At 61.2% G+C, this 53,141-nt stretch carries 41 protein-coding genes and 4 pseudogenes (1 of these 45 only partly in view); 16 read left to right on the forward strand and 29 right to left on the reverse strand.

Going from position 1 to position 53,141, the window contains the following annotated elements:
* Positions 1-1,031 carry the 3' portion of a phosphoethanolamine transferase gene (locus ACT9T4_RS15435; RefSeq protein ID WP_499117790.1) on the forward strand. Its footprint begins 640 nt before the window's first position, so only the last 1,031 of its 1,671 coding nucleotides appear in the window; its start codon lies off the left edge, out of view; the stop codon is at positions 1,029-1,031.
* Between the two features lie 38 nt (positions 1,032-1,069).
* Here the strand turns inward: ACT9T4_RS15435 and ACT9T4_RS15440 are convergent, their stop codons facing one another.
* Genes ACT9T4_RS15440 through ACT9T4_RS15450 form a run of 3 tightly spaced genes read right to left on the reverse strand, consistent with a single transcriptional unit; the run spans position 1,070 to position 4,565 of the window.
* The gene (locus ACT9T4_RS15440) at positions 1,070-2,290 is read right to left on the reverse strand and encodes a nucleoside permease (RefSeq protein ID WP_499117792.1); all 1,221 of its coding nucleotides are present in this window, start codon (positions 2,288-2,290) and stop codon (positions 1,070-1,072) included.
* A gap of 44 nt (positions 2,291-2,334) precedes the next feature.
* Entirely contained in the window at positions 2,335-3,402 is a 1,068-nt protein-coding gene (locus tag ACT9T4_RS15445) for a sugar phosphate isomerase/epimerase family protein (protein ID WP_499117794.1), read from the reverse strand.
* Positions 3,399-4,565 carry a Gfo/Idh/MocA family protein gene (locus ACT9T4_RS15450; protein WP_499117796.1) on the reverse strand — a complete coding sequence of 389 codons (1,167 nt, stop codon included), beginning with the start codon at positions 4,563-4,565 and terminating at the stop codon, positions 3,399-3,401. The genes ACT9T4_RS15445 and ACT9T4_RS15450 overlap by 4 nt, the downstream gene beginning before the upstream one ends.
* Positions 4,566-4,735: 170 nt before the next feature.
* On the opposite strand from ACT9T4_RS15450, the gene ACT9T4_RS15455 reads away from it, so the two are divergent.
* The 5 genes from ACT9T4_RS15455 to ACT9T4_RS15475 all read left to right on the forward strand — a co-directional run bounded on the left by ACT9T4_RS15455 (position 4,736) and on the right by ACT9T4_RS15475 (position 9,156).
* Positions 4,736-5,740, forward strand: a complete 1,005-nt coding sequence (locus tag ACT9T4_RS15455) for a LacI family DNA-binding transcriptional regulator (protein ID WP_179537486.1) — start codon at positions 4,736-4,738, stop codon at positions 5,738-5,740.
* A 143-nt stretch (positions 5,741-5,883) separates the two neighbouring features.
* Entirely contained in the window at positions 5,884-6,777 is an 894-nt protein-coding gene (locus tag ACT9T4_RS15460) for a LysR family transcriptional regulator (RefSeq protein ID WP_042555114.1), read from the forward strand.
* Between the two features lie 235 nt (positions 6,778-7,012).
* Positions 7,013-8,002 carry an aldo/keto reductase gene (locus ACT9T4_RS15465; protein WP_042555342.1) on the forward strand — a complete coding sequence of 330 codons (990 nt, stop codon included), beginning with the start codon at positions 7,013-7,015 and terminating at the stop codon, positions 8,000-8,002.
* Between the two features lie 16 nt (positions 8,003-8,018).
* Positions 8,019-8,612: a flavodoxin gene (locus ACT9T4_RS15470; protein WP_499117798.1), complete on the forward strand. Its 594-nt coding sequence runs from the start codon at positions 8,019-8,021 to the stop codon at positions 8,610-8,612.
* A 37-nt stretch (positions 8,613-8,649) separates the two neighbouring features.
* Positions 8,650-9,156 (forward strand): (R)-mandelonitrile lyase, encoded by a 507-nt coding sequence (locus ACT9T4_RS15475; RefSeq protein WP_042555112.1) that lies wholly within the window; start codon positions 8,650-8,652, stop codon positions 9,154-9,156.
* A gap of 49 nt (positions 9,157-9,205) precedes the next feature.
* On the opposite strand, the gene ACT9T4_RS15480 is transcribed toward ACT9T4_RS15475, so the two are convergent.
* Positions 9,206-10,330 carry a metallophosphoesterase gene (locus tag ACT9T4_RS15480; RefSeq protein ID WP_499117799.1) on the reverse strand — a complete coding sequence of 375 codons (1,125 nt, stop codon included), beginning with the start codon at positions 10,328-10,330 and terminating at the stop codon, positions 9,206-9,208.
* Positions 10,331-10,649: 319 nt separating this feature from the next.
* Positions 10,650-10,928 carry a hypothetical protein gene (locus ACT9T4_RS15485; protein WP_499117800.1) on the reverse strand — a complete coding sequence of 93 codons (279 nt, stop codon included), beginning with the start codon at positions 10,926-10,928 and terminating at the stop codon, positions 10,650-10,652.
* Here ACT9T4_RS15485 and ACT9T4_RS15490 point away from each other — a divergent pair.
* Positions 10,927-12,183: an OprD family porin gene (locus tag ACT9T4_RS15490; RefSeq protein ID WP_499117802.1), complete on the forward strand. Its 1,257-nt coding sequence runs from the start codon at positions 10,927-10,929 to the stop codon at positions 12,181-12,183. The two genes, ACT9T4_RS15485 and ACT9T4_RS15490, sit on opposite strands and share 2 nt — an antisense overlap.
* Before the next feature lie 71 nt (positions 12,184-12,254).
* On the opposite strand, the gene ACT9T4_RS15495 is transcribed toward ACT9T4_RS15490, so the two are convergent.
* From ACT9T4_RS15495 to ACT9T4_RS15540, 10 genes and pseudogenes are all read right to left on the reverse strand, one after another.
* Positions 12,255-12,800: a nucleotidyltransferase family protein gene (locus ACT9T4_RS15495; RefSeq protein ID WP_499117804.1), complete on the reverse strand. Its 546-nt coding sequence runs from the start codon at positions 12,798-12,800 to the stop codon at positions 12,255-12,257.
* 2 nt (positions 12,801-12,802) lie between these two features.
* Positions 12,803-13,771: an XdhC family protein gene (locus ACT9T4_RS15500; protein ID WP_499117806.1), complete on the reverse strand. Its 969-nt coding sequence runs from the start codon at positions 13,769-13,771 to the stop codon at positions 12,803-12,805.
* A 74-nt stretch (positions 13,772-13,845) separates the two neighbouring features.
* A complete protein-coding gene (locus ACT9T4_RS15505; protein WP_042555107.1) occupies positions 13,846-16,068 on the reverse strand; it encodes a xanthine dehydrogenase family protein molybdopterin-binding subunit in 2,223 nt (740 codons plus the stop codon).
* A 167-nt stretch (positions 16,069-16,235) separates the two neighbouring features.
* Entirely contained in the window at positions 16,236-17,219 is a 984-nt protein-coding gene (locus ACT9T4_RS15510) for an FAD binding domain-containing protein (RefSeq protein WP_042555106.1), read from the reverse strand.
* Positions 17,219-17,902 carry a (2Fe-2S)-binding protein gene (locus ACT9T4_RS15515; protein ID WP_499117835.1) on the reverse strand — a complete coding sequence of 228 codons (684 nt, stop codon included), beginning with the start codon at positions 17,900-17,902 and terminating at the stop codon, positions 17,219-17,221. Before ACT9T4_RS15515 ends, ACT9T4_RS15510 begins: the two co-directional genes overlap by 1 nt.
* A gap of 693 nt (positions 17,903-18,595) precedes the next feature.
* Positions 18,596-18,919 carry a hypothetical protein gene (locus tag ACT9T4_RS15520; RefSeq protein WP_042555105.1) on the reverse strand — a complete coding sequence of 108 codons (324 nt, stop codon included), beginning with the start codon at positions 18,917-18,919 and terminating at the stop codon, positions 18,596-18,598.
* A gap of 106 nt (positions 18,920-19,025) precedes the next feature.
* Positions 19,026-19,415 (reverse strand): response regulator, encoded by a 390-nt coding sequence (locus tag ACT9T4_RS15525; RefSeq protein ID WP_042555104.1) that lies wholly within the window; start codon positions 19,413-19,415, stop codon positions 19,026-19,028.
* A 139-nt stretch (positions 19,416-19,554) separates the two neighbouring features.
* Positions 19,555-20,421 (reverse strand): methyl-accepting chemotaxis protein, encoded by an 867-nt coding sequence (locus ACT9T4_RS15530; RefSeq protein WP_499117837.1) that lies wholly within the window; start codon positions 20,419-20,421, stop codon positions 19,555-19,557.
* Positions 20,416-21,399, reverse strand: a pseudogene (locus ACT9T4_RS15535) (nitrate- and nitrite sensing domain-containing protein); the annotation flags it as partial. The gene ACT9T4_RS15530 and the pseudogene ACT9T4_RS15535, both read right to left, overlap by 6 nt.
* A 366-nt stretch (positions 21,400-21,765) precedes the next feature.
* Positions 21,766-22,170 carry a GFA family protein gene (locus ACT9T4_RS15540; protein WP_499117809.1) on the reverse strand — a complete coding sequence of 135 codons (405 nt, stop codon included), beginning with the start codon at positions 22,168-22,170 and terminating at the stop codon, positions 21,766-21,768.
* A gap of 87 nt (positions 22,171-22,257) precedes the next feature.
* Between ACT9T4_RS15540 and ACT9T4_RS15545 the strand changes: the two genes are divergently transcribed.
* From ACT9T4_RS15545 to ACT9T4_RS15565, 5 genes and pseudogenes are all read left to right on the forward strand, one after another.
* Positions 22,258-23,172 carry an AEC family transporter gene (locus tag ACT9T4_RS15545; protein ID WP_499117811.1) on the forward strand — a complete coding sequence of 305 codons (915 nt, stop codon included), beginning with the start codon at positions 22,258-22,260 and terminating at the stop codon, positions 23,170-23,172.
* A 307-nt stretch (positions 23,173-23,479) separates the two neighbouring features.
* Positions 23,480-24,784 (forward strand): CitMHS family transporter, encoded by a 1,305-nt coding sequence (locus tag ACT9T4_RS15550; protein WP_042555100.1) that lies wholly within the window; start codon positions 23,480-23,482, stop codon positions 24,782-24,784.
* Positions 24,785-24,942: 158 nt separating this feature from the next.
* The gene (locus ACT9T4_RS15555) at positions 24,943-25,716 is read left to right on the forward strand and encodes a TerC family protein (protein ID WP_042555099.1); all 774 of its coding nucleotides are present in this window, start codon (positions 24,943-24,945) and stop codon (positions 25,714-25,716) included.
* 519 nt (positions 25,717-26,235) lie between these two features.
* A complete protein-coding gene (locus tag ACT9T4_RS15560) occupies positions 26,236-26,511 on the forward strand; it encodes a hypothetical protein (protein ID WP_231570199.1) in 276 nt (91 codons plus the stop codon).
* Between the two features lie 104 nt (positions 26,512-26,615).
* Positions 26,616-26,723 (forward strand): annotated as a pseudogene (locus tag ACT9T4_RS15565) (IS5/IS1182 family transposase); the annotation flags it as partial.
* A 187-nt stretch (positions 26,724-26,910) separates the two neighbouring features.
* Here ACT9T4_RS15565 and ACT9T4_RS15570 read toward each other — a convergent pair.
* The 4 genes from ACT9T4_RS15570 to ACT9T4_RS15585 form a co-directional block, all read right to left on the reverse strand.
* Positions 26,911-27,264, reverse strand: coding sequence for a hypothetical protein (locus tag ACT9T4_RS15570; RefSeq protein ID WP_499117814.1), 354 nt, complete (start codon positions 27,262-27,264; stop codon positions 26,911-26,913).
* 344 nt (positions 27,265-27,608) lie between these two features.
* Complete coding sequence (locus ACT9T4_RS15575) at positions 27,609-28,094, reverse strand: pentapeptide repeat-containing protein (protein ID WP_499117816.1); 486 nt, start codon at positions 28,092-28,094, stop codon at positions 27,609-27,611.
* 102 nt (positions 28,095-28,196) lie between these two features.
* On the reverse strand, positions 28,197-28,652 hold the full coding sequence (locus tag ACT9T4_RS15580) for a hypothetical protein (RefSeq protein ID WP_179537480.1): 456 nt from the start codon (positions 28,650-28,652) through the stop codon (positions 28,197-28,199).
* Positions 28,653-28,817: 165 nt separating this feature from the next.
* Entirely contained in the window at positions 28,818-29,060 is a 243-nt protein-coding gene (locus ACT9T4_RS15585; protein WP_156152751.1) for a hypothetical protein, read from the reverse strand.
* A gap of 326 nt (positions 29,061-29,386) precedes the next feature.
* On the opposite strand from ACT9T4_RS15585, the pseudogene ACT9T4_RS15590 reads away from it, so the two are divergent.
* Positions 29,387-29,806, forward strand: a pseudogene (locus tag ACT9T4_RS15590) (IS4 family transposase); the annotation flags it as partial.
* 738 nt (positions 29,807-30,544) lie between these two features.
* Here the strand turns inward: ACT9T4_RS15590 and ACT9T4_RS15595 are convergent.
* The 7 genes and pseudogenes from ACT9T4_RS15595 to ACT9T4_RS15625 all read right to left on the reverse strand — a co-directional run.
* Positions 30,545-30,944, reverse strand: a pseudogene (locus ACT9T4_RS15595) (transposase); the annotation flags it as partial.
* Positions 30,945-30,957: 13 nt separating this feature from the next.
* Entirely contained in the window at positions 30,958-31,464 is a 507-nt protein-coding gene (locus ACT9T4_RS15600; RefSeq protein ID WP_499117818.1) for an immunity protein RhsI2 family protein, read from the reverse strand.
* Between the two features lie 681 nt (positions 31,465-32,145).
* A complete protein-coding gene (locus ACT9T4_RS15605) occupies positions 32,146-32,481 on the reverse strand; it encodes a hypothetical protein (RefSeq protein WP_156152750.1) in 336 nt (111 codons plus the stop codon).
* Positions 32,478-40,934 (reverse strand): DUF637 domain-containing protein, encoded by an 8,457-nt coding sequence (locus ACT9T4_RS15610; RefSeq protein ID WP_499117820.1) that lies wholly within the window; start codon positions 40,932-40,934, stop codon positions 32,478-32,480. The genes ACT9T4_RS15605 and ACT9T4_RS15610 overlap by 4 nt, the downstream gene beginning before the upstream one ends.
* Complete coding sequence (locus tag ACT9T4_RS15615) at positions 40,826-42,079, reverse strand: filamentous hemagglutinin N-terminal domain-containing protein (RefSeq protein ID WP_499117822.1); 1,254 nt, start codon at positions 42,077-42,079, stop codon at positions 40,826-40,828. The genes ACT9T4_RS15610 and ACT9T4_RS15615 overlap by 109 nt, the downstream gene beginning before the upstream one ends.
* A gap of 766 nt (positions 42,080-42,845) precedes the next feature.
* A complete protein-coding gene (prfH, locus tag ACT9T4_RS15620; RefSeq protein WP_499117825.1) occupies positions 42,846-43,466 on the reverse strand; it encodes a peptide chain release factor H in 621 nt (206 codons plus the stop codon).
* The gene (locus ACT9T4_RS15625; RefSeq protein WP_042554667.1) at positions 43,466-44,602 is read right to left on the reverse strand and encodes an RNA ligase RtcB family protein; all 1,137 of its coding nucleotides are present in this window, start codon (positions 44,600-44,602) and stop codon (positions 43,466-43,468) included. The genes prfH and ACT9T4_RS15625 overlap by 1 nt, the downstream gene beginning before the upstream one ends.
* A 414-nt stretch (positions 44,603-45,016) precedes the next feature.
* On the opposite strand from ACT9T4_RS15625, the gene ACT9T4_RS15630 reads away from it, so the two are divergent.
* On the forward strand, positions 45,017-46,660 hold the full coding sequence (locus ACT9T4_RS15630; RefSeq protein ID WP_042554666.1) for a Na/Pi cotransporter family protein: 1,644 nt from the start codon (positions 45,017-45,019) through the stop codon (positions 46,658-46,660).
* A gap of 17 nt (positions 46,661-46,677) precedes the next feature.
* On the forward strand, positions 46,678-48,054 hold the full coding sequence (locus tag ACT9T4_RS15635; RefSeq protein WP_042554673.1) for a M16 family metallopeptidase: 1,377 nt from the start codon (positions 46,678-46,680) through the stop codon (positions 48,052-48,054).
* Here the strand turns inward: ACT9T4_RS15635 and ACT9T4_RS15640 are convergent.
* Positions 48,051-49,013 (reverse strand): DMT family transporter, encoded by a 963-nt coding sequence (locus ACT9T4_RS15640; protein ID WP_499117827.1) that lies wholly within the window; start codon positions 49,011-49,013, stop codon positions 48,051-48,053. The two genes, ACT9T4_RS15635 and ACT9T4_RS15640, sit on opposite strands and share 4 nt — an antisense overlap.
* 147 nt (positions 49,014-49,160) lie before the next feature.
* Between ACT9T4_RS15640 and ACT9T4_RS15645 the strand changes: the two genes are divergently transcribed.
* Positions 49,161-50,066, forward strand: coding sequence for a LysR family transcriptional regulator (locus ACT9T4_RS15645; RefSeq protein ID WP_499117829.1), 906 nt, complete (start codon positions 49,161-49,163; stop codon positions 50,064-50,066).
* A gap of 21 nt (positions 50,067-50,087) precedes the next feature.
* On the opposite strand, the gene ACT9T4_RS15650 is transcribed toward ACT9T4_RS15645, so the two are convergent.
* Both ACT9T4_RS15650 and ACT9T4_RS15655 read right to left on the reverse strand, forming a co-directional pair.
* Positions 50,088-51,263 (reverse strand): L-rhamnonate dehydratase, encoded by a 1,176-nt coding sequence (locus ACT9T4_RS15650; RefSeq protein WP_042554663.1) that lies wholly within the window; start codon positions 51,261-51,263, stop codon positions 50,088-50,090.
* 31 nt (positions 51,264-51,294) lie between these two features.
* A complete protein-coding gene (locus ACT9T4_RS15655) occupies positions 51,295-52,614 on the reverse strand; it encodes an MFS transporter (RefSeq protein ID WP_499117831.1) in 1,320 nt (439 codons plus the stop codon).
* Positions 52,615-53,141: the final 527 nt, after the last annotated feature.

Here is a 53,141-nt window from a genome sequence, read left to right on the forward strand (position 1 = left end):
CTTTCGCGCCATACGCGCTCAGCCCCAGCCTGAGCGAGGCGAAACATGTCTGGCTGGTGGTCGCCGATTCGCTGCGCAGTGATCGACTCGGGGTGTTCGGCTACGGCCGCGATACCACGCCACAACTGGCCAGCTACCTGCGAGACCATCCCAGCGCCTTCGTGCGCCCCGGCATCGCCGCCGGGGTGGCCACCGATGTCAGCCTCCCCTACCTGATCAATCCGATTCGTGAACCGGGGCAGGACTCGCAACTGCGCACGGGTGACATCAACCTGTTCCGCTTCGCCAAGCAGGCGGGCTTTCGTACCCACTGGATCTCTTCCCAGGAATCCAAGTTGCTGGCCAATCTGGGCAGCCGCTATCTGGACGTGTCGATTACCCGCGAGGACCACCCGGTACGTTTCCTCAAACAGCAGGATCGCGCCCTGCTCGACCTGCTCGACAAGCAGCGCTGGGGCGAGCGCAACTTCGTGGTGCTCAACCTGCGCACCGCCCACCTGCCCTATGCGCAGAACTACCGCCATGAAGCCAAGCCGGCGCCCTGGGCCGACCAGGGCGCCAACGGGCAGAGCAATGCCTATGACAACTCGGTGCACTACCTCGACAGCCTGCTGGCCGAGGTGATCGCCGATTTCGACCGGCTGGAGGGCGAGCGTTACCTGGTCATCACCGGCGACCATGGCCAGCGCCTGGGCGAGGGAGGCCACTGGGGCCACAACGATCTGGTGCCGGAAGTCAGCGACGTGCCGGTGATCGTCATCGGCCGCGAGGCGCAGCCGCAGGTCATGTCGAGCCTGTCAGCGGAACGCTGGATCAGCCACTACGAGGCCGGCAAATGGCTGGCCGCACGCCTCGGCACGCGCATCCACAACCCCAACCTGCGCCCCAACGAGCACTTCGTGCACGGCAAGCTGCTGTTCACCGACAACTTCATCCAGCGCGTCTGCGAAACCCCAGGCGGCCTGATCCATCACCCGCCGCAGCAACTGAGCATGCTGCTCAAACAGCCCGAGGCCCGCTGCGAGGGCTGACCCGTGCGTCGCAGGTGGCTTGCACCACCTGCGCCCCCTCAGCCAACCGGCTTGCCCGCGGCACGCTCGCGGAAGGTCAGCAGGAAGGCCAGCAGCACGCCAGCCGAGAACACCGCCGGGAACAGCCAGATGCTGAACCAGTCGTGGGCACCCTGGCTGGAATAGTGATCGGACACCATGCCGGCCACCCAGAAACCGATCAGCATGCCGACACCATAGGTGGCCAGGGTGATCAGGCCCTGCGCCGAACTCTTGATGCTCTCGCCGGCCTTGCCGTCGGTGTAGATCTGCCCGGAGACGAAAAAGAAGTCGTAGCACACGCCATGCAGAACGATACCGGCGACCAGGAATGCCACCAGCTCGCCGCTGTTGCCGTAGGCGAACAACACATAGCGCAGCGCCCATGCCGCCATGCCCACCAGCAAGGTCGCCTTGATCCCGAAGCGCTTGATGAACAGCGGCAACAGCAGCATGAACAACACTTCCGAAACCTGGCCGAGGGTCATCATGCCGGTCGGGTTGGCGACGCCGATTTCAGTCAGGAACAGGTTGGCGTTCTGGTAGTAGAAGGCCAGCGGAATGCAGATCAGGATGGAGGCCAGAAAGAAGGTCGCGAAGCCGCGATCCTTGAGCATCTGCAAGGCATCCAGGCCGAGCAGGCGCTTGATGCCGGTCTGCTGGCCGGGCACCGGAGGCGTCGCTGGCAGGCTGAAGCTGTACAGCCCGAGCAGCAGCGAAGCACCGGCACAGAGCAGAAAGGTGTTGCGCAGGGCGCCAGCGGCGATGGCCTGCTGGGCATCCCAGGCGAACACGAAACTGATCACCAGGCCGGCCACGATCCAACCCAGCGTGCCCCACACCCGCACCCTGGAAAATTGCGCCGCCGGGTCGCTCAGCTGCCGGAAGGCCACCGCATTGACCAGCCCGAGCGTCGGCATGTAGACCACCATGTAGCAGAGCACCAGCGGATAGAAGGTGGCGAAATCCTCGGCCCGGTAGAGCTGGTACAGCAGTACCGCGCCGCCCAGGTGGAGGATCGCCAGCAGGCGCTCGGCATTGACGAAGCGGTCGGCGATCAGGCCGACCACGAAGGGCGCCAGAATCGCCCCCCAGGACTGGGTCGCGTAGGCCATGCCGATCTGTCCGCCACTGGCCTCCAGGGTGCGCCCCAGGAAGGTACCCAGGGTGACGAACCAGCCTCCCCAGATGAAGAACTGGAGAAACATCATCACGCCCAACCTGACATTCAAAGTGCTCATGTTCTTATCCTTGTTGTTGTTCACGAGACTGCGTTAAACATTATTCAGTCCAGGCCCAGCAGCCCCCGATTGCGCGACGCGCTGCTGGTGACCCCGGCGAAATCGTCGAACGCGCGCTCTGCGCGGGTAATCAAGTGGCGCGAGATGAACGCCGCCCCTTCGCCAGCGCCCTGGGCGGCGTCCTTGAGGCAGCACTCCCACTCCAGCACCGCCCAGCCCTGATAGCCGTACTGGGTGAGCTTGCTGAAGATCGCCTTGAAGTCGATCTGCCCATCGCCCAGAGAACGGAAGCGGCCTGGCCGATCGACCCACGACTGATAGCCGCCATACACCCCGGAACGGGCATCGGGCCTGAACTCCGCGTCCTTGACGTGAAACATGCGGATGCGCGGGTGGTAACGGTCGATGAAGCCCAGGTAGTCCATCTGCTGCAGCAGCATGTGGCTGGGGTCATAGAGGATGTTCGCGCGAGAATGACCACCGACCGCGCCCAGGAAGCGTTCGAAGGTGGCGCCGTCGTGCAGGTCTTCGCTGGGGTGCAACTCGTAGCAGAGGTCGACACCCGCCTCATCGAAGGCATCGAGGATCGGCAGCCAGCGCCGCGCCAACTCGGCGAAGCCCTCCTCCACCAGGCTCGCCGGACGCTGCGGCCAGGGATACAGATAGGGCCAGAGCAGTGCGCCGGAGAAGGTCGCATGGGCCGACAGGCCCAGCCGTTGACTGGCCCTCGCCGCCAGCTTCAACTGGCTGACCGCCCATTCGGTGCGCGCCTGGGGGCGGCCTCTCAGATGCGCGGGGGCGAAGTCGTCGAACAGGCTGTCGAACGCCGGATGCACGGCAACCAACTGGCCTTGCAGATGGGTGGACAGTTCGCTGATGGCGACACCGGCCTCCGCACAGATGCCGTTGAGCTCATCGCAATAGGTCTGGCTCTCGGCGGCGCGTTGCAGGTCGATGCACTGCGGCCCCAGCGTCGGCAACTGGATGCCCTTGTAGCCGAGCGACGCCGCCCAGCCGGCCTGGTTCTTCAGATTGTCGAACGGCGCCTCGGCAGAGAGGAACTGGGCGAGAAAAATGCCCGGGCCGCGAATGCCTTTTGTACTGGAGGTCATGGCTGTACTCCTGCGGTCGGTGCCAGCACCGTCCATTTCGCCTCGCTGGCGTGACTGGCCAGCGCCGCTTCGATGAAGGCCATGCCGCGCGCGCCGGTCTCGATGCCTGGCAGGGCGGCAGCCGCGCTGCGGGAGCCGGCAATTGCCCGAGCGAAGTCGCCATACAGATTGGCCATGGCTTCCAGGTAACCCTCGGGATGGCCCGCCGGCAGACGAATGCGGCGCAGCGCCTCGTCGCACAGCCAGCTGTGGTTGGCCCCGGCACGCAGCACGCGCATCGGTTGGTCGAGCGAGCGATGAATCAGGCTGTTGGGCTCTTCCTGACGCCACTCCAGGCCACCCTTGTCACCGTAGATGCGGATCTTCAGGGCGTTCTCTTCACCGGCGCAGACCTGGCTGGCGAGCAGCACGCCGCTGGCCCCCTGCTCGGTGAGGAACAGCATCGCGCAATCATCGTCCAGCGCCCGGCCGGGCACGTGGGTAGCGAGGTGCGCGCAGAGGCGCGCGATACGCTGACCACTGACGAATTCGGCCAGACTGAAAGCATGCGTCCCGATATCGCCGATGCAGCCGCCCTGCCCTGCCAACTGCGGGTCACCACGCCAGGCAGCCTGGCGGTTGCCCTGACCGGCAAGGTCGTCACTGAGCCAGCCCTGGGGATATTCGACATGTAGCTTGCGCACCCGGCCGATCTCGCCAGCCTGCACCATGTGCCGGGCCTGCCAGATCATCGGGTAGCCCTGATAGGTGTGGGCCAGCCCGTAGAGAACATCGGCGTTATCGAGCAACTGCGCCAGGCTGCGGGTGTCGGCACTGGTCAGCGCTGCAGGTTTCTCGCAGAACACATGGATGCCGGCTTGCAGCGCAGCGGCAGCGATGGGCGCATGCAGGTGATTGGGCGTGACGATCGCCAACAGGTTGATGCGCTCATTGGGATCGAGGCCCGCTTCACCCTCCAGCAGCGCCTGCCAACTGGGGTACACACGCTGTGCAGGCAAGCCACATTCGCGCCCGGTTTCGGCATTGCTGGCCGGATCACGGCTGAAAGCGCCGGCCACCAACTCGATGCCTCCGGCCAGGGCAGCCGCCTGACGATGCACCTTGCCGATGAAGGCGCCAGCGCCTCCGCCGATCATTCCCAGCCTTACGCTTGAAGCAGGCATTGAATAACTCCGTCTTGCGCTATTTTTATCGGTATTCTTATCAATGTAACCGGTTACATTGATGGATATATAGACCTCGCCATTATCCAGGTCAAGCGCGCCACGACGGTCGGGTTGCGGTAATCTAGCGGCGAACCGGCGCTCGCAGCCGGCCAGAGAACAGAGGGTGCATGACAAATATCCGCAAGGTAGCCGCACTGGCTGGCGTCTCGGTCGCCACGGTATCCCGCACCCTGAAAAGCCCTGCCCAGGTGTCACCGGAAACCCGCGAAAAAGTCCTCGATGCCGTCGAGCACGCCGGCTACAAACCCAACCTGATGGCCATCCAGTTCCGCTCCCAGCGCACCCGCAATCTGGTGGTGCTGGTACCGGATATCGCCAACACCTTCTTCGCCCAGGTCATCCGCGGTATTCAGGAAGCGGCCAGCGCGTTCGACTATCGGGTGCTGCTCTGCAACACCCTGGGCAACCCGGAAACCGAGCGACAGTTCGCCGAGCTGGTGGATGCCAGGCAGGCAGACGGGGTCATCCAGCTGCGCGCCTTCGACCCGTTCGCGCGCCAGGATCATCCGCCGCTGGTGAACATCTGCGAGATCGTCGACGACGCGCCCTGGCCCACGGTCAGCCTGAACAACCGCGGCGCCGCCCGGACCATGACCGAGCACCTGCTGGGCCTCGGTCATCGCCGTATCGGGCTGATCCAGGGGCCACCGGACAGCCCGCTGACCCGCGAGCGCTTCGCCGGTTACCGCGAGGCTCTGGACGCCGCAGGTATCGGGCTCGACCCTGCCCTGCTGCAGGACGGTAACTACGACTGCCAGTCCGGACATGCCGCGGCAGCGCACCTGCTGCAGGTCGGTGCCCGCCCGACGGCGATCTTCTGCGAGAACGACGAGATGGCCATGGGCGCCATCCGCTGTATTCGCCAGGCCGGCCTGCGGATTCCCGAGGACATCTCGGTCGCGGGCTTCGACGATATCTCCTTCGCCGCCTTCTGCGACCCACCGCTGACCACCATCGCGCAACCGGCAGAAGCCTTCGGCCAGCACGCGGTGGCCATGCTGCTGGCATTGCTGGAAGGAAAGAGCATTACCGAGCATCACCTGATCCTGCCTTTCGAACTGGTGGTTCGCTCGAGTACTGCAGCCTGCTCACAGCCGCCTGTCGAGGCCTAGCGGCGGCGGCGAGCCGAGGGCCGACGGTGCTGCTTGCCCGATACTGCGGCTGACATCAAAAGAGAAAATTAGCGCTGAACGAGACGCCCATGACCTGCTTATGATGCTGCGCTGAACATCCTCCTCCCGAGCCCGAATCGTAGATGCCCAGAGAAAATTTCAACGACCTGCAGGCCTTCGTGGTCATTGCCCGGGAGGGCAGTTTTACCCGCGGCGCAGCGCACCTCGGCGTTTCCCAGTCGGCGCTCAGTCACACCATCCGCAGCCTGGAAACACGTCTCGGCGTTCGCCTGCTGACCCGTACCACGCGCAGCCTGGCACTCACCGAAGCCGGTGAGCGGCTCTACGCCACGGTGGCTCCGCGCCTCGAAGAGATCGAGGCGGAGCTCAGCGCTGTCAGCGAGTTTCGTGACAAGCCGGTCGGCACGCTGCGTATCACCACCTCCGAACACGCCGCCAACAACATCCTCTGGCCCAAGTTGCACAAGGTGCTTGGCGACTACCCGGATATCAAGGTGGAGATCACCGTCGACTACGCCCTCACCGATATCGTGGCGCAGCGATACGACGCGGGTGTGCGCCTCGGCGATCAGGTGGCCAAGGACATGATCGCCGTGCCGATCGGCCCGACCCTGCGCATGGCGGTGGTCGCCTCGCCGGAGTACTTCACCCGCTACGAGGTCCCCCTCACTCCTGCGGACCTGGCCCGGCACTGCTGCATCAACCTGCGTCTGCCGACCTACGGTGGCCTGCTGCAGTGGGATTTCGAGAAAGACGGCCATGAAGTGAAGGCCCGCGTCGAGGGCCAGTGGACCTTCAACAGCAGCACGCCGGTACTGCGCGCTGCCATCGCTGGCTGCGGGCTGGCCTTCCTGCCCGACGACATGGTGCAGGAGCAGTTGGCCGACGGCAGTCTGCTGCGCGTGCTGGAGGACTGGTGCGAGCCGTTCGCCGGCTACCACCTGTATTACCCGAACCGCCGCCAGTACTCCCGCGCCCTCGGCGTGATCATCGATGCGTTGCGACACCCAGGCTGAGTAACGACAGGCCCACCTCTGCCCTGCCCACCGCGAGCGAGATCGGCGTCGCACATGAACTTGTGAGCAAGACTCATGAAACCATCCGATCATTTCATGATTTCTTCTCATGACAGCATGCCGACTTTGCTACCTAGTGCTGCCCTCAGCCGCTGACTAAGGTGAGTCAGGCTTATTCGATCCCGCTGCGCTCGATACCAGAAAGCAGCGGCCGAACCTGACGGGAGAAGTGCAGATGCAAACACGCCAACTCGGCAACAGCGGTCTCGACGTCTCGGCCATCGGCCTTGGCTGCATGGGGCTGAGCCACGGTTACGGACCGGCAACCGATCGCAATCAGGCGATAGCGCTGATCCGCGCCGCTGCGGATCGCGGCGTGACCTTCTTCGATACCGCCGAAGTCTACGGGCCGTTCACCAACGAGGACGTGCTTGGCGAAGCCCTGGCGCCCATGCGCGATCAGGTGGTGATCGCCAGCAAGTTCGGTTTCACCTTCGGCGACGACGGCAAGCAGCAGATACTCGACAGCCAGCCACGGCAGATTCGCCTGGCCGTTGAGGGCTCGCTCAAGCGCCTGCGCACCGAACGTATCGACCTGCTTTACCAGCATCGCGTCGACCCGCAGGTGCCCATCGAAGAGGTCGCCGGTACCGTCGCCGAGCTGATTGCCGAGGGCAAGGTCCTGCACTTCGGCCTGTCCGAAGCCGGCGCGAGTACCATCCGCCGCGCCCATGCCGTGCAGCCGCTCGCTGCGCTGCAGAGCGAATACTCGTTGTGGTGGCGCGAGCCCGAGCAGGAAATCCTGCCGCTGCTCGAAGAGCTGGGCATCGGCTTCGTGCCCTTCAGCCCGCTGGGCAAGGGCTTTCTCACCGGCGCGATCAAATCGGGGCAGCAGTTCGGCAGTGACGATTTCCGCAGCCAGGTGCCGCGCTTCGAAGCCAGCGCACTGGACGCCAATCAGCTACTGGTCGAGCTGCTGCAGGAAATCGCCAGGGACAAGGGGGCGACACCGGCACAGGTGGCGATTGCCTGGCTGCTGGCGCGCAAACCCTGGATAGTGCCGATTCCCGGCACCACCAAACTGGCACGGCTGGAAGAAAACCTGGCTGCCGCATCGCTCACCTTCGATGCCGCCGAGATGACCCGGATCAACAATGCGGTCGAACAGATCCCGGTTGCCGGCAATCGCTATCCAGCGGCGCTGCAGGCGAGGGTCGGTCGATGACGGCCGGGCATCGCACATGAGCGATACTCACGACCCACTGCGCCGCACGCTGCTCGCCGCGCTCGCCAGCGCGCCCTTTCTCGCTGGCGCCAGCCCGGCCACCAGGGGTGCAGAGATGCAGCGCCAGGGCTCGCGCCTGCTGGTGGCGTACTTCTCGCGCAGCGGTAATACCCGCGTCATCGCTGGCCTGCTGCAGCGCACGCTGAGTACCGACCTGCTGGAGATCCAGCCGGCCACCCCCTATCCCGAGGACTACCTGCAGACCGTCGAGCAGGCCCGTCAGGAGCGCAGCAGTGGCTATCGACCAGCGCTCGCCTCCACGGAAGTGAATCTCGCCTCGTACGACACGCTGCTGCTGGGCTTTCCGATCTGGGGCGGCAGTACACCAGCGGTGATCCGTTCCTTTCTGGCCGCCCACGACCTTTCCGGCAAAACCCTGATTCCGTTCGTCACCCATGGCGGCCATGGGCTGGGGGACAGCGAATCGATCCTCGTCAGCCATGCCAGAGGTGCGCGGGTACTCGAAGGCTTCAGCCTGGAAGCCGATCAGGAGCGCCGCACCATGGAGCGCGTCAACCGCTGGCTCGACACCGCCGGGATCAGCGGCTGAAACGCCCTCACCCATTCATCGATTGAGGAGATACGACATGAGTGCACGTCGAACCAGAGCGTTGGTAACAGCTGCCGCGCTATCGGTGGGCAGCCTCAGCGCAGACGCGCAGGAAGCGACCGATATCCGCATCGCACGAGCTGGCGAGCAGCCGTCCGTGCAGGTACCCGCCGAATACTTCACCGGTAACGTCCGCCTGGATGCGCCGTTCAAGGGCAGCGATGCCGCGCGGGTCAGTGGCGGCACGGTCACCTTCGAACCCGGTGCACGCACCGCCTGGCACAGCCACCCACTCGGGCAGACGCTGATCGTGGTCAGCGGCGTGGGCTATGTGCAGAACTGGAATGGTCCGCGGCGGGAAATCCGCCCAGGCGATACCGTGTGGATCGCGCCGGGGGTCAAACATTGGCATGGCGCGACCGCCACCACGGCGATGAGCCACATCGCCATTGCCGAAGAGTTGGACGGCAAGGTCGCCGAGTGGATGGAAAAGGTCTCGGACGAGCAGTACGCGACGCCGCCACAAGCCACTTCTGCGCAGTAGGGCAAGGCAGCGAGCCGTCGATAGCGACGGCTCGCTCACTCGCTTGAAGCTACCCCTTGGCCGCACGCAAGGTGATTCGGGTGATCTCCGACGGTTTGCCCAGGCGCAGCGGAAAGCCATTCCACAGCCCGGCGCCATTGCTGACGTACAGACGCATATCACCCACCGTGTACAGCCCGGACACGTAGCCCTCGTTGAATGCCTGAGTGACCCAGTGCATACCCAGTACCTGACCACCGTGGGTGTGACCGGACAACTGCAGATCGGCACCGACCAGGGCATTGCCCGACGCCGCCAGTGGCCGATGGCTGAGCAGGATCACCGCCGCCTCCTGAGGCACCCCGGCGAGTGCGGCCTCGATGTCGGGCAGCGGCTGGCCGAAGCGGCTGGCGGCCGGATCGGTGATGCCGGCCAGCACCAGGCTGGCACCCGCGTCCTCGATGGTCACGTGCTCGTTGAGCAGCATGGGCAGCCCCAGGGATTCGAAGTGGCCAAGCCAGTTCTGATATTCGGCGTAGTACTCGTGGTTGCCGGGAATCGCGTACACGCCAAGCCGCGCACGCAGATCACGCAGCGGCTCGACATCCTGCTCGCGGGCAGCGACGGTGCCATCCACCAGATCGCCTGTGATCAGCATCAGATCCGGCTGCAACGCGTTGGCCTTGGCGACGACTGCTTCCATCCACGGGCGCTGCAGAAGTCGGCTGGCGTGCAGATCGGTGAGCTGCACCAACTGCAGGCCATCCAGTTCGGACGGCAACTGGGCCAGCTCGATCTCGACGTCGCGCACATCCGGCACCCGCACCGCCTGCCAGACGCCAAAGGCCGACAGCAACATGGCGGCCGCCCCAACGCCTGCCCGTAAACCCGGCGCCTTGGCGGCACGGCCGACGGCGCCAGCCCGAGCGAAGACCAGCGCAGTGAAATCCAGCACCAGCAGCACCAGCGCGCTGACGATCAGCGCACCGAATGCCCAGCCCAATAACATCAGTACCTCGCCCGGAATTTCCGGGGAAGCCATGCTACCGAAGAAGCTGCGGGTAATCAGATGGTGCTCGGCAACCAGCAGGATCAGCACGCCCAACAGAGCTTTGACGGGGCGCGACCAACGCTGGATGCAGATCATTCGCCAGAATACATAGAGGGCTATGAGGCCCGTGATCAGGTGAAACACGGTTTATCTCGCTTGTTCAGAAGGTGAATCGGCTGCGGCCTCATGTGACCTCGACAGCACAACGGGGTGCCGCTTTTTCCTGTAAGCCTTTGCGACAGGATTAATCAAACAGACTCTCTATAAAGATAAAAGCGGCGCAAATAAAGTATCAACAAACGAATACCCTCATGAGCAGCAGTCATCAATAACAATATCCAACTGTCAATACCGCGACCTAGCATGAATCAGCACCAACTGTATTGCCCATTCCAATGAGAAACAGCACAAAGCAAACTTCCGTATTAATTCACCCACTTTTCTGCGGGCAAAAAAAACCGCCTCATGATGAGGCGGAAACCAAAGGATGATGAACTGGAGAGACCACCGGCTTCTCTCGAAAGCCAATGGTTATGAGTTCATCACCCCGAATGTTATAGGCAAACACCTGCTGCTCAGCATCATTTGCATCGATAGTAATAATCGACTCCTGTGGTTGGCTCGCGCCCCTGCGCCAATGATAACTATCGCACTGCCTCGATATATCCAGGCGAATAATAATTATGTTTATGGAATGGTGAATCAACACTTCAACACCTGCCAATCGATTAGGAGCATCCATGTTCAAGCACAAGAAACTCGCACTCGTCTGTGCGTGCCTGGCAGCAGGCATTCCACTGGCCCAGGCCAGTGAACAATCCGAATCCAACGGGTTCATCGCCGACAGCAGCCTGAAACTGCTGTTGCGCAATGCGTACTTCAACCGCGACTTCAAGAACAGCGCCCCCGATGCCAAGGTATGGGGCCAGGGCTTCATCACCACCTTCGAGTCCGGCTTCACACAGGGCACAGTGGGTGTCGGTGTCGACGCCTTCGGCCTGCTCGGCGTCAAGCTCGACAGCGGTCGCGGCCGCAATTACAGCGCCTTCTTCGACACCGACGGCGATGGCCGCCCGGTCGACGATCTTTCCCAGGCGGGCGCGGCGGTCAAGCTGCGCTTCTCCAACACGGTGGTCCGTTACGGCAACCAGTTCCCGTCCTTGCCAGTACTCGCCCATGACGACAGCCGTCTGCTGCCGCAATCGTTCACCGGCACGCTGGTCACCAGCAACGAAGTGCAGGGCCTCGAACTGAACGCCGGTCGCTTCACCGCCGACAGCCCGATGGGCGACCCGGCGCGGGACCCGAACCGCCTGAAGAACATCGATGTGCTGGGTGGCAGCTACGCCTTCACCGACAACCTGAGCGCCGCGCTGTATCACTCGGATGTGGAAGACGTTTACGAGAAGTACTACGCCAACCTCAACTACACCACGGCGCTGAGCGATAACCAGGCGCTCAACTTCGATTTCAACCTGTACCGCACCGACTACGACGACAACTCAGCCGCAGCGCTGGATTTCGGCGGCGACGGGCGCAACGACCGCAACACCATCTGGAGCCTCGCGGCGAAATACAGCGTCGGCTACCACGCCTTCATCATCGCCCATCAGAGAAACACCGGCGACGCCGGCTATGCCTATGACTACGGCGATGGCGGCAGCAGCGTCTACCTGGCCAACTCCTACTACTCGGACTTCAACCTGAAGGATGAACGCTCCTGGCAAGCCAGCTACGAGCTGGACTTCGCCGGCTATGGCGTACCGGGCCTGCGTTACAAGTTCGCCTATGTGCGTGGCGACAACATCGACACCGGCGGCGACAAGGAAGGCACGGAGCGCGAGCTGTTCAACCAGGTCAGCTATACCGTGCAGAACGGTGCGGTCAAAGACCTCTCCGTGCGCCTGCGCAATTCCATCTACCGCTCCAGCAATGACGTAGGCCCGGACCTCAACGAGATTCGCGCCTTCGTCGAATACCCGCTGAGCATTCTGTAAGGCAGCCGCAAGGCGAACGACGACCCGCAGGTCGTCGTTCGTCGATCACCTTTGCCGGCCTGCACGACGCCCTATTCGAGCAGCCGGCGCACGCGCTGCAGGTCCTCGAGGGTATCGATGTCCGTGAGAATGCCCGGATCATCGAGCGGCAGTTGCAGCGCGCGCCCCGCAGCACGGTAACGCTGCACGACGGATACGGCACCTGCCTCGCCGCTGAGCGCGATCAGCTCGTCGAAGCACTCGCGAGCGAACCCCACCGGATGGCCTTTGGCGCCATCGAAGACCGGCACCACCACGGCACTCTCCGCCAGGGCAGCGGCCACACTGCGGATGCTCTGTGCGCTCACCAGCGGCAGATCGCCCGGCAGCACCAGCCAGCCCGAAGCACCTGCGGTGGCCCGCACGCCTTCGGCAATCGAATCGGCCATGCCGTCTCCACGTGCGCTACACACCAGGTGAACGGCGAGCTCGGCGCGTTCGACCGCCGCCAGCACATGGTCGAGAACCGGCTTGCCGTGCAGATCGGCGTGCAGCTTGTTCGACGTCCCCCCGGAGGCCCGGAAGCGCGAGCCGCGACCCGCCGCCAGCACGATCACCACGGGAGCGTTCGAGAGCATGGCTACAGCGCCCCCCGGTCGATGCCGTTGGCGACCCTGAGCACATCGGCCATGGTCGCCAGGGCGATTTCCGCCGGCGACTTGCTGCCCAGTTGCAAACCGATTGGCGCGTGAATCCGCTGCATCTCGTCAGGCGTCAGGCCGCCCAGACGGGCCAGCCGCTCCAGGCGCTTGCCACTGGTGCGTTGCGAGCCCATGGCACCGATGTAGAAGGCATCGGTACGCACGGCTTCGATAAGCGTCAGATCGTCCATGCGCGGATCATGGGTCAAGGCCAGCACCGCGGTGGCGCGGTGGGCGCCCTGCTCGGCGATGAAACGGGCCGGCAGCAGTTCGAGCACCTGCATGTCTGGCAGGCTCACCTCGGCGATCACCTCGGGCCGCGGATCGCAGAGGATCACCTCGTAACCGAGGGACAGCGCAAAGCTGGCGCAGAACTCGGCGACCGGCGACCACCCCGCCAGGATTACCCGCAGCACGGCCCCCATGCGGATCGACACATGTTCCTCGCCGCGCTGGATCTTCGTATCGCTCATGCTGCCCGGCCGGCACTCGCCGACCCCATTGCCCAGCGGCACATCGCGGATCAGCAGTTCACCGCCGCCGAGTGCATGCTCGACCTGCGCCAGCATCGCCCCGGCAGCCGCGCCCGGCTCGATGTACTCGACCAGCACATCCAGCACACCGCCACAGGGCAAGGCACGGGTCGGCGTCAATCCGCCTTCGCCGTAGCGCACCACCTGATTGCGCGTGGCGAACGAACCGCCCGCCACGCGCTCGAGAAAATCTTCCTCCACGCAGCCGCCGGACAGCGACCCGCAGAATGAACCACATGGCAACGCCACCAGCATCGCGCCGGGTGCACGGGGGGCGGAACCAAAGGTCGACAGTACGGTGCACAACCAGATCGGTTGCCCTTCCGCCAACCAGGCACGCGCCTGCTGAACGACCTGCAGGTCAAGTTGCTTCATCTACACCACCTCACCACATCAACCAGGCAACGCAGGCCGCCGCTTGGCAGCCTGCGCTCGTTCACGACCCCACCTTAACGGGTGGCCATCAGTTTTTCCTTGGTGATGGGCAGGCTGCGAATGCGCCGCCCCGTGGCGTGATACACCGCGTTGGCGACGGCGGCAGCCAGCCCTGTCACACCGATCTCGCCAATGCCGCGGGCACCGAATTCGCCAAGTTGGTAATCCGGGTAGTCGAGCAACAGCACGTCGATATCCGGCTGATCACCATGCACCGGCACCATGTATTCGGCGAAGTTATTGTTCACCGGCAGGCCATTGCGCGGGTCATGCTCGGCCGCCTCGAACAGCGCCATGCCGATGCCCATGATGATCGCGCCCTCGACCTGATTGCGCGCCGCCAGTGGGTTGACCACCTTGCCGACGTCGATGGCGCTGACCACCCGGGCAACCCGCAGACGCGAGATGCCCGGGTCCCAGCGCACTTCGACGAAGTGCACGCCAAAGGAACGGAAGGAGTACTTGTCGTTCTCCGAGGCACCGCTGTGGTAAGTCGCCTCGGCCCGTGACAGACGCTGACGGGTCAGTACATCGGCAAAGCTGGCATTCACGCCGCCCTTGCTCAGTTGCCCGTTTTCCCCCAGTTCGATGCTCTGTGGGTCCTGGCCAGCGAAAGGACCGTCGTTCATCACCGCATACTCGCGCAACGTGTCCAGCGCCTGGCGAGTCGCGCCGGCGACGGCAGGCATCAGGCTGGCCGTCACCCAGGAACCGCCGGACAGGGCGCCGGGCGGGAACGACGAATTGCCCAGTTGCACCTCGACGCGATCCATCGGCAAGCCGGTCAGTTCAGCGACCGTCTGCGCGATGATCGTGTAGGTGCCGGTGCCGATGTCCTGCAGGCCGCACTGCACCAGCGCGCGACCATCGGCGCGGAGGATCACCCGCGCATCGGTCGCCACCTGGAAAGCCTCCCAGTTGCAGGCGCCCACCCCGTAACCGATCAGTTCGTCACCCTCGCGCATGGCGCCGACTGCCGCATCGCGCTGGTGCCAGCCAAAGCGCTCGGCAGCCTTCTCGATGGCTTCCGGCAGATGGTTGCTGGACCACGGCAGGTTGGTGCTTTCGTCTTTGCTGGCCAGGTTGTTCTGACGGAACACCAGCGGATCGACGCCGCTGGCCAGGGCGATCTCATCGATGGCCGACTCCAGGGCGAACAACCCGGGGGCCGCTCCGGGTGCGCGCATGGAGGTCGGCGTACCGCGATTCACCTGGCCCATGCTGTGGCTGACCAGCACGTTAGGGCAGGAATACAGACTCTTGGTCACCCCGCCGCAGGTCTCGGTGTAGTTATCCAGGGTCGAGGTGCTGTTGTAGGACTCGTGACGGATGGACACCAGTCTGCCTTCGCCATTGGTAGCCAGGCGCATGCGCTGGCGAGTTTCCGGGCGGTGGCCGACGGTGGTGAACATCTGCTCGCGCGGCAGCATCAGTTGCACCGGCCGCTTGGTAACCCTGGCAGCCGCGCAGGCGGCGATGGAGTGCGGCCATGGCCACAGCTTGGCGCCGAAACCGGAGCCGATGTAAGGCGCCAGTACCTCGACCTGATCGGTGGACAGGTCGAAGACATTGGCCAGCACGTTGCGGTGGTTGACCACCCCCTGGCTGCTTTCATAGACGAACAGACGACCATCGCGCCAATGGGCGGTGGTGGCATGCATCTCCATGGGATTGTGGGTTTCCACCGGCGTGGTGTAGGTGACGTCGATGCGATGCGCCGCCTGCTGAAACCCCGCTTCGGGATCACCACGTTCGTGACCGCCACCACCGGCACGGGCACCGCGGGTACGCAATGCGTCGTCGAGGCTGTTGATCGACTCGTCCGCCTGGTAATCGACATTCACCTGATAGGCCGCTGCCCTCGCCTGCTCGAAACTCTCGGCCACCACCAGAGCGACGAACTGCCCTGGGTAATAGACCCGGTCGTCCTCGAAGGGCAGCCGGTGCTCGTCCACCTTGCTGGCGGTGAGGATGTTCTTGATCAGGTTCTTGGCGCCACTGGGCGTGCGATGCAGGCGCGGGAAATTGCCATGGTGCAGCACCTCGACGACACCGGGCATGCGCCGCGCCTGCTCGTCGTGAACCGCCAAAATTCGCCCGCTGGAAATGCTGCTGTAAACGCCATAGGCGTAAAGCTGACCGTCCAGATGATGATCCGCGGCATACAACGCCGCGCCACTGACCTTCTGACGACCTTCTACGCGCCGCTGTGCGACGCCGATGATTTTATCGCTCATGAAAAGCTCCTGAAGAGCCTTTTCACGATCTAGCGAGCTAGAGCCATACAAGGCCTAGGCGGCCCCAAAAAAATAAGCGAGGAAGCGGAGTTTACGGCTGTAAATGAGCATTCCGAGCTTGTTTTCAACGCAGTAGGGCCGACGCGCAGCAGATCGTGAATAAGGGTCTAAGTCGTAAGGTCGCGCAGGTTGCGCATAACCACCTGCTGCCCCAGTGGAATCTTGAAGGCGTTGTGCTCGTAAGCCCGCGCCCCTTTGACCGCCAGTTCCGCCACCCGGGCGAAGGTCTCCGGGGTGGCCCGCTGACCGATCAACGCCCGCTCGGCTTCCGTGGCGCGCCACGGCTTGCTGCCCAGGCCACCGAGGGCGACGCGGGCATCGGCGATTCGCTGCCCGTCGAGCACCAGAATGATCGCGCTGGAGGCCAGAGCGAACTGATACGAGGCGCGGTCGCGCAGCTTGAGGTAGGCGGAACGACTGCCGGCAAGCGGCGCGTCCAGGGTCACGTGGGTGATCAGCTCACCGCGCTCCAGCGCATGTTCGCGCCAGGGTGTCGCACCGGGCAGCAGATGGAAGTCGCCGAAGGGGATTTGCCGCTCACCCGCGGCGCCGTGCACGGTGACCTGTGCACCGATAGCGGCAATTGCCACGCACATGTCCGACGGGTGCGTGGCGATGCAGTGCTCGCTGGTTCCCAGCACTGCGTGCACGCTGCGATTGAGCCCGCCGATGGCCGCGCAGCCCGAGCCGGGCTCACGCTTGTTGCAGGCTGAAGTACCGTCGCGGAAGTAATTGCAGCGCACCCGCTGCATGACGTTGCCGGCGGTGGTCGCCTTGTTGCGCAACTGCGTCGAGGCGCCGGCCAGAAGGGCCTGGGACAGCACCGGATAGTGCTCACGCACCAGCGGGTGATTGGCCAGATCGGTGTTGCTGACCAGCGCGCCGACGCGCAGCCGGCCATCGGCCAGACGCTCGACCTGCTTCAATTGCAGGTGATTGATGTCGACGATCTGCTCGGGCTTCATCACGTCCAGCTTGACCAGATCGAGCAGCGTGGTGCCGCCTGCGAGGTAAGAGCGTGGTTCGTCGCCGGTCATCGAGCCGATGGCGTGTGCAGGCGACTCGGCACGCACGAAATTGAAAGTACGCATCAGACCGCCCCTCCCATCTTCGACCGCGCGGACTGCACCGCGCTGAGGATGTTCTTGTAGGCGCCGCAGCGACAAATGTTGCCACTCATGGCTTCGCGAACGCTGGCGTCGTCACTGGGGATGTTCGGGTCCTTGAGAATCGCCACGGCGCTCATGATCTGCCCGGACGTGCAGTAGCCGCACTGATAGGCGTCGTGCTCCCAGAAGGCCTCCTGTACCGGGTGCAGGGTGTCGCCCTGGGCCAGGCCTTCGATGGTGGTGATGCTGTCGCCGTCATGCTGCACCGCGAGGGACAGGCAGGAATTGATCGCCACGTCGTTGACCAGCAGGGTGCAGGCGCCGCATTGACCGTAATCACAGCCCTTCTTGGTGCCGGTCAGTTGCAGGCGGTCACGCAATACATCGAGCAATACCGCATTGGCCGGTACGTTCAGCGCGTGCACCTGACCATTGACGACCAGCCGGATACGCTGCTCGCCGACGCCGGGCGCCGATTTGTCCTCGATACCGGGTAGCGCATTCTGGACGGTCGCCAGGGCGCTGTCGGGAATCAGCCCGGACAGCGTCGCCGCGGCGATGCCAGAGGCACCGAACTTGAGAAAACTACGCCGCGTTGGCGATACCGCCAATGCGGCCGGATCCACTTCAACCACCGGGCTGTGCAACGTCTTGCGATCTTTCATCACGGTCACCTCAAGGTCGCTCATGTCGGCAAACCGCTGAACATCGGCGGCTGCCACGACTCATTTCGTTTTATCGCCACTGCACCAGGCATTGAACTTGGTAGCTGCGGCTCTCACTTCGGTTCACTGTTTTTAGTGTCCGGGACAATAAAGACATCCAGCATCGGCACACAACAGCGAGTGCCCATCCCACCAACGACAGGGCATTCGCGAATACGAACGTATTCGTATAAGCAAGGGCGATATACGAACGACCGTTGAAGCTAGCAGCTATCGGCCCGGGTGATTAGTGGCGAATGGCTGCAAGACCTGATGAATGAGGCTCATGAATGGCTGACACCCAACGGGGCCGCGATTATTCGCAGATTAATAAAGAAAGTTCTTTATATGCCTGACACATGAAGAAGCAACTGCAGGGAGCAGGCAACGGCACTGGAGAAACTTGCCCATGGACAAACTTGCCTATTACCGCGTGAGCCTGCTGATAGTTGCAGCAAGCACCGACACTCCAACCCCGCTATCAGGTATTCATGAACGGCAGGAAGTTGCTTGAAGTTGCCTAAACATGTAATCGACCGAATTACGGCATTGCGCCATCCGGAAAGATGCTGAAGTCAGGGCATGGCAGTATCGAAGGGATGAAGCATCCAGAACCGCAACGCAATCGCCTCACGGTTCTGGCAACGCGGCAGATTACACGTACGCCTGACGCGCCGTACCGCGTGGCAGCCGGTTGCGACCGGGAATCTGCTCGAGCTTCTGCCGCCATGCCTCGCGCACGCTCAGCGCAGCCTTGGGCTCAGGTTGCTTGACCGGCGCCTTGGCCGCACGGGCAGCTGCACGCAGCTCGGCCAGGGTCGGCGTGCGGTTGACCGCCGCGGCTGGGGCAGCCTCCTTCTCGAGCGAGCGCAGGCACAGCTTGCAGGAAACCTGCGCCTGATCCTGGGTGGCGCTGAGGCTCGAACCGGTGCGGCCACAAGCGACAGCATCAGGGGAAGGCGAGTAGTGAATGGCCAACGTGACATCTCCAGCAGTAAAACGGGGCGGCGATTTTACATATCCGCCGACCTTTCTGTGCAGTCAGATGAGAGAAGTCTTGTTCAGCGAGGTGCCCTGGGGGCGATCAAACCGGCTGAATGCCAGCCTGAGGTGCTTTCTCGGGAGTCATCGCCGCGCACATGGCGAGAAGCTGGTTGACCGTCCACGGCTTGGGGATCACCGCCACGTTGAGGCCTTCGAAATCGGTGGTCCCTTCCAGGAAGCCGGAAGAGATGATGATCGGCAGATCCGGAAAACGGTCGCGGATCAGGTGGGCGAGAAAGATACCGTCGATATCGCCGGGCATGCTGAAGTCGGTCAGCACCATCTGCACCTGACCGTCGCTGCTGGACAGGAACTCCCAGGCATCGTCGGCACAGGGGAAGGCTTTCACCTGGTGACCTTCGTCTTCGAAGATCTCCACGAGGAGCTCTCTGATGGAGCGTTCGTCTTCGGCTATGACTATCAGTGGCATCGCATGGATCCGGGCAGTAGGAGTCAGGCTCTGACCAGCGGCCATGAGCAAGATTTCATAAATATACACGGCTGCCGACTGGCGGCAGCAGCGCCAGCGATACCGCAGCCTGCCAGGCAGGCCGCGGTGTCGCGCCGCGTCACTCGAGGCGGAAACGGTTCACCAGTTTCTGCTGGTGCTCGGCCAGTCGCGCCAGCTCCTGACTGGTGGCTGCGGTCTGCTCGGCACCGGAGCTGACCTGAATGGCGACGTCGTTGATCTCGACCACGTTGCGGTTGATGTCCTCGGCGACCGCGCTCTGTTCCTCGGCGGCCGTGGCGATCTGCATATTGCGGTCGTTGATGCCGGCCACCCCGGCGGCGATCTCGGCCAGCAGGTCACCTGCACGCTCGATGTTGGCCGCCCCGGCCCGGGCCTTGCCGAGGGTCTCCTCCATGGAATGGGTGGCAAGATCCGAGCCTTTCTGCAGATTGGCGATCATCTCCTGAATATTGCCGGTGGACTCCTGGGTCTTCTGCGCCAGGGTCCGTACTTCGGAGGCGACCACAGCGAAGCCGCGACCGTGATCGCCGGCCCGCGCCGCTTCGATGGCCGCGTTGAGGGCCAGCAGGTTGGTCTGATCGGCGATCCCGCGGATCACGTCGAGCACGGTGGAGATCGAATCGCTCTCGTGCTTCAGATCGCCAATGATCCGCGCGGTCTCGTCGGCCTGGGTGGAGAGCTCACGAATGACCGCCACGGTACGCTCGATTTCCTTGCGCCCCTGGGTGGTGCTGAGGTTCACCTGACGGGACATTTCCGCGGCATCGCTGGTGCTCTGCGCCACGTCGCGGACCGTCGCGCTCATCTCGTTGATCGCCGTGACCACCAGCTCGGTGCCCAGGCGCTGCCGCTCCAGGCTGTTGCTGGTCTGCAGGGTCACCGCTGAGGACTCTTCGGCTGCGGTGGCCACCTGCGCGGTGGCGGAACCGATCTCGCGGACGATCTGCGCCAGCTCTTCGGCCATGCGGTTGAGGTTGCGGGTGATTTCGCCGAACTCGTCCTTGCCCTGATAGGCCGAGCGTGCAGTCAGATCGCGCTGCGAAAGGGCCAGCAGCGCGGTGTTTGCCTCACGCACGGCGAAGTTGATGTTGTTGATGATCAGGTAGGACAGCACGGTCACCACCGCCAGCGCTGCCAGCACGGCGATCACCGTCATCCACAGTAGGCCGGCGGCCTTGTCGCGTGCCTGGGCGGCCAGGGTGCCGACGTTCTGGCCCAGTTCGGTCTCCACTTCGCCCATCAGGTCGATGCGGTTGGTGGAGGTCTGGAACCAGTCGGTGGCCTTGACGCCAAGCGACTCGCCAAGGGGCGTTTCGAATGCCAGCTTCTGCAGGCGCGCCACTTCCAGCCCACTGGGCTGCTGGAGCTTTTCGTCGAGCTTGGCCACGAAATCCGCCGAGGCATTGCGGCGAAAGCCTTCCGAGTACGCGGAGAACTCGCCAAGGTTACGGCTGAAGGTAGAGAGCAGATCGGCGTCGAAACGGTCCTGGTTGAATACCACGCCGAGCATGGCACGCTCGCGCCCGGCCCGTTCCTTCATCTCGATGAACTGGGTGAGCGATGACAGTGCGCGGGCCAGCGAGGGGTCATCGACACTGCGCTCGAGGCCGTGGGTGTAGCCGATCAGCGTGCGGATGATGGCCGTGTAACGCGCACCCGACTCACGGTTGTCGATCGCCAGCTTGTCGACCTGCCCGCGGGTCGCATCCAGGCCACTCAACGCAGCGAGGGCTTCATCGAGCTGTGCCCCGGAGCTGCCGGACAGCGCACGCACTTCGCCCAGCGCCGTGTCGGTCTGCCCGCGCATGCGCTGCAGAACGTCCTGCATGCTCTTGCCCTTGCTGCCGAGGAACACCCCACTGGCCCCCCGCTCACGCTGTACCACGGTAATCAACTGGCTGACTTTCTGTGCGGCGGCGCTGGCTTCCTGGGTTCGATCCATCTCTTCCAGCGTCTGATAGCTCCCCACCACCTGCAACGCGGCCAACCAGAGAAAACCGAGTACCGGACAGGCGAGGATCAGCAACAGCTTTAGGCTCAACGGGATATTTCTGAGCACGGTGTAGTACCTATTTCATCTGCTTCACCGGTATTCCCTGGCAAAGCGAAAACAATTGCCTGCGGTCGCGCTTTTTATCGACGGCGCGTTGAGCAGGAGGAGGCGCATGAAAATGCGGCACACAGAAGCGTTTGGAAAAGGCAGATGAAGTGTTCATCGGCGCGCCCCGGACATTCTTTAGGCGATATCGGCGGCACCGTCAGCGATAGTCGAGAGGCGGCCGGGACAGCACGCTGCCTGCAGTTCAGGTCAATCGATGCGCTCCTGCGTCTCCTGCGGCAAGTGCGTATCCACCTGCAGCCAGGGCAGCCGACTCTGGGTCCAGATATGCCGGTCAGCCGGTGCCAGCGCTGGGTCATCCAGTGTCGCGACGGTCACATCCATGGTTTGCGGACTCAGGGTAGTGAACAGCGCCAGGTGCGCGCCGCAGGCAGAGCAGAAATGTCGCGTGCAGGTCGCCGAAGAGGCGTAGCGCGCGGGCTCATCCTGCAGCCAGGTGAAGTGCTGCAGCGGCACGGTGATCCAGGTGACCAGAATGCCGCCGGTGCTGCGCCTGCAGATGGAGCAGTGACAATGGGCGATATCGCGCAATGGTGCCTGGAACCGATAACGCACCGCGCCGCACTGGCAACCACCCTCGTGTAGCTCGCTCATGGTTCTCTCCTGACGTGCGTGGGTATCCAGCTTGCCTGATCGTGCGGCACTGGCGAAGATGCACGCTCACCACCACCGGGGGCTCCCGTGACCGAACTGCTTCTGGCCCTCTGGCCACTCTTCGCCTTGATCGTCGGCGGTTACGAACTGCGTCGCCGCGGTTTTCCCAGTGAAGCCTTCTGGCCCGGCGCCGAACGCCTCAACTACTTCATCCTGTTCCCTGCCCTGCTGTTCAACAGCCTGGCCACCGCGCCACTGGACAACCCGCAGTTGCCGCGGCTGGCGCTGGCGGTGCTGCTCGGCCTGGGTATCGCCTGGCTGGTGCTGCTGATCGTACGACGCCTGCAAGGCTGGCCAGCGTCGCGCTTCGGCGCGTTCAGCCAGGGCATTCTGCGCTTCAATACCTACCTGGGCCTGGCAGCGGTGGGCAGCCTGTTCGGCCAGCCGGGCCTGACCCTGGCAGCACTGATGCTGGCGCTGATGGTGCCGGCCGTCAACGTGCTGTCGGTGTGGTCGCTGACCGCCGAGCGCGGCGTCAGCGTACGCAGCCTGCTGCTGCCGATCATCCGCAACCCGCTGATCCTCGCCTGCCTGGCCGGAGCCCTGGTCAACCTCAGCGGCCTGGGCTTGCCGGGCGGCAGCGACCGCCTGCTCAGCCTGCTCGCTGCCGCCAGCCTGCCCCTGGGCCTGCTGTGCGTCGGTGCGGCGCTGAAACCGGAACAACTGGGTGGTGAGGTTCCGGCTCTGGCCTGGAACAGCCTGCTGCGTCTGTTACTGATGCCACTGCTGGCCTTCGCTGTCGCCTACTTTCTGCAGTTGCCGGCCATGGAAAGCACCGTGCTGGTGCTGTTCTTCGCCCTGCCCACCGCGCCCACTTCCTACGTGCTCACCCGCCAGTTGGGCGGTGATGGAAACCTGATGGCCGGCATCATCACCCTGCAGCATCTGCTGGCCGCCGCCTCGCTGGTCGGCGTCCTTTATCTGCTCGAGCATCTGCTCTAGCGGGCGGCCAGTGCGGGCTTGCCAACCTGCACCGGCATCTGCGAAAACACCTGACGCAACGAAAATTACCTGCATTTGGCGAAAGCTGGCTGAAAGGTTCGTGCTCTAGCATCCGCCCACTGACCGACAAAGATCGGTCGATGAGCTGCCGCCAGAGAGGCCCGCAGCTGCCGTCAACAAGAACAAAACAGGTGATTAACCATGCTCCGCCCTAGTTCTCCACGCCTGCTGCACCCCCTCCGTTCGCCCCGTCGCTAACGCTGACCGCCTTTTCGCACCGTAGCCGAATCACGTCCGGAGAATCTCCATGCTGACTTTCCTTGGCTTTGCCATGGTTTCGACTTTCATGTACCTGATCATGAGCAAACGCCTGTCGGCGCTCATCGCTCTGATCATCATCCCGATCATCTTCGCCCTGATCGGCGGGTTCGCCGCCCAGATCGGTCCGATGATGCTCGAAGGCATCAGCAAGCTCGCCCCAACCGGCGTGATGCTGATGTTCGCCATCCTCTACTTCGCCATCATGATCGACTCGGGCCTGTTCGATCCGCCCGTGCGCCTGATCCTCAAGCTGGTCAAGGGTGACCCGCTGAAGGTCGCTGTCGGCACCGTGGCCCTGGCGCTGATCGTTTCCCTGGATGGCGACGGTTCGACCACCTACATGATCTGCGTCGGCGCCATGCTGCCGCTGTACAGCCGTCTGAAGATGAGCCCGACCATCATGGCCGGCCTGATCATCATGGCTGGCGGCATCATGAACATGACCCCATGGGGCGGCCCGACCGCTCGCGCAGCCAGCGCCCTGCACGTCGACCCATCGGACGTATTCGTACCGATGATTCCGGGCATGATCGTGGGTGCCATCGTGCTGTTCGGCGTTGCCTACTACTATGGTCTGCGTGAGCGCAAGCGCCTGGGCGTGCTGCAACTGCCGGAAGGCAAGATCACCCAGGACGAGATCAGCGTTTCGCAGTTCCCGGAAGCTCGTCGTCCCAAGCTGATTCTGATCAACGCCCTGCTAACCGTGATCCTGATGACCACGCTGATCGCCGGCCTGCTGCCGATGCCCGTGCTGTTCATGATCGCCTTCAGTATCGCCATGATCATCAACTACCCGTGCCTGCAACAGCAGAAGGACCGCATCTCCGCCCATGCCGGTAACGTGCTGGCGGTGGTCGGCCTGATCTTCGCTGCCGGCATCTTCACCGGCATCCTGACCGGTACCGGCATGGTCGACGCCATGTCGAAGAGCCTGCTGGCCGTGATCCCCGATGCACTGGGCCCACACCTGGCGGTGATCACCGCACTGGTGAGCCTGCCGTTCACCTTCTTCATGTCCAACGACGCCTTCTATTACGGCATCCTGCCGGTACTCAACCAGGCGGCATCGGGCTACGGCATCAGCGCCGTGGAGATGGCCCGTGCGTCCATCGTTGGTCAGCCGGTGCACCTGCTCAGCCCGTTGGTTCCCTCGACCTACCTGCTGATCGGCCTGGCGAAGATCGAATTCGGTGACCTGCAGCGCTTCACCCTGAAATGGGCAGTCCTGATCTGCATGGCCATCCTGGCTGCAGCCCTGGTACTGGGCGTGTTTCCACTATTCGGTAGCTAGCGGATCAGTCGACGTTTCAGCGCAAACTGCGGTGTGCTGAAACGTCGATAGCCCTCGATGCACACATTTTGACGAAATTTTCACACGACTAGCGCTAGAATTCGGCACCCTGGCCGCGTTTTCGCGCTAGTCGTCCACTCACTCGCAAGGAACATCTAATGGAATGGCTGACCAACCCGGAAATCTGGGTTGCCTTCTTGACCCTGACTGCCCTGGAAATCGTCCTGGGCATCGACAACATCATCATGATCGCAATTCTGGTCAGCCGCATGCCGCAGCACCTGCAAGCGCGCACTCGCTTCTTCGGCCTGGCCCTGGCGATGGTTACGCGCATCCTGCTGCTGCTGTCCATCACCTGGATCATGCGCCTGACCGCTGACCTGTTCTTCATCTTCGGCCAGGGTATTTCCGGTCGTGACCTGATCCTGTTCTTCGGTGGCCTGTTCCTGCTCTGGAAGAGCAGCAGCGAGATCTATCACAGCCTGGAAGGCGAAGAAGATAACGTGGAAGCGCCCAAGGGCGCGGCCAAGCACTTCATCGGCACCATCATTCAGATCGCCATCATCGACATCGTGTTCTCTCTGGATTCGGTGATCACCGCGGTCGGCATGGTTTCCCATGTACCGGTCATGGTCGCGGCCATCGTCGTTGCCGTCATCGTGATGATGATCTGCGCCGGCACCATCAGCGACTTCATCGAGAAACACCCGAGCCTGAAGATTCTCGCCCTGTCGTTCCTCATCGTGGTCGGCACCGTGCTGATCGCCGAGAGCTTCGAAGTCCACGTACCGAAAGGCTACGTCTACTTCGCCATGGCCTTCTCGCTGGGCGTTGAAGCCCTGAACATCCGCCTGCGTAACGCCCGCCGCCGCAAGGAAGGCCTGGACGACGTAGAACCGGTGAAACTGCGCAAGGACGTTCCTGGGCAGTGATCGGCTCACGCTGATGCAATGAAAAACGGGGCCTTTCAAGGCCCCGTTTTTTTATGCCTGCTCGATGGGCCCGGTACCCGGAAGAGCACCTGCCTGACAAACTCGCTGGCGTTAACCCGAGACACGGCATGCCCCGCTCCACCACGCCGCAGCTTGAACGAGCTCACCGGATTGCACTGCAACCGTCGCCACGCTAATCTGCCCACGTCGCTGCCTATTCAGCGACCGGGTTTGGCGACCCGATCAGCAAAAGGCGCACAGGCGCCCATATCTCCATTGCAGGCGCTTTTTTGTGCCCGTAGCAATGCAGTGTTATGGCGGCCGTGCGTGGGAGACCTTCGGGTCTGCCGGGCTCCTTTGTCCCCGGTTCGCCAACCTGCGTACGGCTGCCACCCATAATCGTTTGGCGACGGTTCGTGGCAGCTTCATTGACAAAGGAGTACCACCCCATGAAGCAGACTCACGCCTCGAATTTTTCCGCAAACTGCGCTTTTGATTACGAGAAAGGAGGCCAGCATCATGACTGACCTTCTCCCGCTATCCAGCAACCCGAGCAGCACGCCCGTACTGCTGATCGATACCAGCCGCTCCTACATTGACCTGCAGGAAAGCGCCGAACAACGCCTTGGCGCGGTTCGCGGCCTGCTGCAGAGCCTCGCGCTCATGAACATCACCCTGGCGGATGCCAAGGACCTGCGCTACCTCTGCGAAGCCGCGTACCTGCTGACCGAGGACGCCTATGATCTGGCCAGAGCCGCCCACCATGCGGCAATGCGCGAGGGGCGCCAACACTGAGAAGGGATGGACGAAAAACGGGGCCTGGAAACAGGCCCCATTTACGTCTGACGCCGGGCACGCCGCTGTTCATGAATGGCAGCGTGAAGGCAGGGACCGATGCGCGTATTGAGCGGACCACCGCACAGACTCAATTCCAGGCCGAGCATCCGTTTCGAGTGATCAGGCACCAGTGTGATTACACCAAGGTGCGCTTTCGCGGCTTGGTGCAACCAAGCTCAGGTGCTGGGGTAGATTTGTGGGGATTCCTCAGGCTCGGTATTAGCCCCCCCATTAGCCATCGCATACTCTGCGTGTTCTACATAGTGATCATATCAAGAAGAGCTTTTTGCCTGACAATATTCTTACCTTCACACAGAACTCCCAGTATACAGCCATGAATTTTACATGCACTCCAAGTTACTCAACCGTCAAGAACTTCCTCCAGCCCAACAAGGCTTTCTCAAAATCATCAATTGCCAAAAGCAAGAAGCATCCCTCTTCATACAGCGAATATATCTTCGCAATCTCACCATCAAGTTCCACTCCCCAGCTGTCGCGATCCCAATCACAACTATCAATATTTCCAGACTTTACTTGCGCAATTCTCCACAGACCTTCATCTAGCCAGCCTATGGTGCTTCCATATTTACGTCCACCACTATCCATTAACAAACATGCTAAAAAATCTACTCCTTCACGGCCTACCAAATCGGACTGACAGTTAGGTTCACGAACGTCACCATCACCGCACCAGAAAAAGTTTATCTTCATAAATCTAGCACCTACATTTTTGGATATACTGTTGTTTCGGCAAGATATTAGGGTAAGGTATTAAGGGACAGACCACGATTCACTCAAAGATCGAGAATAATCGTGGTCTTTTCCCTATTACTTATTCAGCTCGCGGACCTCCAGCTGGGCAGGCGCTTGATCGTAGCTGGCCTGACTCATCCAGGTGGGCCGCCTGGATGACCTCTCTAGGGTGATTAGGTAATCGCGTATGCCAAAGCGCTCGCCTCGCCGGAAGTCGGTACTCCTTCGGCGAGCACCATATTTTTCGAACACATCTTCAATGCCTCTGCGCGGCAATGCGCAGAGAAAAAAACAGACAACGCTTAGGTTTTTTTCTTTAACAAACCGTGTTCATCGGGGTTGAAATTTTTTGGCCATATAGTTTTACTATCATATAATGCCCCGTGAAGCTTACATTGATCCAGTCCGGAGACACTAAAGTCGGCACCAGATAATTCTGCACCGCGAAAGTCTCCTCCTTCCACATTGGAATTTTTAAGACTTGCTAAGCTAAAGTCTGTTTCAGTGAAATCAGAATACATAAGTAACGATTCAGAAAGATCACTCCCCCTCATTCTAGACCCCGTTAATACCGCATTAATCAAAGAAACCCCCTTCATTTTTGAATCATTTAACACAGAGCAATAAAAAACAGAACCCCTTAAATCACAACCGGTAAAATCTGCTTTACTAAAATCCAAATATTCAAATACAGCGCGATGAAAATTAATACCTTTAAGATCAGCACCAACAAAGCTATCAATAGAAAGCTCAAGGGAATCGCCCGTCTCAAACCTCACAGTAATCATCTGTTATCCCATTCCAATAGAAAAGGAGACAGATTTATTTAATCTTAACCACCCGAAAAATAAATCAGTCCGCTTTCCGCTTGCCCCCTTTTCCTGCTACGTTTAAAGAATCAAGCGTTTCAGGCCCTCACAAAAGCTCTTGAAATCAGAAACCTCAACAACAGTCTCTAATCCAAAATATGTATTAGAAGACGCCTCATCTGCCTTACCACAATTAAACAATATAATTATAGAAAAATACCCATCAGAAATATCTACCACTTCACCATCTAAGAACTGTATCTGAATATCACTCTCCAAAGGAACATAAGAAAGTGACTGCGCATATTCACCAAGGATCAATCCTCGCACATGGTTATCGAACTCAGCAACCAACCTCTCTATATCTTTACTGTACAGTCTACAAGCAAAATCCCCCTGTAAGAACCTAGAAAAATCCTTAGCCAAAGCACAGGAAATCCTGAAGTCAAAAAAACCTTCATCGTTACACACTTTGACAGGCGAAAACATTAAGCACCCAGCTTCTGTCTGAAAAACAATATCTGAAAAATTATTCATTTTAAAAAGGCAAATCCTCCCAGCCTTGGTTACGAGCCATTTTCGCTACTTCTTGCTTTGTGAAATTGGGTATTAGGGGGCAGACCACGATTCACTCAAAGATCGATAAATAATCGTGGCCTGCCCCCTATTACTATTTTCCCCTATTACTACTTTCTTATGCTTTCAACAGCCTTTCTTTTTATATCTATCAAATATGATACACGCACAAGTAATCAATGCAATTAAGCCACCAACCTTCAACCCTAGCTCGCCTGCTCTGACAGCTTCCTTTATAAAATCGAAATGGTTGATTCCCAAATAATAAGAAACAGCAAAAATACGAGCAACATAGATCGTCGCAAACACTCCGGCAATATAAAATACTGGTATAAAAAAAATAAACCCATACTTTCTTATCATTTTCATCTACCACCACCTGCTGTTGATTCTGCCACGCCACCCACTTCTTTTGCCACAACAGAGCCTAACACGGCATTGAGAACCGACTTAATATTACCCATAGACCGCCCACCAAAAACTGCTGCTGCCTCAGCCATTTTCCACCCTGCAGCGCTACCCACAGAAGCACCCGCCATAGAGGCACCAGGGCTTTCTCCTTTAAGAGTCTTATAAACGTACTCCCCTCCCACATTCGTCATGATAGTAACTGGCAAATTTTTTCCTTAGGTCAACCCTCCAATTAAAGAGGCCTTGCCAACACTCACCAAATCCACCGATCCGGTTTTTAAGACAGATGGCACGTCGAGCTGGACCTACGCAACCTCAAGAGCACCATGGGACTGGAAATGCTGAGCTGCAAAACGGCCGCTATGGCAGTGAAGGAGCTTTGGGTTTATCTATTGGCGCACAACTTGATCCGACTGCTCATGGTGCAATCGGCATCAATCGCGGATTGTTTACCACGCCGACTGAGTTTCAAGCACACCCTGCAACTGTGGCTTGCCTGGCGGCAATTTGAGGATTCGGATATTGACGGGCGCCTTCACCAGTTACTGATGCTCATCGCCCAGCAGCGTGTAGGTAGCCGGCCTGGGCGAGTGGAGCCGCGAGCACTCAAACGAAGGCCAAGACCCTATCCACTACTGACCCAAGCGCGCCAAGTGGAACGCACGGAAGTTCAGAAAAAGGGACATCCAAGGAGGGCTAAGTAAGTGCCATTCAAATCTGTCCCTTTTTTCCAAGCTATGGCGGCAAATAGCCAAGTGGCTCACTTTACCAAAATCAAGAATTGCTACTGCTGACTCCGCGCTCGAAAGCCGAAGCAATCATCACCTCGGTGATATCTACACACGATAATAACCCTGCTAAAGTCGCCCCTATCCTTTCAAAGATAACCTCACTAGAGGAAGCATCTCCAAATGCCGCACAGCGTATATATATCTTTAAAAAACTCCGTACGCCATCGCAGACCAACCCTCTCTCGAGACCTCTGATCGAGGCTTCTTCGTATTCGGAAGGGAGCCCAAAATGCCCATATTCAAACGGGCTAACTAAAGATTCTTTATAAATTTCATTTAAAATAGATTTTCTTGTAAGCCTAACCTGGATCCCAGACTCGACAGAACATCGCCGAAAAGTTATGCCTAGGAGCCCGTACATACAGCGCGCGCCGTGTGGAATCATTACCTCGAGTACAAAGCAATCATTTCCAGAACCGGACCCACAGATTCCTTGCTCATCAATACCTGTAAAAAACTCATTTTCCCAGAAACGAAAACGACCTAATCCATCTAGCCTCCCAGAAATCATCTTTTGTCACTCCAAAATCTCAGCCAGTTACCGTTAAAATAACCAGGCTGTTCTTTATTTAACCTATCTATCACTTCTGGATGGTAAACACTGAATGGCGAAACCTGATACTTTTTGAGAGCCTGACCATGAGCCACACTACGTAGCTCTATCCGTTGCCCCTGAACTCTCTCTATTTCATCCACAAAACGAGCACTACCGGTTAACTGCCCTCTCTGAAGTGCAGTCCGGATCAGTTCAATTTCACTTGACGTTACAGCTCGGCGCATGAACTCCATATAACGAATACGACGCCTTTCAGGTATCGCCAAGTGCGATGACGCAAGGGTCAATATCCAACCAATCACTGCCCGCTTGATCAGTGGTGCGCATCTGGTAACTCGACTAGGGGAAGTCGGCGGCCTCGGCAACCATACGGGCCCGAACCGGGTTTAACTCGATATAGCGGCAGCAGACAAGTAAGTAGGCGTCTGACTCGACCACACTGGATTTGTAACGGCTCTCCCAGAGCAATAAAGTTAGTCTGTCCCTTTTCCTTGTTTAGCTTAGCTGATCAGGTAGAAAATAAATCTGTCGACTTATCCGAAAAACCCAACGACACCGCCACCTCAAGTGCAACTTTGGCATAATTTATATTACCATCCGGGCCTGGCTGCTTTTTCATCTCATCAAGCGCATATACAGTTTGTAACTTACAGCCAACTCGAAACAATTCAACATCAGAGCTTTCATTTACGTATATACCAATGTCAATCACTGAGCCGTCTTCCACCAACAACTCAACAGTGTTGTTTTCTGCTTTATTATCCTGACCAGCCGCGTAGGCGCGAACAATAATCCCAGAAAAGAAAAGGAGCGGTATATTTCCGAGATAAATATTATCCCACCACTCCTGAGACCCATACAACCCATACTTACCTTTAAGCCCCAGCAGAGGCCTGCCAGAATTCAAAGTTAACGCTTGAGCAGCGGCAACGCGGGCTGGATCTTTCTGTAACTCTTTCCAGTGCGAATAGACGACTTTCATTTGACGATGTGCGCCATCATTCTTTAACAACATCACTACTTACCTTTACGCACGGCTTTAGGGGACAGACCACAACTCACTCAAAGATCGATAAATAATCGTGGTCTGTCCCATATTACTCTATCGTGCCCCCTATTACTTCTACAGACCTGCAGGCAGTTCTGTATCCCACAAGACATAAATCAAAAACAACGGTAATAACATGAGCACCCAGCAACTCAACGAAACCAGCAAGTTTCTTAGTTATGGTTATGCTCTCAGGCATCAGGTATTAGGGGACAGACCACGATTCACTCAAAGATCGATAAATAATCGTGGTCTGTCCCCTATTACTCTATGGATAACGCCTCGGTTGGAGGAAACAGGCGCTCCCGGTGGTCTGGCAATAGCGATTCGACCTGTTCAAATAACTTGGGACCGGTCAACAGATTGAAGAATGCATAAGCATCCGTATTGGATGTGAGGCGATGGGTACGGCTTTGTTGAAGGATGGCTGCTTGGCGCCTAGGATTCATCTGGGCTGCTCCTTGGGCTCGGTGTGTGTTCGCAACTATCACCGTAGACCAAGAGCAGCCTTTCTTCTTCTAGATCAACTGGTTAACGCGTAAGTAAGCGCCATTCAAATCTGTCCCCTTTTCCTCTAAAGTGCCAGATCAGCTCGACACGAGACTTTTACAGATAAACCAACATCAGCGCGAAAATACCAATGTGATACTACCTCAAGAACATATCGATATCGTCTAGAGCATCCGCAATTTGCCCTGAGATGATGTTGTCATCTAGATGTTCACGAAGAGCAATGAGTACCTTTTCTTTGTCAAGCTGGCGGTGAATCCTTGCTATATGTCCAAGACAAGTTGCTGCAAGCCCTCTAACATCAGGGCTTTCGTTGCGGAGAAATTCTAAGCATTTACTCTGTGCCCACCTCCAATCAGGATCATTTAAAGCAACGGAGACAAGTGCCTCACAAATACTCTTAACATCCCTCGAAGCAAAAGCTTTTTCTAAAGCTCGCTTATTATAAGGTTGGGGGGCTTGATAGTTCATCATCGTTTCCCACCAGTAAGAATATTACCTTTACGATCAACCATACCTGCCTGTTGCAAGGCTTTTTGCATGTCTGGATGCAAATCACTCCAAGAACGGACGTGGCCGTGATAAGTCGTATCTAGCGTTTTGTCAAAAACAACAAAATCTTTAGAATCGTAGTCAATTCCGACTCGGCGAGAGGATGTCGGTTTAACTTGGATCGAAAAATCTAGCACTTCTTGACCATTAACCGGAGCACGACTCTTAACTGCATTATCGATTTTCCCGTGGTAGGAAGCAGCTTCATAGTCCAATCGGCGCATGGCGCCTGCACTTTCACCGGCAGCTCCTGTCGCTTTTGCCCCGCCCTCCAGTGCAGCCGCATGGATTGAGCAGCTCCCATTGCTGCAGCTAACACAAGGCCCGATATTGTGCACCCATGCCCCAAGCGTTCCAACATAGAACGTATGCCCAGCGTCTACCGTCAGGTTGTAGGTCTGCCCCTGCGGCTGATACAACGTGATGGACTCCACGGTGATGGAGCTGCCATCACCGCCATCTCCCAAGGACTGCAGGCGATCACCGGACTTCAGGTCGATGACCGGAACGAATCCTTTCTGAGCAGGCACATAGAAAGGGTGCCCAGGTGTCACCTCCAGTGTTTCTGAAGCGCTAGCACCATCTACGGCGTCTTTGCTCAGCACCACCTTGTAAATGGGCTGGTCAGTACGCGTGTGAGTAGCAGTGATTGCAGCCGCGAACGGCTCTCCGCCACCTTCGGGCTTGCTCCAAACAACATCGCCTACGTTCAGGGACTCGATTACGCGCTCGCCTTCCGGGGTGGCTACCAAAGTGCCTGCAGCGAAGCAACAAGGCTTATAGCCCTCCTTCTGAGCCTGTGCCTGGGTAATGGTCCGACTCGATGAAGCACCTTGTGACGAACCCCCACCGCTGGTGATGACCTGCCCCGTCCGACCTCGTATCCCCAGCAAAGCTTCTTCCGAGAACGAGGCTAGAATCGTGGCGCGCTCTTGAAGGCTGAGAGGTCGCTCATAAGTACGCTCCAGCCACTGAGTAGAATCCATCCAACCATCGAGGAATTTGGTTTCCTCTGCAGTAAGCCATCCCTCTTTAATGTACTTGGCGAAAGCAACCTGATTGTCAGTAACAAACCGATCACCATGCTTGTTGTAAGGATTAACCGAAGGCGCAGACACTGCATCAGGATTGCCTTGTAACAGGCCCGGCACGTCATATCGACCTTGGAAGAACCGCAGCAGCTCCTTGGCAACGGGATCGTCCATGGCGATGGTTTTGTCGAGGATCGACTCAACGCACTTCCTGTTACCGCACTCATTTATCCCCTTGGAACGTGCAGCCGATAGTTCCTTGTACTTCGCGTCGATGGCGTCGATCTTCGCGGCAGTGCATTGACCACTGGCCATACAGTCCTTCAGCTCTTTGAGCATCCGCTCAGCAGTCGGATGCTCCAGTCCATTGTAAAGAGAGGCCTGCTGAGCCACCCAACCAGCTTTCTGCTGTTCCTTCTCATCGCCACCCACCAATGCGGCGCTTGTCATGCCTACAAGCTGCGAGGTCATGGCCACGAGCTGTGCGTGTTGAGGCCCTTGGAAGAACTCCAAATCGATAATGGTATCGACCAGCGCCTCATTCAGCCCCGCAGCAATCGCTCCCGTTTTAAAGCTGCCTCCCGCCGCCTCAGCCACGAGGCCGCCTACTATGCCGTGGGTGATGACCTTGCCTGTCGTGCCAGAGAAACGCAGTTCATCGCCAAGGTTTTTGTAGATCAGGCCGCTAACGATATTGGCCGCCTGACCGACGGCTGCTTGACCCAAATTATCTGTAAAATTGCCGCCAACAATGGCAGTTCGCAGTCCAGCCTCTACAAACGTGGTTCTCGCAACCTGCTGAACACTTTGCACGTTGAATCCAAGGCTTGAAGGATTAACCCCAGTGCCAATACCAGCTGTGGCGGCACTGAGCGCATACCCCTTCATTGCATCAGAAGACGTGATATCCCTGGATGTAGCGCTCAAGTTACCCTTGTTACTAATGGTGCTTATCGCGGCCTGGCTAACTACGGCGTGGAATCCAGCCTGGGCAGCCAAGCCCATACCGGCCGAAGAGGTTGCACTTGCAGCCGCCCCGGCTACAGACGTACCGGCACCTGCTGTAAGAACCGTGACCAGAATTGCGATGATGATCGCGGCGCCAGCCCCCACCCCCGAATGGCTGTATTTAAAGGAGTCATGCACTTCTTTCACGCGATGCCAGTCGACATCACCGCGCTGCTCCATCTTCTTCAACCAGGCCAACTCGGGATCAGCCTTGACCATCGCATCAATCGTCTGGCTAACGGTCTGCCGATTGACCTGTTTGATATCGATGTTCAGGCCTTCGACCGCGCTGATGACGGTGTCACCTTTGGCAATCATCTGGCTCTGAAGAAGCGTCTCGTCTGTAGTGCCCTTCCCTTTGGCCGACGTCCACATCGAGCTGTTCTTGCTCTTCTCATGGCTCTCCTGATCCAGATCCTTCACCGCTTCGAAGGTGATGGCACCGCCACTAGCAAGGGTCAGGTCGGCACCGCTTTCCAGGCGCGCTTTCTGGTACAGCTGGTCGCCCTCACTGACCAGGGTCAGGTCCCCGCCGGTGCTTATGCTGGTGCCGACGTTACGCACGGTGGTGATTTCATCACGCTGGGTTTTCTTGCTGCCCCAGGAGCCCTTTTGCTTCATGTCGTACAGCGAGTGGTGGCTGCTTTGCGCAGCCACCACCGCCAGTTGCTGGCCTGCGTAGAGGTAGGCTTCACCGTCGGTTTGCAGGTTGCTGGCACTGAGGGCAAGGTTATTCTTGGCATTCACATGCAGATCACCACCGGCCTCGACCTCGGCCGCCTGCTGGGTCACCAGGCTGCGCTCGATGTCGACCCTTTTGCCGCCGCTCTTGCGGTGCGACTCGAAGTGGCTCTCGTTGGCTGCAGCAGCGATCAGGATGTCGCCGCCCGCTCCCATGGCCAGATCCAGGCCGGCCGTCACGCGGCTGGCCACCACGGCAAGGTCGCGCTCGGTCGAGAGCGTAAGGTCTCGGCCGGCACTGGCCTCGGAGCCGTATTGGGTCACTTGCTCGCGACGGCTGTTGCCTTTGCGGTCTGTCTGGCGGCTCAGGTCATGCTGCTGGGCCGATACGATCTGCAGGTCACGCCCGGCGATTACCCGTAGGTCGTGCCCGGCGTTGAGGGCTCCGCCGACGTTCTGTACATCGCGTCCTGCACTCAGGTTGAGGTCGTTGAGGGCCTCGATGCGCGCCGCGCTGTCGACGTAGTCCTGGCGATAGTCATGGTTGCGCCCAGCAGACTCGAAGGTGGTGACACTGCGTTCGTTGATGAGGTCGCCGCTCACGGCCCTGGCCGTGACATCGCGCCCGGCGATGATGCCGCCCTGGGCGTTGCGGATGCTCTCGGTCGCCAGCAGTTGCAGGCGCTCGTTGGCCTGCATGAGGCCGCTGTTGGCGATGTTCCGACCTTCTACATCCAACGCACCGCTGGCTCGCAGGGTGCCCTGGTTGCTCAGGTCGCCACCGCCGATCAACGCCACGTCACGGCCCTGGATCAACGCGCCGTTGGGGGCCAGGCGGCCTTCGGCCTGGGCCAGGTAGAGCACCGGCACCAGGACCTTTTCGCCGAGGACTTCCTGCTCTTCCATCCACACGATGTCGTGGGTCAGGGCAGCCACCTGCTGGGCGCTCAGGCTGACGCCAAGGCCCAGGTTCAGTGCGTCCTTGCTGGCGATGGCGTTGTTCATCAGGTAGCGGAACATCGCCTCGTCGCTGGTCAGCCCGGTCAGGTAACGCTGGCCGGTACGGGCGACGATGGCGTCGCGGATCAGGCGCTGTTCGTAGAGGCCATCGCCCAGGCGTTTCTGGGCCTGATCGGGGTCGTAACCCAGTTGGCCAAGCATGTAGTCGGAGCTGAGGAAGCGGCTCAGTTCGGTCAGTGCCGGGTTGGTTTCGATCAGGTATTTGTGGCCGATGCTGGGCTGCACGTTGCTGGGCACTGGCCCTGCGCCGACCGGCATCTGTGCACCGGTCTCCAGCAGGCTGGCGGTAGCGCTCAGGCCGTCCTGCACCCGCCAGGGGCTGCCAGCGTTCTGGTTCTGGGTCTGGCTGGCACTGTCAGCGCTGCCCGCCTGGGTATTCAGGCGAAACAGGCCGTTTTCGCCTTGCGGCAGGCTGAAACCGGGCAGACTCAGCGGATTGACCTGCCGCTGCTGAAGGTCAGGCGGCAGGTGTGCGCTGAGCACGACGACGGGCTGGGTGCTGCGCCCCAGCGTGACATCGGCGCCACGGTACGGGCCGTAATCGATGGCGCTGTTGGGGTAGGTTTGCAGGTTAGCCAGGCTGTTGCTGGCCTCGACGGTGACATTACCGCCCGCCTGGATGACGGCCGGTGCCAGTAGGTGCTCGCTGCCTGAAACGGCGAGCGGCGCATCGATCCCCGCGTAGTAAGCCGGACTGAAGCCCGCCTTCATGGCCAGGTAGGCCGCTTCGCTGAAGGTGGCAGCCGTACCATGCTGCGCCATGAAGTCGCTCACTCGCGCCTGGTGAGCGTAGTAGGTTCGGTTGCGCTCCCGGGGTTGCGCCGTGAAGACCGCCGTTGCGCTGCCGGCCATGGCCTGGGCACCGATGTTCTGCAGGTCACCGGTCTGCACGACGAGGTCCTTGCGGGCGGACAAGGTGCTGTAACGGTTGATCAGGCTATCGCTGTCGATCCGCAGATCTGCGCCGGACAGAATCTCGCCTGCGGGGGAGTCTTCGGCGATGACCGCGCCCCACTCTTCGTGCAGGGTCAGGCGACCCCGTTTGCTTGACCAACTGCGACTACAGTGCTGGATACAGGTCAGGTACGCCTGCGCAGACAGCAGCTTGCCCTGCATGACGAACGTATCCTTGGCGTTCTCCAGGGTTTCTACGGCCAGGCGCATGTCCTTTGCGCTTTCCAGGGTGGCGGACATGTTTTCGACCAGGCTGGAGCGTTGCAGCTGGTCATCTCTGGTGATGCTCAATGCCCCGAGGCTGTAGATGTCGGCATAGCGGTTGGTGAGTTGACTCAGCCGCAAGGCCATGTCGTCGCCGCTGAAGATCAGGCCTCTTTGGTTGAGCAGCGTTGGCGTCTCGAGCCGCAACACTGCGCCACTGCCGAGGGTGCCGTGGTTGTTCAGACCGGCGGCGCTGACCGTCAAGTTGCCCGCGGCGGTGAGCCGCCCCTCGTTACGAAACAGCCCGCGGGTAACGACCGTGCTTGCCGCCGCGCTGGCGATACGGGCGCTGCTGGAAAGATCGAGGCTGCCGGTACCCAGGGTCATGGCAGCGAGGCTGGTAAGCTGACCGTCCCCCGCATAGGCTCCGCTCAGGTCCAGGCTGAACGTGCCATCGCTGGCCAGCAGGCCTTGGTTGCTCCAGTTGTCACCACGGCCACTGAAGGCTCGCCGCGCGACCAGCTGGCCAGCGACGGTCTGCGTGAAGGTGCCGATATCGAGGACCAGTTCATCCGCCTCGATCACCGCGCTGTTGGTCCAGTTGCTGGCGCTGAGGCTCAGCACGGCGTTGGTGCTCAGGGTGCCGCCAGCGCCCATGATCAGGGCAGCACTGAGGCCGAAGCGACCCGCACCGGTATGCAGGATACGGCCGTCGCGGCCATGCAGGTCGGCGACGCTCAGCTCCAGCTCGGCATTGGCGGTTTCCAGCACGCCGTTGCGGTTGTCCAGCACACCGCCGCTGATCTGCGTGGTTCCAGCCTTGCCCAGGGCCCGCAAACGACCGTATGGGTTGTCGATGCGAGCGGCCGCAAGGTGCAGCGTCGTCGCGCTTTCGAGGATGCCGCTGCCATTGCGCAGCGCACCGGACAGGCTGAAGTCGATTCGCTCGGCAGCCACCTTGCCGCCCTGATTCAGGATGTCGAGCTGGTTGTCGAAGTCACCCGCAATCACGCTCACCCGTTGATGGGCATAGAGCCCACCGCCCTGGTTATCGAAGGCGCTGCTGCCCACGTCGACCCGGGCATCGCCACCGAGCGCGGACAGGTGTCCCCCTCGGTTATCCAGCCCCTTGGCAATCACTGTCACGGTCTGCCCCTGGGCAGTGCCGGAGGCGTTGTCGAACAGGCCTGCACTGGTCAGTTTCAATACGCCGTGCAGGCTGTTGAGGACGCCGGCGCGGTTGTCCACGGCACTGGCGCCGTGCAGATCCAGCGGGCCCTGCGCGCTCTCGATGCGGCCACCTCGATTGTCCAGTGCGCCACTCAGCCTGGCGATCACGGCCTGCTGACCACTGAGGCTGCCGCCACTGTTATCGAGTCGCTGCGCGTGCAGGTCGATGCGTCCCTGCTGGCTGTGTACCAGGCCATCGGCGCTGTTGTTGAGCACACCACTGAGCAGCAACTCCAGGCTGCTGCGAGCGCCGAGGGTTCCGCCGCTATTGTCGAGGTCGCTGGCAGTCAGTTGCAGTAAATGCTGGCTGAGCAGGCTGCCACCCTGGTTGTCGATGGCTGCGGCCTGCAGCACGAGGGGGCCGCCACTGGCCAGGCTGGCCTTCTGCGCGTTGATCAGGAGCCCGCTGAGGGTGAGGTCCATCGCGGCCGTGCTGGTCAGCTGACCGGCACTGTTATCAAGGCCACTGGCGCGGAGGCTGGCAGCCTGCTGGCTGCTGATCTGCCCCGCGCGGTTGTTCACTGCGCCGCTGTGAACGCTGAGCGAGCCCAGGGTGTCGATCAGGCCGCCACTGCCGTTGTCGAGCGTGTCGGCGAGTGCCAGGCTGAGATCCCCTGCGCTGGAGATAACGCCCCCGGCACTGTTATCGAGACGTTGCGCGTCCACCGAAAGCTGGCCCTTGCTGACCAGTGCGCCCGCCGTTCGGTTGTGCAGCGCTCCACTCAACTCGACATGCAGGTCGCCATCGCGGCTGGACACGGTGCCCTGGCCGCTGTTTTCCAGGCTACCGGCCTTGATCGCCAGGCCCTGCCAACCAGAGACCAGACCGCCTTCGGCATTGCGCAGGACGCCCTGACCCAGGTCGATAGCCAAGGTGCCGGCGCTGATCAGCCTGCCCTCATCACCATTGTCGATGGCACCCGCGCTCAGGCTGTAGCCCTGACGGCTGGAAATTTCGCCCCCTCTGTTATCCAGCCTGGCCAGGCGCTCCAGGGTCATCGGCCCCCTGGCACTCAGCAGGCCGCCGCGGTTATCCAGATCACCGCCTTGCAGATCCAGATGCACGCCGGCTTCGCCGATCAGCCGGCCTTGCTGCTGAATCAGCCGAGCGACGCTCAGGCGCAGGTCACCCTTGGCCGAGACCTCTCCGGCCTCGCTGGCGTCGAGGTGGGCCGCGCTGATAGCCAGGCCGGCAGCGCTGGTGATCAAGCCCTGCCGCTGGTTATCCAACCGCCCCACCAGCGTCAGCGTCAGGTCCCCATGGCTGCTCAGCACCCCACCCGCGCTGTTGTCCAGGCTGTCACCAACCACCAGTAGATCGTCACCCCCGGTGAGCATCCCCTTGGTGTGGTTGAGCAGCCGCTGGACCGCGAGGGTCAGGCCCTGCCCTCCAGAGACCAGCCCGGCCTGGCTATTGTCCAATACGGCAGCGGCTTGCCCGGCGCCTGCCCACACCCGAACGTCGGCCCGCCCCCGGGTGGAGATTTCCCCGCGGCTGTTTTGCAGCGCTTCGTCGACACGCAGCTCGATGCCCTGGTGCGCGGCAATCAGGCCGCCGTCGCGATTATCCAGCTGGCGCGCAGCGACGCTCAGTTTGCCCAGGCTGAGCAATTCGCCAGCCTGCTGGCCGAGAACGCCTGCTCGTACCTCGACATCGCCCTTGGCCCCGATCTGCCCGCCTGCGTGGTTGCGCAGTTCACCAGCGGCAATGCTGAGACGGCCTTCGCTGACCACGCGGCTCGCCCCGGCGTTGTCCAAGACGCCGTCCACCGCGATGCTGGCATCGGCCTTGCCGCTGACCACCCCACCCCGGTTATCCAGGCTCTGCCCGCTGATATCCAGGCGTCGATCCGCGACGAGGGTTCCACCCTGGTTATCCAGCGCCGCCTCGCGCACGGTCAGGCTTCCACGACTGCTCAGGGTACCCTTGGCGCTGTTGTCCAGCTCATGGGCTGTCACCGTCAGTACGCTGCCCGCACTGAGCCGCCCGCTGCGGTTATCCAGCTGCCCCGCGTTGACGCTCGCCACGCCCTGGCTGGAAATCTCACCGTCCCGATTGTCCAGGCGCTTGGCAGCGCTCACGTCCAGCGACTCGTCAGCGACGACCAGCCCCCCGCGGTTGTCCAGCGTCTTGGCCGTCACCCGGGTGCTGGCCTTGGCGCCAAGGGCACCCGCCCGATTGTCCAACGTGCCGCTGAGGGCCAGGTCGAGATCGCCACTGGCCAACAGGCGGCCCCGATTGCGCACACCATCGGCCGTGAGCGTGACATTGCCACTCGCATTGCGGGTGGCAATGTCACGCTCACGGCCGCCTCGATCACGCCCTGGTTGCTGATCTGCCGTGCGTTCAGCGTGATCCGCTCACCCGCCGCCAGACTCCGTTCCTTATCCAGGCTCAGGGTCTGCGTGGCACGGGCTGCGACACTGCGCCCGGCATAGGCATCGCCACCGAGTTCGATTGCACTGGCGGCCAACTCGATGTCATCACTGGCCACCACACGGTTGAGGCTCAATCGCCCGCTGGCATCGATCTGAATATCCCCGGCACTGGCGGCCATGTCGCCGGCCAGCTTCACGCCCACGCCCGCCTCGGTACCCACTAGACGAATCGCCCCGGCGTACATGCCGCCCAGGGCCGAGCTGTCGATGGCCAGTTGCGGTTTTTCACTGCCGTCATCGGCCTTGGCGATGGCCTGCAGGGTGGCGGCATCCACGTCGTTGCGGCCGGTGATGACGTTCAGGCGCTTGGCATGAAGCTCGGCGTTGAGCTTGGCGCTGCGGGTGATCAGGTCGAACTGGTCGACGTTGCTGGCGTTGAGGCCTGCACCTTCGATGGCGATGTCGCCGCCATTGACGTCGAAGCTGCGCAGTTGGCCGTTTTCGATCACCCGCGCACCCGTGCTCAGGGTCGCCCGAGGGGTGTTGATGAAGCCGCAGCCGTCGCAGGTGATGCCATGGGGGTTGGCGACGATGACGTTCGCCGCCTGCCCGGCCACTTCCGTGTAGCCCTTGAGCTGGCTGCGGTTGCTGCCGGTCACTTCGTTGAGGATGACCCCTGCCGCACGCCCCTGCAGATTGGAGCCGCCCAGGTTCGGGTTGCCAATGATGATGCCGCCTTGCTGGGTGCTCTGCAGCCGCTCGGTGGCGTTGTTGAGGATCAGCCCTTGCTGGCCGACGTTGTAGTCGGTGAACTTGTTGTGCGACAGCCCGCTGCCGTTGGGCGTGGCGATGTTGACGATCGGCACGCCATTGGCGGCCTGCCCCAGGCTGGTGTTGCCGCCCGCCTGCGCGTCCACGGTCAGTTGCGCGGCAGTGGCGGCGATGGGGTTGAGGAACATCACACCCGCCAGAATCAGGGCGATGTTTTGAAACAATGGGCTGCGAACGTCCATGTTCAGGGTGCTCCGAGGCACAGGCGAATCAAAAAATCAGAGGAAGAGGTCGAGGTGGAAGTGCACCGGGTGATCGCGCTCGGCGATCGCATCGGGTGGTTCCAGGGAATGGGCGAAGGTCACGGCAGTGGTCAGATACTCGCCGGGCTGGATCACGCCGACGTCGCCGGTGATCGCCTAGCCACAATCGATGCAGTGATTGGTCAGCGAAAAAACGGACAAGCCATAAGGCCGCAGATCCATTGCGGAAAACCATGCATCCATTCCCGAGGTAACGCGTCGATTCGATACCGGAAAATTAAAACACAGGCCTTTTCGCGGCTAAAACCCGCGCCATAGCGGCAGGCGGCGCTCCCGAGGGGCGACAAAATTTCATCAGCATCAAGAATCAGAATTTGACGCCCGCGAACAATGCACGGGTATTCCACTGGCAACCGCTCGAGGACTCGAGATGGCCGATAATCGATAGGTGCAACGGCGGCCAGCGAAGCGCGTGACTCACGCAAACAATCGCCAACAAAATGACGCCAAAAAGCAGACTGACAATCATTGCAAAATATTGCAAACAGCTGGAAGCAGGCCGGATCCCTGGAGAACTGCCCCTGTTTTCGCTAACGATCAAGCGCCCCCCACTTAACGAACCGCAAGCAAAGTGGATCTCGACACAGCCTGCTGCCCCGGATGCGTTGCCAGCCGACAAGCAGCCTTCGTTGAGCGGCAATATGAAAACGGGGCCTGTTTCAGGCCCCGTTTTCAGTATCGCGAATCACCCACTCACGGGCTCGAAACGTTCGCCCCGAAATACCCGCCTGGGGTTGCCCCGCTCCACCTGCCGGTGAAACGAGCGCCGCTCGGCGCGTACAGCATCGGCATTCTGCTGAGCCTGCTGTGCGAGGCGCTGGCCAATCAGCAGAACGGCCAGACGCTTGTTGGCATGCTGGCTGCGCTCGCTCTGGACCTTGACGCTGATGCCGCTGGCACTATGCGTAGCACGCACCGCCGAGTCGGTGGTGTTGACGTGCTGGCCGCCTGGGCCGGACGAGCGCAGGGTTTCGAAGCGGATTTCACCGGCCAGTTCCGGGGCTGGCGCGGTGAACCGCGCGCCACCGAAGAACCAGTTCTTGCGGGCGTGGCCTGGCCTGTATGGGCTGGGGCAGGTCCATTGCAGCGACCCTGCCCAGCAGTCGACAAGGCTGTGCGCCTGCTCGCCTTCCAGCGCCAGCAATACCGAACGCAAGGTGCCGGATCGTGGCCCCGGCTCCTCTTCGAGAACCCGCACCTGTACAGCCTGGGCGTGCGCCTCGGCCTGCAGCCTGACCACTGCCTTGGCCACCGCCAGGGCGCACTCCTCAGGTCCCTGGGCCGCCGATAGTTGCAGAAGGATCATCAGCAGCACCCTCCACGCGTCTTGTAGGTCAGCACCGGCTTCAGGCGCGCCAGCACACGTATCAGTCCGGCCCCCTGCAGTGCGCCTATCACCGAGTCGATGGCCTTGTACGCCTCCGGCGCCTCCTCGTAGATCAGCGCTCGGTCGGCGCAGATGACCCGGCTGCCGAGGCTGGTCCGGCCCAGTTGCTCGACGCTGTAGCGAGCGGCAAGACGGTCCTTGCACTCACTGCGCATCCATTTGCGACCGGCACCATGCGCCAGCGAGAACAGGCTGCGCGCGTCGGCCAGCGGTTGCACCAGATAGCTGTAGTCACCACGGGAACCGGGAATCACCACAACGCCCTGATCCGATGGCGTCGCGCCCTTGCGGTGCAACCAGCCCTGAACGCCATCGACGCGTGCCGACGAGACCAGGTTGTGGTTGATGTCCAGCACCGCCTGGCCATCGCTACGCAAACGCTCGAGGATGCGCCGAGCGATCAACTGACGATTGGCCTCGGCAAAACGCAAGGCGCCGTCGTGGCGACTCAGGTAATGGGCGCAGGCATCACTGCCCGCCTCCAGCCCCTGATGCCCGAACAGGTCGACCTGCTCGCGCAGAATCGACTCGCCCAGCCCGCGCGAGCCGCTGTGCACCAGCAACAGCAGGTGCTTGCGGTCGATGCCCAGTGCCGCCATCGCCTCGTCGTCGTAGCTTTCGTCGAGCAGTTGCAACTCGGCGAAATGGTTGCCGCCACCAATGGTGCCCAGCGAGCGTTCATGGCCGCTGAGGGGAAGATCGAAGGCGTCGATGACCTCACGCCAACTGTCGTCCAGCGGCGCGTCGAGGTTGCCGATGCGCTTTTCCAGCTTGTCCAGATTCAGTTTGGCGATAGCGCTGTCGGTACGCCACAGCGCCATTCCACAACCGATGTCGTTGCCAACCAGGGCCGGGTACAAGCGGCCCACGGAAAAGAATGCCGCGCCGACCGGATAGCCACGCCCCGGGTGCAGATCCGGCATGCCGGCGACCCGATGCATGCCCGGCAGGCGAGCGGTCGTTTCGAGTTGCTGGATCGCTTTTCCTTCGATCCAGGTGTCGTCCGCGGCGACCAAAACGGTGCCGTCGGACAAAGTGCGAATGCAAGTGCCCATAGTCCAATCCTGATGGGTTGAAACGAAAAAATGTTCGGATTGGCAGGCCTTGGCCCGGGTGTTGCGCAGCCGCTAGCGAATAGCGGAAACAGCGATCAAGCCAGGCGCGACCTGCAAAGGGTAGTCAGTAGCTGCATGATGTACCTCCTTTGCCGTCGGTTGAGAGAAGGCGCGCATCCTAGGCTTATCGCTCGATTCTTGCAACGCCCAGAGGTGAGTTTGGCGATGGCACCGGGCCGCTGGCAATGCCACGCCCCTGCAACGCGAAAGCCTGCGCTTGGCAAACCGGCGATCTGCAGCTACAGCTAAAAAGAGACCTGCCTGATAGGTCGACTGTGACCACAGGCTATCGCACTCCGTCATCGGCAGTATCCCAAGCGTCGGGATCGAATCTGCGTATCAGGGAGATGCGTGATGTTGACTCTGCTCAATCTGCTTTCCGCCATTGCCCTGCTGATCTGGGGCACCCATATCGTGCGTACCGGGATCCTGCGGGTATACGGCTCGCAATTGCGTCGCGTGCTCAGCCACAACGTCGGCAAACGGCCCATGGCGTTCGTCGCCGGCATCGCCGTGACCGCCCTGGTGCAAAGCAGCAACGCCACGGCGCTGCTGGTCACTTCATTCGTCGGCCAGGGTCTGATGGCGCTGACCCCGGCGCTGGCGATCATGCTCGGTGCCGACGTCGGTACCGCGCTGATGGCGCGGGTGCTGACCTTCGACCTCAGTTGGCTGTCGCCCCTGCTGATCTTCCTCGGCGTGGTGTTCTTCCTGTCCCGCAAGCAGACCCGTGCCGGCCAGCTCGGCCGGGTGGGCATCGGCCTCGGGCTGATGATTCTGGCGCTGCAGTTGATCGTCGCCGCCGCCACGCCGATCACCGAGGCCAAGGGCATTCACGTGCTGTTCGCCTCGCTCACCGGCGACCTGCTGCTCGACGCCGTGGTCGGTGCACTGTTCGCACTGATTTCCTACTCGAGCCTGGCCGCGGTGCTGCTCACCGCGACGCTGACCGGTGCCGGTGTGATCGGCCTGCCGGTGGCCATCGGTCTGGTGATCGGTGCCAATATCGGCAGCGGCGTGCTGGCCTTTCTCAATGCCAGCATGCAGAGCCAGGCCGGGCGTCGCGTGGCCCTGGGCAGCCTGCTCTACAAGCTGATCGGCCTGCTGCTGGTGATTCCGGTGCTGGACCCACTGGTGCACTGGCTGGACAGCCTCAAATGGCATCCGGCAGAACTGGTCATCGGCTTTCACGTGCTCTACAACAGCCTGCGCTGCGTGCTGATGCTGCCGACCCTCGGCCTCATGGCGCGCTTCTGCAACTGGCTGCTGCCGGATCGGCCGGACATGAATGCGGTCGCCAAGGCTCGCCACCTCGATCCCACCGCACTGTCCACGCCGAGCCTGGCACTCTCCAATGCGGTCCGTGAAACCCTGCGCATCGGTGACCTGGTCGACAGCATGCTCGGCCACCTGCTCGACGCCCTGCGTGGCAGCCAGCCGATTCTCGGCAAGGATCTGCGCCGCCTCGACGACGATATCGATGCCCTCTACACCGCGGTGAAGCTGTATCTCGCCCAGGTACAGAGAGAGGAGCTGAGCGACCACGACAGTCAGCGCTGGGCGGAGATCATCGAGTTCTCGTCGAACCTGGAACGTGCCGGCGACATCATCGAACGCATGCTCGGCAAGATCCAGGACGAGAAGACCTCACAGCGCCACGCCTTCTCCGAAAGCGGCCTGGTGGAACTCACCGAACTGCACGAACGCCTGCTGGGCAACCTGCGCCTGGGGCTGTCGGTGTTCTTTTCCGCTGACGCCGATGCCGCTCGCCAATTGCTGCGCGAGAAGCGTCGCTTCCGTATTCAGGAGCGCCGGCTGACCCATTTACATGTCGAACGTCTGCACAAGCAGGTGGTCAAGAGTCTGGAAACCAGCTCTCTACACCTGGAACTGATCGACGACATGAAACGCCTCAACTCGCTGTTCTGCGCCAGTGCCTACGCCGTGCTCGGCAGCCATGAAACCGGCGCCCTGCTCGTCGAAGAAGGTGGCGAGTAGTGCTCTCCACCGGCCGCATGCTAACGCTGTTGCTGAGCCTGTTGCTGTGCAGCCACCTGCTGGCGGCGGACCGCCTCAAGGTGGAAGGTTACCCCCTGGACAACGGCCTGCAACTGATCCTCAAGCCCACCAGCGAACGCGGCCATGTGTCCATCCGCCTGGTGGTCGGTGTCGGTTTCGATCAGTTCGACTGTCGCCACAAGGAGCTACCGCACCTGCTCGAACACCTGTTGTTCAGCGGTATCGACGACAGCGGCGAAGCCGGGCTGGAAGAACGCATGCAGGCCCTGGGCGGTGACTGGAATGCCTACACCCGGGATAGCGACACCACCTTCGTGCTCGAAGTACCGGCCGCCAATCAGCGTGCTGCCCTCGACCTGTTGCTCTCCGCACTGTTCAACACCGAACTGAACGAGGCGCGCATCGACGCCGCCAAGGGCGTCATCGCCCATGAGAATGGCGAACACCCTGCAGCCTGGCAGCGCCTGCTCGGCAGCTCTGCCAGCAAGGATGACGCCACCGCCCAGCTGGCTGCGGAACTGGGCCTGGCCTGCGCCGAGCCGGACAGCCTGGCGCATCTGACGGCCGACGCCCTGGAGCGCCTGCGCAACGAGTGGTACGTCGCCAACAACATGACCCTGATCATGGTCGGCGATCTCGATCGACGCCTGCCCGCCTACCTCGAACGGCGCTTCGGCGAACTGCCGCCCGGCCCCATGCCCGAGTTGCGCGAACTGCCGGAAAGCACCGGCAAGGCCGAGCCCGACCGTACCCTGATCAATGGCCTGGTCGGTGAAACCGCCAAGGTACACCTGATCTTCGCCGAACCCTGGGTCGGCGAACTCGACCACGGCACCTGGCAGTTGCTGCGCGACTGCCTGCAATGGGCGGTGTATCGCGATCTGCGTCTCGAACACGGCCTGGCCTATGGGCCGAGCGTAGAGCGCAGTGCCTATGCCAGCAGCAGCTTCTTCAGCATCAACGCCGAGGTGGCACGCGACGATGTCGAGCAAACCCTGCAGCGCCTGCACGACCTGCTGCACAGGCTCGGCCGTGACGGCCTGGATGCGGACACCGTCGAGCGCTTGCGCAACGTCGCCCTCGCCCGCCAGAACTGGACCGCCCAGGGCAACAGCGCCCTTGCCGACTATTACTGGAGTTCGTTGGCCGATTACGAGGAGGGTCGCTTCGCCGATCCCGCCAAAGAACTGCGCCAGGTCCATACCGCACAGCTCGACGCGGCGCTGAACCTGCTCCTCAAACAGTCCACCTATCAACGGGTGGAACGACCGCTACTGGGCACAACGGGCCTGTACGTGAGCGCCGCCGCCGTGGTGTTGCTGCTGTTGCTGGCCGTTGTCGGGCTATTCGGGCTGCTGCGCGGACGCCGCTAGGCGCCTTTGCTTGCCCTCGTCGCGTCACCAGTGCGCGACGCCCCAGCCCGGCGGTTGCACAGCAGGATGCCGAGGATTACCAGAGCGCCGCCCAGCGCCATCGCCATGCTCAGCCGCTCATCGAGCAACAGCACCCCGGCCAGTACCGCAGTCAGTGGGTTGAGGGCGATGAAGGTGCCTGCCCGGGTCGCGCCGATTCGCTGTATGGCGTCGTAATACATCACGTAGGCAGCGGCCGAGCCCAGCACCCCGAGGTACGCCAGGCAAAGCGCATCGGTGACGGACAGGCTGCGCAAGGCGGCCCTGTTCATCTCGCCCATGAACAACGCCGTGGCGCTCAGCATCAGCGCGCCGGCTATCACCGAATAGCACACGGTGTGCAAGGCACCGATGGCCTGCACCACGCTCCTGCAAAACACGCTGTACACCACCCAGCTCAGCACACAGCCGAAGATCAGCGCATCGCCCAGCCAGTGCCCCTGCCCGGACGCCAGCCCCTGGGGTGCCCGCGCGAAGATGACCACACCGGCACCGAGCAGGCACAACGCGATACCGACCATCTGCACTGCGCAGATGCGCTCCCTGAAGAACAGGTAACCACAGAGCGCCATCAGCGCAGGATTGCTGGCGACGATCAGCGATGCCCGTGACGCGTCGATGTAGCTCAGGCCGGAGAAGAAGAACAGGTTGTAGGCGTAGATGCCGACCAGGCCGAGCAGCACGACCTGCACGGCCTGGCCCATGGTCATTGGCACGAAGCCACGCTTCGACAGTGCCAGGAAAGCCACCAGTACCAGCGCGGCGAGAATGAAACGCAAACTGGCCATCAGCACCGGGCTCAGGTCACTGGACATGTAGCGGCCAGCGACGAAGGTGCCGCCCCATATGATCGCGACCAGCGCCAGCTTGAGGTAAGTCGGCAGGTCCGGTGAAAAGCGAATCGTCGAGTTTTCGTGCATGGTTGTTCTACGGCAGGTGAGAGGGAACCACGCCCATGCGCAGACCCCGGGTGTCGGGGCAGCGGACGAATAGGCGCAGCTCAGGCATACTTCTGCAGATACGCAGTCATAGGGAAATGAGCGATCACTCATGAGCAGCTATCGGCGATGACCCTCACTCAACTGGAAATCTTCGCCATCGTCGCGGCACGCGGCGGTTTCACCTCGGCGGCGGCACAGCTCGGCATCTCGCAGTCGGGGGTTTCCCATGCCATTCGCGCACTGGAGCAGGAGCTCGGCGTCGAGCTGCTGCATCGACACCAGGGCCATATCGTGCTCACCGACATTGGCGCGCGGCTCCTACAAAGAGCGCAGGTGATGCTCGGCATGGCGGAAACCATGCGCCAGGAAGCGCTGGATGCGCGGGGCATGAAACAGGGCACGCTGCGTATCGGCTCGTTCGGCCCCACGGCATCGATACGCCTGCTGCCGGCCATCCTGCAGGCCTATCGGCAGGCCTACCCGGGCATCGAAGTGCACGTCGACGAAGGCCCGGACCGTCAGGTGCTGCAATGGCTGGAGGACAGGCGCATCGACGTCGGCTTCGTGGTGCTGCCCGAGGAACGCTTCGATACCTACCCGCTGCTCGACGACCAGATGGTCGCCCTGCTCCCACGGGAGCATGCACTGGCCCTCGAAACGGCCGTGCCCCTCACGGCACTGTGCAGCGATCCCTTCGTGCTGACCGAAGCCGGCTCCAGCGAGATCGTCTCGCGGCTGTTTCTCTCGGCCAGGCTGCAACCCAACATCCGTTACCGGACCTCGCAACTGCTCAGCACCCTGGAACTGGTCGGGCGTGGCGATGCGATCAGCATCGTTGCCGCCTCGTCGCTGCCCATCGGCGAGGACGCCCCCTACGTAACCCGCGCCCTGATGCCGGCAAGCCCGCGCCGGGTCGGCCTGGCGGTGGTGGACGCACGGCAATCGTCCCCGGCGGCCAGAGCCTTCATCGAATTGGCGCAGACTCACCCATGGTTGGGCCCACGCAAAAAGCCCCGGACGAACCGGGGCTGATGGCGACGCGCCGAGCGGCTATCACTCGATGATGTTGAACTCGCTCAGGTACTCGGTGGAGATTTCCAGGCCCAGGCCTGGCTTGTCGTCGTCCAGCTGGATATAGCCGTTGACCGGTGCCGGCTCGCCCTTGAACACGTAGTAGAACAGTTCGTTGCCGACCTCGACGTCGAACACCGGGAAGAACTCGGACATCGGCGATGCGGTGGTCGACATGGTCAGGTGGTAGTTGTGCATCTGCCCGGCATGGGGGATCACCGGCACCGACCAGGCTTCGGCCATGGCGTTGATCTTGCGTGCTGCGGTGATGCCACCGACACGGTTGGTGTCGTACTGGATCACATCCACGGCGCGGCGCTCGAGCATGTCCTTGAAGCCATAGGAGGTGAACTCGTGCTCGCCGCCGGAGATCGGCATGATGCCCATCTTCTTCAGCTCGATGTAGCCTTCCAGGTCATCGGCGATCACCGGCTCTTCCAACCAGCGCGGCTCGAACTCGGCCAGTTTCGGCAGCATGCGGCGGGCGTACTCCAGGGTCCAGCCCATGTAGCACTCGAGCATGATGTCGACATCCGGGCCGGCCAGTTCACGCAGGGCGCGTACCTGCTCGATGTTGCGACGCATGCCTGCCGGGCCGTCCTTGGGACCATAGCCAAAGCGCATCTTCAACGCGGTGAACCCCTGGTTGAGGTAGCCCTGAGCCTCTTCGAGGAACAGGTCGAGATCGTCATTGGCATAGAGCTTGGAGGCGTAGGTCCAGATTTTCTCCTTGGTACGCCCACCGAGCAGCTTGAACACCGGCTTGCCCACCGCCTTGCCCATGATGTCCCAGATGGCGATGTCGATCGCCGAGATCGCCGCCATGCCGATGCCCTTGCGGCCCCAGGCGTGACTCTGCCGGTACATCTTCTGCCAGATGTATTCGTTGTCGAAGGGGTCTTCGCCGATGGCGATGGGCGCCAGGTAGGTGTCGATGATTTCCTTGGCCACACGGGGCGCCAGGGCGCAGTTGCCGATACCGACGATGCCGTTGTCGGTCTCCACTTCCACCACCAGCCAGCCATGGAAACGGAACGAGCCCATGGCATCGCCGCGTTCGAAGAGGATGTCGCTGGCGTTGGTGCAGAAGTGGGCCTGGGGCGGTACCACCTTGCCTTTCCATTCGAAGACACGGGTACGGATGGATTTTATTTTCATGTTCACAGCTCCTTTCACGATGTAGTGGCGATCAGACGCGCGCGGTCTCGAGCGGCGCTGCCGGGGTGGTTGAGGGACGATTGAGGCGGTGGATCATCAGAGCGCCGATCACCGCGACCACGGCGAGGGCCAGCATCCCGGCACGCGGGTCACCGAACTGGCTCTCCATGAAGGTCTTCAGGTTCGGCGCGACGAAGCCGCCGAGGTTGCCCAGCGAGTTGATCAGGGCGATACCACTGGCCGCAGCGGCGCCACTCAGGTAGCTGGTCGGGATGGTCCAGAACAATGGCTGCACGGCGACGAAACCGGCGGCCGCAAAACAGAAGGCGATCACCACCGGCACCAGGCTGCTACCCAGCGCCGAGGCCGCGATACCGCCGGCAGCCATCGCCAGCATGCACACCGCCAGGCGCCGATGCTGGCCGGTGCGGTCGGCATAAAGGGTGACCAGGCGCGTGACCAGCAGCGCGCACAGCCAGGGAATGGCGGTGATCAGACCGACACTGAGACCAACGCTGCCGTCGAGGAAACTGGCGATCCGTGTGGGCAGGTAGAACACCACGCCATACACGCTCATCTGGATGGTGAAATACACCAGGCAGAACCTGAGCACACGACCATTGCGCAGGGCGCTGAGGAAGCCGTGCGGACTGTGCGTCTGTTTCTGCGCATCCTCTTCGGCGAGGGTGGTTTCCAGGGCGGCCTTTTCCTCGTCGTTCAGCCAGCGCGCATCGCCGGGCCGGTTGACCAGATAGAAGTACGCGGCGCCCCCCACGATGGAGGCAAGCAGGCCTTCGACCACGAACAGCCACTGCCAGTTGGTCAGGCCGAATACCCCGTGGTACTCCAGCAGCCAGCCCGACAGCGGGCCGCCGAGCACCAGCGCCAACGGCAGGCCGAAATAGAACATGCCCAGTGCCTGGCCACGACTGCGTGCCGGGAACCAGTAGGTGAGATAGAGAATGATGCCGGGGAAGAAACCGGCCTCCGCCACGCCGAGCAGGAAGCGCAGCACGTAAAAGGTCATGGCGCTGTCGGCGAACATCATCGCCGCGGAAACCAGGCCCCAGGTGACCATGATCCGGCACAGCCAGACCTTGGCGCCGAGGCGATGCAGCATCAGGTTGCTGGGCACCTCGAAGAAGGCGTAGCCGATGAAGAAAATGCTGGCGCCAAAGGCGAAGGCCGCATCGCTCAACCCGGTATCGGCCTGCAGGTAGCTGCGCGCATAACCGACGTTGGCCCGATCGATGAACGCCAGTACGTACATGAGAATCAGAAAAGGCAGGAGCCGCATGCGGCTTTTGGTGATGGCGGAGGTCAGTGCCTCGGCCGATGTTCTTGTTGTCATGGTCCATTCCTTCTTTGCCGGTCATCACCTTGCGAGGACTCAAGGCGGGCTTCTTATTGGTCTATCGAGACAGACATCGCTGCCTGTTGCCGCCGACTCTAGCCACAGCCTCTGGCGGCGAATAATCACTTATGCGCATTCAGTGATAACCACAGGAAATGCCTCGAACGGCAAAAGCCATCCGCGCGTTATCGGCTAACCGCACCCGGTGAGGGCCGCAACGAATGCCGGGCGGCGGCCCGCTTCAGCCCACCAGACCGAGCGGCAGCCAGCGCCTCTACCAGCAGCACCGCGGTTCCCTTCAGAAGCGGACGCGGAGCGTCCTGGGAGGCATTCCCACGCGGAGCCTGAGGAACGATCTACGGGGACGTAGGGTGGGCTTCAGCCCACCAAATTGACCGCAACCACCATCTCGCCTCTACCAGCAGCACCGCGGCCCCCTCAGAAGCAGACGCGGAGCGTCCCGGGAGGCATTCCCACGCGGAGCGTGAGGAACGATCAAAGGGGACGTAGGCGTAGGGTGGGCT

The sequence above is a fragment of the Pseudomonas sp. SZ40 genome, from assembly GCF_052958135.1.

Bases quoted from the DNA above. Each gene is read 5' to 3' on its own strand.
- ACT9T4_RS15440 (WP_499117792.1), bottom strand. From the start codon at position 2,290: ATGAGCACTTTGAATGTCAGGTTGGGCGTGATGATGTTTCTCCAGTTC.
- ACT9T4_RS15445 (WP_499117794.1), bottom strand. From the start codon at position 3,402: ATGACCTCCAGTACAAAAGGCATTCGCGGCCCGGGCATTTTTCTCGCC.
- ACT9T4_RS15450 (WP_499117796.1), bottom strand. From the start codon at position 4,565: ATGCCTGCTTCAAGCGTAAGGCTGGGAATGATCGGCGGAGGCGCTGGC.
- ACT9T4_RS15455 (WP_179537486.1), top strand. From the start codon at position 4,736: ATGACAAATATCCGCAAGGTAGCCGCACTGGCTGGCGTCTCGGTCGCC.
- ACT9T4_RS15460 (WP_042555114.1), top strand. From the start codon at position 5,884: ATGCCCAGAGAAAATTTCAACGACCTGCAGGCCTTCGTGGTCATTGCC.
- ACT9T4_RS15465 (WP_042555342.1), top strand. From the start codon at position 7,013: ATGCAAACACGCCAACTCGGCAACAGCGGTCTCGACGTCTCGGCCATC.
- ACT9T4_RS15470 (WP_499117798.1), top strand. From the start codon at position 8,019: ATGAGCGATACTCACGACCCACTGCGCCGCACGCTGCTCGCCGCGCTC.
- ACT9T4_RS15475 (WP_042555112.1), top strand. From the start codon at position 8,650: ATGAGTGCACGTCGAACCAGAGCGTTGGTAACAGCTGCCGCGCTATCG.
- ACT9T4_RS15490 (WP_499117802.1), top strand. From the start codon at position 10,927: ATGTTCAAGCACAAGAAACTCGCACTCGTCTGTGCGTGCCTGGCAGCA.
- ACT9T4_RS15485 (WP_499117800.1), bottom strand. From the start codon at position 10,928: ATGGATGCTCCTAATCGATTGGCAGGTGTTGAAGTGTTGATTCACCAT.
- ACT9T4_RS15495 (WP_499117804.1), bottom strand. From the start codon at position 12,800: ATGCTCTCGAACGCTCCCGTGGTGATCGTGCTGGCGGCGGGTCGCGGC.
- ACT9T4_RS15500 (WP_499117806.1), bottom strand. From the start codon at position 13,771: ATGAAGCAACTTGACCTGCAGGTCGTTCAGCAGGCGCGTGCCTGGTTG.
- ACT9T4_RS15505 (WP_042555107.1), bottom strand. From the start codon at position 16,068: ATGAGCGATAAAATCATCGGCGTCGCACAGCGGCGCGTAGAAGGTCGT.
- ACT9T4_RS15510 (WP_042555106.1), bottom strand. From the start codon at position 17,219: ATGCGTACTTTCAATTTCGTGCGTGCCGAGTCGCCTGCACACGCCATC.
- ACT9T4_RS15515 (WP_499117835.1), bottom strand. From the start codon at position 17,902: ATGAAAGATCGCAAGACGTTGCACAGCCCGGTGGTTGAAGTGGATCCG.
- ACT9T4_RS15525 (WP_042555104.1), bottom strand. From the start codon at position 19,415: ATGCCACTGATAGTCATAGCCGAAGACGAACGCTCCATCAGAGAGCTC.
- ACT9T4_RS15530 (WP_499117837.1), bottom strand. From the start codon at position 20,421: ATGGCCGAAGAGCTGGCGCAGATCGTCCGCGAGATCGGTTCCGCCACC.
- ACT9T4_RS15540 (WP_499117809.1), bottom strand. From the start codon at position 22,170: ATGAGCGAGCTACACGAGGGTGGTTGCCAGTGCGGCGCGGTGCGTTAT.
- ACT9T4_RS15550 (WP_042555100.1), top strand. From the start codon at position 23,480: ATGCTGACTTTCCTTGGCTTTGCCATGGTTTCGACTTTCATGTACCTG.
- ACT9T4_RS15555 (WP_042555099.1), top strand. From the start codon at position 24,943: ATGGAATGGCTGACCAACCCGGAAATCTGGGTTGCCTTCTTGACCCTG.
- ACT9T4_RS15560 (WP_231570199.1), top strand. From the start codon at position 26,236: ATGACTGACCTTCTCCCGCTATCCAGCAACCCGAGCAGCACGCCCGTA.
- ACT9T4_RS15570 (WP_499117814.1), bottom strand. From the start codon at position 27,264: ATGAAGATAAACTTTTTCTGGTGCGGTGATGGTGACGTTCGTGAACCT.
- ACT9T4_RS15575 (WP_499117816.1), bottom strand. From the start codon at position 28,094: ATGATTACTGTGAGGTTTGAGACGGGCGATTCCCTTGAGCTTTCTATT.
- ACT9T4_RS15580 (WP_179537480.1), bottom strand. From the start codon at position 28,652: ATGAATAATTTTTCAGATATTGTTTTTCAGACAGAAGCTGGGTGCTTA.
- ACT9T4_RS15585 (WP_156152751.1), bottom strand. From the start codon at position 29,060: ATGAAAATGATAAGAAAGTATGGGTTTATTTTTTTTATACCAGTATTT.
- ACT9T4_RS15600 (WP_499117818.1), bottom strand. From the start codon at position 31,464: ATGTTGTTAAAGAATGATGGCGCACATCGTCAAATGAAAGTCGTCTAT.
- ACT9T4_RS15605 (WP_156152750.1), bottom strand. From the start codon at position 32,481: ATGATGAACTATCAAGCCCCCCAACCTTATAATAAGCGAGCTTTAGAA.
- ACT9T4_RS15615 (WP_499117822.1), bottom strand. From the start codon at position 42,079: ATGGACGTTCGCAGCCCATTGTTTCAAAACATCGCCCTGATTCTGGCG.
- prfH (WP_499117825.1), bottom strand. From the start codon at position 43,466: ATGATCCTTCTGCAACTATCGGCGGCCCAGGGACCTGAGGAGTGCGCC.
- ACT9T4_RS15625 (WP_042554667.1), bottom strand. From the start codon at position 44,602: ATGGGCACTTGCATTCGCACTTTGTCCGACGGCACCGTTTTGGTCGCC.
- ACT9T4_RS15630 (WP_042554666.1), top strand. From the start codon at position 45,017: ATGTTGACTCTGCTCAATCTGCTTTCCGCCATTGCCCTGCTGATCTGG.
- ACT9T4_RS15635 (WP_042554673.1), top strand. From the start codon at position 46,678: ATGCTAACGCTGTTGCTGAGCCTGTTGCTGTGCAGCCACCTGCTGGCG.
- ACT9T4_RS15640 (WP_499117827.1), bottom strand. From the start codon at position 49,013: ATGCACGAAAACTCGACGATTCGCTTTTCACCGGACCTGCCGACTTAC.
- ACT9T4_RS15645 (WP_499117829.1), top strand. From the start codon at position 49,161: ATGACCCTCACTCAACTGGAAATCTTCGCCATCGTCGCGGCACGCGGC.
- ACT9T4_RS15650 (WP_042554663.1), bottom strand. From the start codon at position 51,263: ATGAAAATAAAATCCATCCGTACCCGTGTCTTCGAATGGAAAGGCAAG.
- ACT9T4_RS15655 (WP_499117831.1), bottom strand. From the start codon at position 52,614: ATGACAACAAGAACATCGGCCGAGGCACTGACCTCCGCCATCACCAAA.